General features: G+C 56.4%; 40 protein-coding genes, 1 tRNA gene and 1 pseudogene (2 of these 42 only partly in view). 17 read left to right on the top strand and 25 right to left on the bottom strand.

The genetic code is table 11. The features are described 5' to 3' along the window. On the bottom strand, window positions 1–3 hold the 5' portion of the coding sequence (locus tag BMW31_RS06170; protein WP_091822664.1) for a DUF6080 domain-containing protein. 1,314 nt of this gene lie to the left of the window's left edge; the window shows 3 of its 1,317 coding nt (coding positions 1–3); its start codon is at window positions 1–3; its stop codon lies off the left edge, out of view. Beyond that, window positions 1–431, bottom strand: partial view of a GtrA family protein gene (locus BMW31_RS06165; protein WP_410524429.1) — the 5' portion only. The gene continues 1 nt to the left of window position 1, outside the view; only the first 431 of its 432 coding nucleotides appear in the window; the start codon lies at window positions 429–431; only part of the stop codon is in view: it crosses the left edge, with 2 bases visible at window positions 1–2. The genes BMW31_RS06170 and BMW31_RS06165 overlap by 4 nt, the downstream gene beginning before the upstream one ends. Then, a complete protein-coding gene (locus tag BMW31_RS06160; RefSeq protein ID WP_091822660.1) occupies window positions 428–1,114 on the bottom strand; it encodes an HAD family hydrolase in 687 nt (228 codons plus the stop codon). The genes BMW31_RS06165 and BMW31_RS06160 overlap by 4 nt, the downstream gene beginning before the upstream one ends. Then, window positions 1,111–1,989, bottom strand: coding sequence for a decaprenyl-phosphate phosphoribosyltransferase (locus tag BMW31_RS06155; protein ID WP_091822657.1), 879 nt, complete (start codon window positions 1,987–1,989; stop codon window positions 1,111–1,113). The genes BMW31_RS06160 and BMW31_RS06155 overlap by 4 nt, the downstream gene beginning before the upstream one ends. After that, the gene (locus BMW31_RS06150; protein ID WP_091822653.1) at window positions 1,986–2,993 is read right to left on the bottom strand and encodes an acyltransferase family protein; all 1,008 of its coding nucleotides are present in this window, start codon (window positions 2,991–2,993) and stop codon (window positions 1,986–1,988) included. Before BMW31_RS06150 ends, BMW31_RS06155 begins: the two co-directional genes overlap by 4 nt. Window positions 2,994–3,025: 32 nt before the next feature. Then, window positions 3,026–4,132 (bottom strand): acyltransferase family protein, encoded by a 1,107-nt coding sequence (locus BMW31_RS06145; protein ID WP_091822650.1) that lies wholly within the window; start codon window positions 4,130–4,132, stop codon window positions 3,026–3,028. Continuing rightward, on the bottom strand, window positions 4,125–5,987 hold the full coding sequence (locus tag BMW31_RS06140) for a phosphoethanolamine transferase (protein WP_091822647.1): 1,863 nt from the start codon (window positions 5,985–5,987) through the stop codon (window positions 4,125–4,127). The genes BMW31_RS06145 and BMW31_RS06140 overlap by 8 nt, the downstream gene beginning before the upstream one ends. A gap of 809 nt (window positions 5,988–6,796) precedes the next feature. Next, window positions 6,797–7,453, bottom strand: coding sequence for a nicotinate (nicotinamide) nucleotide adenylyltransferase (gene nadD / locus BMW31_RS06135; RefSeq protein ID WP_091822644.1), 657 nt, complete (start codon window positions 7,451–7,453; stop codon window positions 6,797–6,799). A gap of 49 nt (window positions 7,454–7,502) precedes the next feature. Beyond that, window positions 7,503–8,102: pseudogene (gmk, locus tag BMW31_RS06130) on the bottom strand (guanylate kinase); the annotation flags it as partial. Window positions 8,103–8,397: 295 nt separating this feature from the next. Then, window positions 8,398–8,871, bottom strand: a complete 474-nt coding sequence (locus BMW31_RS06125) for an endonuclease domain-containing protein (protein WP_091822635.1) — start codon at window positions 8,869–8,871, stop codon at window positions 8,398–8,400. Between the two features lie 151 nt (window positions 8,872–9,022). Further along, entirely contained in the window at window positions 9,023–9,898 is an 876-nt protein-coding gene (locus BMW31_RS06120) for a YicC/YloC family endoribonuclease (RefSeq protein ID WP_091822632.1), read from the bottom strand. A 90-nt stretch (window positions 9,899–9,988) separates the two neighbouring features. On the opposite strand from BMW31_RS06120, the gene tsaB reads away from it, so the two are divergent. The 6 genes from tsaB (at window position 9,989) to rseP (ending at window position 15,814) form a co-directional block, all read left to right on the top strand. Beyond that, complete coding sequence (gene tsaB / locus BMW31_RS06115; RefSeq protein ID WP_091822628.1) at window positions 9,989–10,681, top strand: tRNA (adenosine(37)-N6)-threonylcarbamoyltransferase complex dimerization subunit type 1 TsaB; 693 nt, start codon at window positions 9,989–9,991, stop codon at window positions 10,679–10,681. 37 nt (window positions 10,682–10,718) lie between these two features. Continuing rightward, window positions 10,719–11,312 (top strand): DUF4290 domain-containing protein, encoded by a 594-nt coding sequence (locus BMW31_RS06110; protein WP_091822851.1) that lies wholly within the window; start codon window positions 10,719–10,721, stop codon window positions 11,310–11,312. Window positions 11,313–11,314: 2 nt separating this feature from the next. After that, window positions 11,315–12,625, top strand: coding sequence for a UDP-N-acetylglucosamine 1-carboxyvinyltransferase (gene murA / locus BMW31_RS06105; RefSeq protein ID WP_091822623.1), 1,311 nt, complete (start codon window positions 11,315–11,317; stop codon window positions 12,623–12,625). Continuing rightward, the gene (rimM, locus tag BMW31_RS06100; protein WP_091822617.1) at window positions 12,625–13,146 is read left to right on the top strand and encodes a ribosome maturation factor RimM; all 522 of its coding nucleotides are present in this window, start codon (window positions 12,625–12,627) and stop codon (window positions 13,144–13,146) included. Before murA ends, rimM begins: the two co-directional genes overlap by 1 nt. 29 nt (window positions 13,147–13,175) lie before the next feature. Next, window positions 13,176–14,345 (top strand): 1-deoxy-D-xylulose-5-phosphate reductoisomerase, encoded by a 1,170-nt coding sequence (locus BMW31_RS06095; protein ID WP_091822614.1) that lies wholly within the window; start codon window positions 13,176–13,178, stop codon window positions 14,343–14,345. 77 nt (window positions 14,346–14,422) lie between these two features. Further along, the gene (rseP, locus tag BMW31_RS06090) at window positions 14,423–15,814 is read left to right on the top strand and encodes an RIP metalloprotease RseP (RefSeq protein ID WP_091822611.1); all 1,392 of its coding nucleotides are present in this window, start codon (window positions 14,423–14,425) and stop codon (window positions 15,812–15,814) included. Window positions 15,815–15,951: 137 nt separating this feature from the next. Here rseP and BMW31_RS06085 read toward each other — a convergent pair whose 3' ends face one another. Continuing rightward, window positions 15,952–18,273 (bottom strand): glycoside hydrolase family 3 N-terminal domain-containing protein, encoded by a 2,322-nt coding sequence (locus tag BMW31_RS06085; RefSeq protein WP_091822608.1) that lies wholly within the window; start codon window positions 18,271–18,273, stop codon window positions 15,952–15,954. Window positions 18,274–18,689: 416 nt separating this feature from the next. On the opposite strand from BMW31_RS06085, the gene BMW31_RS06075 reads away from it, so the two are divergent. Further along, window positions 18,690–19,655, top strand: a complete 966-nt coding sequence (locus BMW31_RS06075) for a transporter (RefSeq protein ID WP_091822602.1) — start codon at window positions 18,690–18,692, stop codon at window positions 19,653–19,655. 122 nt (window positions 19,656–19,777) lie between these two features. On the opposite strand, the gene aspA is transcribed toward BMW31_RS06075, so the two are convergent. The 4 genes from aspA to BMW31_RS06055 all read right to left on the bottom strand — a co-directional run bounded on the left by aspA (window position 19,778) and on the right by BMW31_RS06055 (window position 24,957). After that, window positions 19,778–21,199: an aspartate ammonia-lyase gene (aspA, locus tag BMW31_RS06070; RefSeq protein WP_091822598.1), complete on the bottom strand. Its 1,422-nt coding sequence runs from the start codon at window positions 21,197–21,199 to the stop codon at window positions 19,778–19,780. A 70-nt stretch (window positions 21,200–21,269) separates the two neighbouring features. Beyond that, window positions 21,270–22,469: a porin gene (locus tag BMW31_RS06065; RefSeq protein ID WP_091822595.1), complete on the bottom strand. Its 1,200-nt coding sequence runs from the start codon at window positions 22,467–22,469 to the stop codon at window positions 21,270–21,272. Window positions 22,470–22,507: 38 nt separating this feature from the next. Then, window positions 22,508–23,545, bottom strand: coding sequence for an L-asparaginase 2 (ansB, locus tag BMW31_RS06060; protein WP_410524428.1), 1,038 nt, complete (start codon window positions 23,543–23,545; stop codon window positions 22,508–22,510). Window positions 23,546–23,610: 65 nt separating this feature from the next. Next, window positions 23,611–24,957, bottom strand: coding sequence for an anaerobic C4-dicarboxylate transporter family protein (locus BMW31_RS06055; protein WP_091822589.1), 1,347 nt, complete (start codon window positions 24,955–24,957; stop codon window positions 23,611–23,613). 674 nt (window positions 24,958–25,631) lie between these two features. On the opposite strand from BMW31_RS06055, the gene BMW31_RS06050 reads away from it, so the two are divergent. Then, the gene (locus BMW31_RS06050; protein WP_091822848.1) at window positions 25,632–27,821 is read left to right on the top strand and encodes a glutamine synthetase III family protein; all 2,190 of its coding nucleotides are present in this window, start codon (window positions 25,632–25,634) and stop codon (window positions 27,819–27,821) included. A 216-nt stretch (window positions 27,822–28,037) separates the two neighbouring features. Here BMW31_RS06050 and BMW31_RS06045 read toward each other — a convergent pair whose 3' ends face one another. From BMW31_RS06045 to BMW31_RS06020, 6 genes are all read right to left on the bottom strand, one after another. Continuing rightward, complete coding sequence (locus BMW31_RS06045) at window positions 28,038–28,700, bottom strand: ABC transporter ATP-binding protein (protein WP_091822586.1); 663 nt, start codon at window positions 28,698–28,700, stop codon at window positions 28,038–28,040. Between the two features lie 199 nt (window positions 28,701–28,899). Then, window positions 28,900–31,368, bottom strand: a complete 2,469-nt coding sequence (locus tag BMW31_RS06040) for an FtsX-like permease family protein (protein ID WP_255404846.1) — start codon at window positions 31,366–31,368, stop codon at window positions 28,900–28,902. 204 nt (window positions 31,369–31,572) lie between these two features. After that, window positions 31,573–34,002 carry an ABC transporter permease gene (locus BMW31_RS06035; protein ID WP_091822584.1) on the bottom strand — a complete coding sequence of 810 codons (2,430 nt, stop codon included), beginning with the start codon at window positions 34,000–34,002 and terminating at the stop codon, window positions 31,573–31,575. Window positions 34,003–34,205: 203 nt separating this feature from the next. Continuing rightward, the gene (locus tag BMW31_RS06030; RefSeq protein ID WP_091822581.1) at window positions 34,206–36,596 is read right to left on the bottom strand and encodes an FtsX-like permease family protein; all 2,391 of its coding nucleotides are present in this window, start codon (window positions 36,594–36,596) and stop codon (window positions 34,206–34,208) included. 130 nt (window positions 36,597–36,726) lie between these two features. Continuing rightward, the gene (locus tag BMW31_RS06025; protein WP_091822578.1) at window positions 36,727–37,980 is read right to left on the bottom strand and encodes an efflux RND transporter periplasmic adaptor subunit; all 1,254 of its coding nucleotides are present in this window, start codon (window positions 37,978–37,980) and stop codon (window positions 36,727–36,729) included. Continuing rightward, window positions 37,965–39,296, bottom strand: coding sequence for a TolC family protein (locus tag BMW31_RS06020; protein ID WP_091822575.1), 1,332 nt, complete (start codon window positions 39,294–39,296; stop codon window positions 37,965–37,967). Before BMW31_RS06020 ends, BMW31_RS06025 begins: the two co-directional genes overlap by 16 nt. Before the next feature lie 717 nt (window positions 39,297–40,013). Here BMW31_RS06020 and BMW31_RS06015 point away from each other — a divergent pair. The 5 genes from BMW31_RS06015 to BMW31_RS05995 all read left to right on the top strand — a co-directional run bounded on the left by BMW31_RS06015 (window position 40,014) and on the right by BMW31_RS05995 (window position 47,066). Further along, window positions 40,014–41,339 carry a sigma-54-dependent transcriptional regulator gene (locus BMW31_RS06015; protein ID WP_091822572.1) on the top strand — a complete coding sequence of 442 codons (1,326 nt, stop codon included), beginning with the start codon at window positions 40,014–40,016 and terminating at the stop codon, window positions 41,337–41,339. Between the two features lie 34 nt (window positions 41,340–41,373). Further along, window positions 41,374–42,504 carry a sensor histidine kinase gene (locus BMW31_RS06010; protein WP_091822569.1) on the top strand — a complete coding sequence of 377 codons (1,131 nt, stop codon included), beginning with the start codon at window positions 41,374–41,376 and terminating at the stop codon, window positions 42,502–42,504. 15 nt (window positions 42,505–42,519) lie between these two features. Beyond that, window positions 42,520–43,875 (top strand): B12-binding domain-containing radical SAM protein, encoded by a 1,356-nt coding sequence (locus tag BMW31_RS06005; RefSeq protein ID WP_091822564.1) that lies wholly within the window; start codon window positions 42,520–42,522, stop codon window positions 43,873–43,875. 406 nt (window positions 43,876–44,281) lie between these two features. Continuing rightward, on the top strand, window positions 44,282–44,638 hold the full coding sequence (locus BMW31_RS06000; protein ID WP_143049159.1) for a hypothetical protein: 357 nt from the start codon (window positions 44,282–44,284) through the stop codon (window positions 44,636–44,638). A gap of 79 nt (window positions 44,639–44,717) precedes the next feature. Next, on the top strand, window positions 44,718–47,066 hold the full coding sequence (locus tag BMW31_RS05995) for a TonB-dependent receptor (RefSeq protein WP_091822557.1): 2,349 nt from the start codon (window positions 44,718–44,720) through the stop codon (window positions 47,064–47,066). Window positions 47,067–47,312: 246 nt separating this feature from the next. Here BMW31_RS05995 and BMW31_RS05990 read toward each other — a convergent pair whose 3' ends face one another. After that, on the bottom strand, window positions 47,313–50,498 hold the full coding sequence (locus tag BMW31_RS05990; protein ID WP_091822553.1) for a glycoside hydrolase family 2 TIM barrel-domain containing protein: 3,186 nt from the start codon (window positions 50,496–50,498) through the stop codon (window positions 47,313–47,315). A gap of 1,434 nt (window positions 50,499–51,932) precedes the next feature. Between BMW31_RS05990 and greA the strand changes: the two genes are divergently transcribed. Next, window positions 51,933–52,403: a transcription elongation factor GreA gene (gene greA / locus BMW31_RS05975; protein WP_091822540.1), complete on the top strand. Its 471-nt coding sequence runs from the start codon at window positions 51,933–51,935 to the stop codon at window positions 52,401–52,403. A 56-nt stretch (window positions 52,404–52,459) separates the two neighbouring features. Continuing rightward, window positions 52,460–52,855, top strand: a complete 396-nt coding sequence (locus BMW31_RS05970) for an HIT family protein (RefSeq protein WP_091822537.1) — start codon at window positions 52,460–52,462, stop codon at window positions 52,853–52,855. Window positions 52,856–53,196: 341 nt separating this feature from the next. Here BMW31_RS05970 and BMW31_RS05965 read toward each other — a convergent pair whose 3' ends face one another. Next, window positions 53,197–54,093 carry a FimB/Mfa2 family fimbrial subunit gene (locus BMW31_RS05965; protein ID WP_091822534.1) on the bottom strand — a complete coding sequence of 299 codons (897 nt, stop codon included), beginning with the start codon at window positions 54,091–54,093 and terminating at the stop codon, window positions 53,197–53,199. A 39-nt stretch (window positions 54,094–54,132) separates the two neighbouring features. Next, a complete protein-coding gene (locus BMW31_RS05960) occupies window positions 54,133–55,221 on the bottom strand; it encodes a mannose-1-phosphate guanylyltransferase (RefSeq protein ID WP_091822531.1) in 1,089 nt (362 codons plus the stop codon). Window positions 55,222–55,427: 206 nt separating this feature from the next. On the opposite strand from BMW31_RS05960, the gene BMW31_RS05955 reads away from it, so the two are divergent. Together BMW31_RS05955 and BMW31_RS05950 are read left to right on the top strand one after the other, a co-directional pair. Then, window positions 55,428–55,509 (top strand) — tRNA-Leu (locus BMW31_RS05955). A gap of 284 nt (window positions 55,510–55,793) precedes the next feature. Continuing rightward, window positions 55,794–57,455: a recombinase family protein gene (locus BMW31_RS05950; RefSeq protein ID WP_091822528.1), complete on the top strand. Its 1,662-nt coding sequence runs from the start codon at window positions 55,794–55,796 to the stop codon at window positions 57,453–57,455. Window positions 57,456–57,671 lie beyond the last annotated feature (216 nt).

Below are 57,671 nucleotides of genomic sequence, written 5' to 3'. Positions count from 1 at the left end.
CATCGTTTCAGGAAAAAACGTACTAACAAGAAGTTCACCGGCACGCACACGCAGAACATAGGTATGGGAGCCCAGCCCTTACTGATGCCAATGAGGAGGAAGAAGTTGAGCATGAGCATCTGCAGAAGGTAGTTCACCGCGTGCGAAAGCACGAAGCCGGCACCCCGACGGGCGTTGGCTTTCACGCGGAAGGTGTAGTGCGTGGAGGCTATGAAGTTGAAGACGAAGCTCACCAGGTAGCCTGCGGTCATGGCGGCGGTAGTGAGAAAGTGCATGCGGGATGGCGAGATGCCGTTGGGGATGAGGTGAATGAGCAGCCAGTAGATGCCGTACTGCACGGCCGTAGCCAGCAGTCCGACGATGCCGAAGCGCAGGATTTCGCCCAATTGCTGCCGCTTCTGCTCGCTCATCCCTTTGATGTAGGCCTTCAGCTGTTGCATGTCGGTAGGGTTAAAGCCAAGAGCCGGGCGTGCAGCTCGTTTGTTTCGGCTGCGCTCTTGGGCGCCTCCCGGAATGGTCGAAAGTGCGGTTCGTCGGCCCGGGCAAGCAGTTCGCGGTCGCCGCGGCTGTCGCCGTAGGCCACCAGTCGGCAGTTGCGGCTGTCAGGGAAGGCCTCCTCCAGCCGCCTCAGCTTCTCTTCGCCGTAGCAGTTTGGGGTCAGGAAGCGCCCCGTAAGCCTGCCGTTGCGTATCTCGATGCGTGTTCCGAGCACGCGCACGGGCTCTCCGCCATAATCTGCAACGGTGCCGTAGAAGAACGGGACCACCCAGTTGTCGATGCTGGCACTCACCACCGCCACCCTTGCACCGGGCTCGGCGAGGGCACGCAGCAGGGCTTCCAACCCGGCGGGGCGCAGCAGGTAGAGGCTGTGGGCAGCAAAACGGGCGCACAGACGGTTGAAATCGGCCTCGCGCATGCCCTTGAAGAAGTGGGCAAAAACTTTCTGCTTGGCCTTGTAGTTGGGATACAGATGCAGCTTCATGAGCACCAGCAGGGGGCTGTAACGCAGGAAGCCAAAGGCAAAAGCCTTGGTTCCGCGGGCGTAACGGATAAAGGCGAGCAGCGTGTCGCGCGTGGTCAGCGTGCCGTCAAAGTCGAATACGTGGAGCGTCATAGCAGGTAGATGATTACGAGGAACGACAATCCCCAGGCCAGCACGATGAGTTGGGTAAAGCGATCGTGCAGGATGACCTTCGTGGGGTCGCCGCTCTTTGCGTCTACAACCGTGAGTTGGATGTAGCGAAGCAGCCCCACAAGCACGAATACGCTCGTGAGATAGAGGTACGGGGTGTTGAACCGGCTCACCACATCGGGCGATACGGAGTACATGATGTAGCACACCAGCGTAACCGAAGCCGTGATGGTGATGGCCTGATTGATGAAGGTGAGGTTGTAGCGGATGGTGTTCTTGCGGGGTGCATCGCCCGTTTGGTTCATGCGGAGCACGTCGTCGCGGCGCTTGGCAAAGCTCAGGAAGAGCATCAGGAGAAACGTCATGAGCACTATCCAGTTGCTTAACGCAATCTCCGTGGCCACACCTCCGGCCAGCAAACGCAGCACAAAGCCGAACGCAACGATGCAGACATCAACGATGGCATACTCCTTCAGCTTCTTGCAATAGGCCACGTTGAGAAGGTAATAGAACAGGATGACGCCCCCGGTCTCGACCTTGTGGGCCGTCAACAGGAGCGGTGTGAGCATGGAGAGCACAAACATGAACACCATGAAGCCATAGCCCTGGGCCATTGAAACTTGCCCCGAGGCTATCGGCCGGTGGCATTTCACGGGATGCCTGCGGTCGGCTTCCACGTCTATAATATCGTTCAGACAGTAGATAGACGATGCTGCAAAGCAGTAGGCCATCATGGTCACGAGGCCGGCATACAGCGAGTGAGGGTTGAAAAGCTCGCCGCCAAAGAACAGGGGAACCAGTACGATGAGGTTCTTCATCCACTGCTGGGGCCGTATGAGTTTAAGGTATGTCTTCATCTTCTTATCTTGTCAACCGCCCGTGTCACTCCTTCATGGAGCAGCCACGCCAGCGGCAGGGTTATCACAACGCAAATAAAGAACGTAGGCCAGTAGCTTAGATTCCACCGTTCGATGTACCTCAGCACGAACTGACTGTGTATGAGATAGGCTTCCAGGCTCACTCCGCCCACGAAACTGATGGCCTTGTTGAGCCATGCCGGCAGCCTGCGGAACAGCCGGTTGAGCAGAAGGATGGAGCTGACGGTAAGCGGTATGTAGAGCATACGCTCCAGGAAGAGGGGAAACTCGCCGTGTTTGACCTGCTCCAGAAAGATGCTTGAAAGGAGCGACATGAGGAACATGACGATGATCATCCATATCGACGCGCCGTCCATTGTCTGCTTTCGCCGCACCATCTCGCCGCAGTTGATGCCGATGAAGAAGATGGGCACGCGGCTCCAGAATATCTCCAGATGGCCCACGGCATGGTGTATGGGCGTAACGTATTGCGTGAGTATGCACCACATAAGCATGATGACGGGCAGCCAGCGGTACACGGGATGCCTGATGATGAGCTGCATGTAGGCCGGTGCAAAGAGGTACAGCATCATCGTTGCAGGTATGTACCAGAACGTGAGCTCATCATGCAGCCAGAAATCCCAGTTAATCAAGATGTCTCCTGCCAAGTCCACAAGGCTCGTGCTGTGGCCTCCGCCGTTGAGATAGTCGGGTATGTAGAAAGCCGAAGCCATGATGAGCCAGGCCGGGTACACGCGCCAGTAGCGGTTGGCGAAGAAGTGCCGCAGGTCCGGTCGTTTGGTCCAGGAGAACCAAAGGCCCACACCGCTGAGGAAGAGGAAGATGTCCACGCCCACGTTACCCATGCGGCGCAGGCCGAAGAAGAGGTCTTCGCGGGGCAGGCCCACGTGGAAGAGGATGATGAAAAGCATGGCGGCACCCATCAGTTCGCCTCTGTACTTGCTGATGTTAACCAGCTCTATATCGGGTATTTTCCAGCTCATAGTCTATGGTTTGCGGTTTCTCGGGTTGCCATTCACTTCAGTTTCGGGTCCGGTATCTTCCTCATCACCTCCCTGACGAGCCACGCCACGGCCACCGAAGCAATGACATAGAGCAGCAGACCCGTCCATACATCGCCGCCGCGGCTGATGGGAATGAATATCTTTCGCAACACCGGATGGATAACGAAGAGTGCAGCGCTGATGCCGCCCATCCACTCCAAGAGGCCGAACACGGCCGGAGTAACGTGCGGAATGTGCACTCGCCCGATGAGCTTGACGGCATAGACGGAGGCCAGACAGATGAAAAGAGGCACGAAAGTCCACCCCACAAAGCTCTCGCCAAGGAACACCACGAGGGCCGAAGCCACCAGGAAGCCCGCCAGCAGCACAGCCCTGCCCGTGTTGACCTTGAAGAAGCGGGTGCCGAAACGGGCGAAGAGGAGTCCCAAACCGAACGGAAGCATGCCGCCCATGAAGTTGTATCGGTAGCGGTTCATGGCCTCGCCATCGGGCTGGAGCAGCAGTTGCACCGCCACGCACGCCACCATGAGCGCCACCGTAAAGCCCCAGTGGCGGCGGTAGAGCAGCAGCCGATAGACTACATAGAGCTGCAACATGAGCCCGAAGAACCAATACGGGCCGGGCCATATCTGCCTGTCGGGGTTCGGGAGCAGGTTGTTCAGCATGCCGAGCTGGGCCACCACCTGCGTTACCGTGTAGTGCCAGCTGCCCGGGGTGACGGCATCAACCACGGTGAAGCACACAAACCCCACCATCATCATCTTGAAGAGCTTGAGAAAATGGTACTTCACAAAGGCCCACGCGCCCACCTCCGGCGCTCCCGGCTGCACGTGGCGCGGGCTCTGCTCGTACTTGCGCACCAGCCCGAAGGCACTCAGGAAGAGGAACACCGGTACGCCGTAGTGGCCGAAGAACGACAGCAGATGCAGCGGCAGGCTGCCGTCGGGGGCCATGACCACCCGGTGCAGCCAGGCCACATTACGCTCGGAGAACTGATACTCGTTCTCCTTGACAACGGGACCGAGCCAATGACAGTAGTTGTGCAGGAATATTCCGACGATTGCCAGACCCCGAAGGGCGTTGCACTCGGCTCGCGTCAGGAGTTCGTTATCATTCATGTCGCATTGTTTTTTCCTTGGCTTCGTGGGCCTCACGCAGCTTGTCGTAATCGACCGACTTCTTCAGCAGGCGCGGCCGCAGCTCGTTGTAGTCGGGGCTCAGCACGTTGTACTCCGCGTGATAGCTGGGCGCCGAGATGCCTGCCAAGTACAACAACAGGTGCGGCAGGGCATCGGTCATGAACCGGCGGCGGCGTGCCTGGATGATTTCACGGTATATTTCGGGATGGCGCACCACGTACTCGTGCGAGCACCATATCCAGAACGGAATCTCGAACTCATAGCGGGCCAGGTCGTAGTCCACCCGGGCAGAGTGCAAACGGCACGTGATGCCGCGCGTTCCCTCATAGCACTCCTCGCCGTGGTCGGGCATGTAGATAACCACGGTGTTGGTGTGTTCGTAGAGCCTACATATCTGGTCTACCACGGAGTCGTTGTAAAGTACGGCGTTATCATAGTCGGCCACCGTTTGCCGTTGCTTGTCGTTGAGCTCCGGCCGGTGGTCGGCATAGTCGGAGCCCTTGAACTTCCAGCGGTCGCGGGGCGAGCGCTGACGGTAGCTAACGTGCTGACCAATGAGGTGGAAGATGGTTAGCTGGTGCTCCCCGTCCTCCTTCCGCAGCCGCCGGTACTCGCTCAGCAGGCCCGCGTCGTAGCGGAACACCTGGCTGTTGCGCGTATCGAACTGCGCCTTACTCAACGTCGGGTTGTTCAGGAAGAAGCCTCCGCTGAAGTCGTACACCTCCTCCTTGGCCTTGGGCAGAAACTGGTTGGTCAGGAAGGTGACGTGATAGCCGGCCTTGCGGAACACCTCCGGGAAGAGCGGATAGTCGCACCACTCGCCCTGCTGGCCCACTACGTGCATGGAAAACACGTTCTTGAACACGTAGCTCGTCAGGTTCCAGGGCGACACCACGTCGGTGAACTTGACCAGCAGGCCACTTTTCTCGCGCCGGCTCTGGCGCGGCGTGGTGGGCATAAAGTAGCCGTACTGCGCCGAGTGCTGCTTGCCGTAGCTCTCGCCGATGATGAGCACGATGTTGGGTGAGCGGAACGAGCAGCTGTCAACCTGCACCTTGTCGGCGGCGGAGATGAGCTTGTCTATCTGTTCCGCAGCCAGTGAGTTGGCCCGCAGACTAAAGAGTAGCCTGTTAACGGGCGTATAGAAGTTGGCATGACCGCGCTGCGTGAGCGCATGCTCTACGTCCCCAACCGTCTGCTGGTGCATGATGCGCCAGAAGGCTTTCTTGTTCGCGTAGCTTGCACTCCAGCTGAAGCAGAACGTCACCAGCACTACCACACCGAGAAACGGCTCTGCACGCCGCAGCCACTCGCGCCCCTTACGGAGCCGATAGCCCAGGAACACGCGCTGGCGGTAGGTGAGATGCTCCTCTATCTGCGGCCTCAGCGTCCAGAATACGTGCACAAGCAGGAGCAGAACTACCCACCCCACGGGCGAGAAAATGACGTCGGGAGAGAGATAAGTGCGCAGAAACTCGCCCGCCTCTCGGGTGTCCGTTTCGCCTACTAACAGCAACATGGTGGGCGTGAGGGTCGACTCAAACTTCACCCAGCAGTACACATCGACGATGGCCACACCGTACAACGCCACGTAGAGCACTGCCTTGACCCACCGCCTCGCCTTGCGCGGAATGAGCACAAGCACCAGGCAGAGCAGGTAAACATCGACAAAAAGTTCGGAATAAAGGTGTTCGTAGAGCGGTTTACCATCGGGTTGCGTAAGCCAGGCGCACAGAACGCCGAGGGCATACATGAATACGAAGAATGGCGCATTCTCCTTGATGGGGCGGAAAAGCTTGTCAATTATCTTTCCCAGAATCGTTAATATCTTCATTCGCAACACCTTTATAATGCAGCAAAATTACTCTTTTTTTCCGGATATAACAAGGTTCGCGAGGCGAATTAACACTTGCGCCCGCTTGCCTTCCGCTCTTTTGGCGCAGCCACAGCCCGGTAGCAGAGCCGCCGACTGCTGCAAGCAGCCGTTTCGGTCTTAGGCTCCCGGAACCTTGAGACTGTGAAGCAACAGTAAGCCACTGTTGTTTCAAGGCGGAAATTGTCATAAAATATGACCGTTATTTAACACTTCCTGAACCGTTGAAAGAGACTGCCAAACAGCCCGAAACACGCCCTTCAGCTTCCCGTTGCTATGCTTCAGGCGCCATAAGGCATGCTTCAAGCCCGCCGAAGGATTGCTTCAAGTTCGTTGAAAGATAGCTTCAAGCCCGTTGAAGGATAGCATCAACGGGGCCGAAGCTGTGCTTTCGCAATGCAATTTACATGCTTTAAGCCCCCAAAAACTATCTTCCAACATCCCCAAAGACTGTTTTCAAGCCGTCAAAAGAATACGAAAGAAATACAAACAGCTGATTATCAGAGCTTTATGAAAATACGGAAAACAGCGCGTTTTTCGCCCCTGCTGTGGCTTTGTTGGCTTCTGTCGCAAAACAGGAAGGGGTGTTTGTCAACTTATAACCTGGTTTTTAACAATTCTGCAAGCAGGTTATCAGCGTGTTTGGACAGGATTGCGGGCTGGCATCCGGCAATCTCCGGCCTGCTTTCTCCTGCGTCCGCAAGTTCTACGGTCATGTTGTCAAGAGGCTCACAAGAGGCTGCGAAACCAGTACATTACAATCCGTCAGCCTATCCATTCGCACTTCCGTACATCCTCATCACATCGTTCTCGATGGCGGGAGGCACCATGCCGGCTATCGGCTGACCGGTGGCAGCGCGGCGGCGGATGTCGGAACTGCTCACATTGTACAGCTCCGTTTCCATCAGCATCACACCCTCGGGCAGCGTGGCGGCCTCTATCGGGTAGCCGGCACGCGGATAGATGGCAATGCGGTGGGTAGCGAGAATGTCCTGATAGTGGCCCCATCGGTCGAAGGCCAGCCAGTTGTCGGCGCCGATGAGGAGCACGAACTCCACGCCGGCGAAGTCCTTGGCCAGCGCCTGAAGCGTCTGCCAGGTGTACGAAGGCTTGGGAAGACGGAACTCATAGTTGGACGCTATGAGCCTTGGTTCGCCCGTGAGGGCCTTGCGAACGAGGGCAAGGCGGAGGTCATCGTCAAGCAGGTCGGGCGCTGCCTGCTTGAAGGGATTGAGCGGCGAGACCATGAAAAGAATGCTGTCGAGGCCGGCCGCGCGCAGCATCTGGCGCGCCAAAGCCACGTGACCCACGTGGATGGGGTTGAAGGAGCCGCCGTAGAGGCCCACCACGGAGGCGCCGCTGAGGGCTCGGGCAAGGCTTTCTGCATGGCGTGCAGCGGCAGGGGTGCGTTTGGGTTGCGTGTTCATAGACTGTAGGATTTGCCGGGCAGAGGGGCGGAGGAACCGCCGGTGCGGGTTATTTCAGGAAGTCGCGGATGAGCTGCAGGGTTTGTTGCTCTGCCTGCTCCAGGTTATCGTTCACGACAACATGGTCAAAGCGCGGGGCAAACGTCATCTCGTACGAGGCCTTGGCCAGCCGGTCTTCGATGGCCTCGGGCGTATCCGTGGCGCGTGCCACGAGTCGGCGCCGCAGTTCTTCGATGGATGGCGCCTGGATGAAGATGCTCAGGGCGCGGTCGCCATAGTGCTGCTTGATGTTGCAACCGCCCTTTACATCGACGTCGAAGACAACGTTCTCGCCCTTTGCAGCCTGTGTTTCGACCTGCGACTTCAACGTTCCGTAGAAGCGGTCTTCGTACACTTCCTCGTATTCCAGGAACTCCCCAGCCTCTATCTTGTGCCTGAACTCGGCGGGAGTGAGGAAGAAATACTCCACTCCATCACGCTCGGTGCCGCGCGGCTGGCGGCTGGTGCAGGAGATGGAGAAGGCCAGTCGGAGCTCCGGATGCTCCTTCATGAGCCACTGTACGATGGTGCTTTTTCCGCTGCCACTGGGGGCGGAGAAGATGATTAACCTCCCCCGGCCCCTCCGAAGGAGGGGGGTGCCTTGCGGGATTGGTGCTGATTGTTTGGTCATTGTGGATGGGCTATTTAATGTTTAACCTCCCCCGGCCCCTCCGAAGGAGGGGGGTGCCTTGCGGGGTTGGAGCTGATTGTTTGGTCATTGGGTTCTTTTTATTTTAGTTTTAACCTCCCCCGGCCCCTCCGAAGGAGGGGGGTGCCTTGCGGGGTTGGGGCTGATTGTTTGGTCATTGGGTGATTGTTATTTAATTTTTAACCTCCCCCGGCCCCTCCGAAGGAGGGGGGTGCCTTGCGGGGTTGGGGCTGATTGTTTGGTCATTGGGTGATTGTTATTTAATTTTTAACCTCCCCCGGCCCCTCCGAAGGAGGGGGGTGCCTTGCGGGGTTGGGGCTGATTGTTTGGTCATTGTTTGTTTTATTTTTTCTATTACCTTGTCAGTATCGTAAAGGATTTGGTCGTTGGTGAACCTTACTACGCGGAAACCGAAGGACTCTAAGTAGTGGGTGCGCTCCATGTCGGCCTGCTGCTGGGCGGCAGAAGTGTGGTAGCCACCGTCAATTTCGATAACGATGTTGAGGGACAAGCAGACGAAATCGGGGATGTAACCATAAACCGGATGCTGGCGACGGAAGCGTACACCTAACTGTTTGCCCTTTAACCGCTCCCAGAGAAGTGCCTCGGCTTCGGTCGGATAACGCCGGTTGCTTTTGGCGTTACGCCTCAGCAAAGTGTAAGTAGAGGCTTCGCTGGTTTGGTAATGGTAGTTGCCAAAGTAGCCATGTCCTTCATCCTCTTCTTCCATATAACACGTTTTTAGCTTCAAATTCTTATCACTTGCAGAGAAAAAAGAAATCTCCCGCTTTCTCCCCAAGTCCACCTCATTACCCTATCCCGCCCCAACAGGAAACCTGAACCGCCAGGCACTCCCCTCCTTCGGAGGCGCCGGGGGAGGTTCACAGTGCGTTGAGCACCTGTTCCTTGATTTGTTCGAGCTCGTCCTTCATCTTCACCACGATGTTCTGCATGTCTGCATTGTTGCTCTTGGAGCCTGTGGTGTTGATTTCGCGGCCCATCTCCTGGGCAATGAAACCAAGTTTCTTGCCGTTGGGACGGGTCTCTGCCATCGTTTCGCGGAAGTACTTCAAGTGGTTTGCCAGTCGTTGCTTCTCCTCGCTGATGTCGAGTTTCTCGATGTAGTAGATGAGCTCCTGCTCCAGTCGGTTTTGGTTGTAGTCGGCCTCGGGTATCTGTTGCAAGCCCTTGACAATCTGCTCGCGTATCTTGGGTACGCGGCTCTTCTCGTACGGCTCGATGCCGGCGAGCAGGGCGGCAATGTTGTCTATCTTCTCATTGAACTTCTTTTCGAGCGCCGCTCCCTCCTGCCGGCGGAAGGCAACGACGGCATCCAGCGCCTGCATAACGGCCTGGCGCACCACCTGCCACTCCTCATCGTCCAGCACCTCGACCTCTGTCTTGGTGGTAACATCGGGCATGCGGAGCAGCGTGTAGAACCAGTCCTGCGGCTCCGGAATGCCCGTGCGGGCAGCTATCTCCTTAATTTGACGGTAGTAATTCTCCACGAGTTGCGCGTTAACAGGTGTGGCATCAACGGCTTCACCCTTGTCAATCCAGACGGAAACGTCTATTTTTCCCCGTTCCAGAGCCTTGGTTACCAGCTGCCGGATCTCGATTTCCTTCTCCCTGTACAGGGGCGCTATGCGTGTAGAAAGGTCTGCGGCCTTGCTGTTGAGCGACTTAATTTCGACGTTGATCTTCTTGTCCCGGTAAGTTGCTACCGACTTTCCGTAACCTGTCATTGATTGTATCATAACTTTCTTTCGCGTTAAATTTCTGCAAAAGTACGAAAAATAAGGGAGAAAAGAGTAAATTTGCACTTTATTAATAGAATATATCAGCTCATGTCGTGCATATTAAATATTGAGACGAGTACCAAGGTGTGCTCCGTGGCAGTAAGCAATGATGCCGAGTGCATCTTCAATAAGGAAGACCATTCGGGGCCCAATCACAATGAGAAACTTGGCGTGTACGTGGACGAGGCGCTGTCGTTTGTCGACAATCACGCCATTCCCGTAGACTATGTTGCCGTGAGCTGCGGGCCCGGTTCCTACACAGGACTGCGCATAGGCATCTCGATGGCCAAGGGCATCTGCTACGGCCGCAACCTGAAACTCATTGGCGTGCCCACGCTGGAGCTGCTCTGCGTGCCCGTGTTGCTGCGCGAAATAGCAGCCGAGGAGGATGCCCTGCTCTGCCCGATGCTCGACGCACGCAGGATGGAAGTGTACGCGCAGCTCTTCGACCGCTCGCTGAAAGAAGTGCGGCCTATCCATGCCGACGTGGTTGACGGCGACACCTACAAGGAATATCTGGACGAACGACCGATCTACTTCTTCGGCAACGGAGCCGAAAAGTGCATGGAAACCATCAACCATCCCAATGCTCACTTCATCAAGAACATTGAACCGCTGGCCAAGAACATGTTCCCCCTGGCCGAGAAACGCATTGCAACAGAACAATTCGAAGACGTGGCCTACTTTGTGCCTTTCTATCTGAAAGACTTCGTGGCCAAGCTCCCGCGCAAGATGCTGTGATGCAGACACTACACAACTGATTATGAACACAACGCAAATGAATATAGAAGGATTGGACTACAACACCCAGCGCGAGAAGCTGGTGCTGCCCGAATACGGGAGGGAAGTGCAGAAGATGGTGGACCATGCCATAGGCTTGGAGAGCAAGGCAGAGCGCCAACGCTGTGCCGAAAGCATCGTTGCCATCATGGCCCGCATGTTTCCGCAGAACAAGGAGAACGGTGACTACAAGCAGAAGCTGTGGGATCACCTGGCCATTATGAGCAACTTCGAGTTCGACATCGACTGGCCTTTCGACATCGACGAGGCTAAGAAGATAGCCACCAAGCCCGAACCGCTGGCCTACCCCATGACTCAAATTCCCGTAAGGCATTATGGCAAGATGCTGTTTGAAATCTTCGACAAGCTGAAAGCCATGGAGCCGGGCCAGGAACGCGACCAACTTGTAAAGCTGGCTGCCAACCAGATGAAGCGCAACCTGCGCCAATGGAGCCACGGCTCGGCAGATGACGAGAAAGTGGCCAACGACCTCGCCCGCTTCACTGACGGCAAGGTACAGCTCGACCTCAACTCGTTTACCTTCGAGAAGATGCCGGCGGCTGAGACCGAGAAGAAGAAGAAAAGAAAATAGACATGGAATCATTCATCATCGAGGGCGGCCATCAGCTGCACGGTGAAATCACACCACAGGGCGCGAAGAACGAAGCCCTGGAGGTTATCTGTGCCTCTATCCTCACCCGAGAGCCTGTCCGTATTGCCAATATCCCCGATATCTTGGATGTAAACAACCTCATCCGGTTGCTCAAGGACATTGGCGTAAAGGTGACGAAGCACGCCCCCGGCGACTTCACTTTCCAGGCCGACGAGCTGAATCTTGACTATCTGGACAGCGATGAGTTTGTGAAGAGCTGCTCGTCACTGCGTGGTTCCGTCCTCATGATAGGCCCGCTGCTGGGCCGCTTCGGCAAGGCAACGGTGGCACAGCCCGGTGGCGACAAGATTGGACGCCGCCGACTGGACACCCACTTCCTTGGTTTCAAGAACCTGGGAGCCAAGTTTGTGCACGTAGCCGACCGCAACGTGTTCGAGATTCAGGCCAAGCAGCTGCGCGGAAGCTATATGCTACTCGACGAAGCCTCCATCACCGGCACGGCCAACATCATCATGGCAGCCGTAATGGCACGTGGAACAACCACCATCTACAACGCTGCCTGCGAACCTTACATCCAGCAGTTGTGCCATCTCCTCAATGCAATGGGAGCCAACATCAGCGGTATCGCCTCCAATCTTTTGACCATCGTGGGCGTCAAGGAACTGCACGCTGCCCGCCACACCATTCTGCCCGATATGATAGAGGTAGGCTCCTTCATCGGCATGGCAGCCATGGTAGGCGACGGCATCAGGATTAAGAACGCCTCGGTGAATAACCTCGGGCTCATCCCGGAAGCCTTCCGGCGCCTCGGAGTCAAGATTATCACGGAGGGCGACGACCTCCTCGTGCCCCGCCTGCCTCATTACGAGGTCGACTCTTTCATCGATGGCTCCATCATGACTCTGGCCGACGCGCCCTGGCCTGGGCTCACCCCCGACCTGCTCTCGGTGCTTATCGTCGTGGCCACGCAATGCCGCGGCAGCGTGCTTATACACCAGAAGATGTTTGAAAGCAGGCTTTTCTTCGTCGACAAGCTCATCGACATGGGTGCGCAGATTATTCTCTGCGACCCCCACCGTGCCGTAGTCATCGGCCATGACCATAAGCTCAGGCTCCGCGCTGGCCGCATGACGAGCCCCGATATCCGTGCAGGCATCGCCCTGCTGATAGCTGCCATGAGTGCCAACGGCACCAGCCGCATTGACAACATCGCCCAGATAGACCGCGGCTATCAGGACATCGAGCACCGTCTCAATGCCTTAGGAGCCAACATCAAACGCGTACAGAACTGATGGTAAGGGACACCGACGTTTACAGAATAGGCCGCATAGGCAAGCCACACGGCGTGAAAGGAGAGCTGACCTTCCTCTTCGAGGACGATGTATTTGACAGAACCGACGCCGAATACTTGTTTCTGGAAGTCGAAGGCATACTTGTACCTTTCTTTATAGAGGAATATCGCTTCCGCGGAAGCGAGACTGCACTGGTCAAGTTCTGCGATATCGACACCCAGGAGCAGGCCCGGGAGCTGACGGGATGCGATGTTTATTTCCCCCGCCAACTGTCGGACAGCACGCCGGAGGACATTTCCTGGGCCGAGATAACAGGCTTCCAACTTGTCGATACCCATAGTGGCAACGCCGTCGGAATCATCAGGCACGTAGATGATTCCACGCTCAACATCCTCTTTGAAACAGAAACTCCCGACGGCAAAACCCTGCTGATACCCGCTCATCTGGAGCTTATCGAGGGCGTGGATGCCGCCAACAAGGAAATCAGAATCAATCTGCCGGAGGGCATCCTCGACCTATAGCGAGGCCTGCTCCGGCTAACACAGAGAACATGAAGAAACAAGTTTGTATATTGGGCAGCACAGGCTCCATCGGAACACAGGCGCTCGACGTCATCCGACAGCATGCCGACCTGTTCGAAGTCTACTGCCTCACGGCCAACGACCGCTATGAGGAACTGGCCGCACAGGCCCATGCGTTTCGCCCGGCAGCCATCGTCATTGCCAACGAAGCCCACTACCAGCCACTGCAACAGCTCATGAGCGACATGCCGGAAGTAAAGGTCTACGCCGGCAAAGATGCCCTCGACCAGATTGTTGAGGCCGACCCTATCGACATAGTGCTCACTGCAATGGTGGGATTTGCAGGCCTTTCGCCTACCATTCACGCCATCCGCGCCCGTAAGAAGATTGCTCTGGCCAACAAGGAGACGCTCGTCGTGGCGGGTGAACTCATCTGCCAGCTGGCTCTGCAATACCATGTAGACATCCTGCCAGTTGACTCCGAGCACTGTGCTATATTCCAGAGCCTGGTCGGCGAAGACCAAAACGAGATTGACAAGATACTTCTCACCTGCTCCGGAGGGCCTTTCCGCCTCTGCAGCCACGAGCAGTTGGAACGCGTGACGGCGGCCGACGCGCTCAAGCATCCCACCTGGGAGATGGGTGCAAAGATAACCATCGACTCGGCAACGCTCATGAACAAGGGCTTCGAGGTCATGGAAGCCAAGTGGCTCTTCGGCGTTCCGGCCGACAGGATACAGGTACTCATCCACCCGCAGAGCATCGTACACAGCGCCGTTCAGTTCATGGACGGCAGCGTGAAGGCGCAACTGGGCGTGCCGGACATGCGCCTGCCCATCCAGTATGCACTCACTTTCCCCAAGCGACTGCACTTAGACGGCGACCGGCTCGACCTGTTCAGGCAGCCGCTGGAGTTCTTGGAACCCGACATGAGCAAGTTCAAATGCCTCTCACTGGCCTACGATGCCATCAACAGAGGCGGCAACATGCCCTGCATACTCAACGCTGCCAACGAGGTGGTGAATGCCGGTTTCCGCCGGGGAGACTGTTCTTTCCTCGGCATGGCCGATGTGATAGAGCAGACGATGGCCCAGGCCACTTTCGATGCTAACCCCGACTACGAGGTCTACATACAGACCGACGCCGAGGCGCGACGCATAGCCGCCGAACTCATGAATGGCAGACAAACCACCCGTTAACGATTATCAAGCATTTAATTCGGTAGGCCGCAGCAGGCAGATGAGCCCCGGCGGCCGGCCAACAACAGTCAACAATAATGGAAATATTTCTCATCAGACTGCTCCAGTTCATTCTGGCAATCTCCTTACTGGTTCTCCTGCACGAGGGAGGACACATGTTTTTCTCCAAGCTCTTCGGTGTAAGAGTTGAGAAATTCTTTATTTTCTTCGATGTGGGTATCGGCAAATGGAAAGGCAGCCTTTTCCATTTCAAACCCAAAAACAGCGATACCGAGTACGGCATGGGATGGCTGCCACTGGGTGGCTACTGCAAAATTGCCGGCATGATAGACGAGAGTTTCGACACCGAACAGATGAAGAAACCCGCAGAACCGTGGGAGTTCCGCTCCAAGCCGGCCTGGCAACGCCTGCTCATCATGACGGGTGGCGTGCTCGTAAACTTTCTTCTGGCGCTCTTCATCTACAGCATGGTGCTCTTTTATTGGGGCGAAACTTACACCAAGGTGTCTGACATGACGCAGGGAATGGTCTTCAACACCGAGGCCAAGAAACTCGGTTTCCAGGACCATGACATCCTTCTGGGCACCGACAAGGGACCTTTCAAGGAGTTTGATGCCGACCTCTACCGCGATATCTCCGAAGCTCTGTGGTGCGACGTGATGCGTGGCGGCAGGAAAGTACGCATCAGCCTGCCCGGCGACATCAACCTGCTGGACATGCTGAAAAGCACCCCCCAGTTTGTGCGTCCCTACATTCCGGCCACGGTAGAGGATGTTGTACCCGGCTCGCCGGCCGACAAGATTGGCATCAGGAAGGGCGACCGCATCCTCTCCTTCAACGGTAAAGCCATCACATCGCACAGCGATTTCACCGACATACTGAAGCTCAAGAGCCAAGATCTCAACAAAGGCATGACCCGGCAGGACAGTATCGACATCCTCACCATGCCCATCGTATTCCAGCATGCCGGTGCAGCAAAGGCCGATTCGGCCATGGTTACGCTTACCGACAGCATCAAGATAGGCTACCGACCCGTTAATGTACTGGCCTCGTACAAGCAGACTCACATCAGTTACGGCTTCCTCGAGAGCTTCCCGGCAGGCGTTAAATACGGCGTAAACGTACTGGGCGGCTACGTGAGCGACATGCGTTACGTGTTCTCGGCCGACGGAGCAAAGAGCCTGGGAGGCTTCGGCGCCATCGGAAGTCTGTTCCCCCCAACGTGGGACTGGCACATGTTCTGGATGATGACGGCCTTCCTCAGCATCATTCTTGCTTTCATGAACATCCTCCCCATACCTGCTTTAGACGGCGGACATGTACTCTTCCTGCTCTATGAGATGATTACCCGGCGCAAGCCGAGCGAAACTTTCATGATACGGGCAGAGTACGTTGGCATCGGCATCCTGCTGCTGCTGATGGTTGTAGCCAATCTGAACGACATCCTGCGCTGGCTCGGCTACATGTAAAAAAGCCGTAAGCGCCACCTCCACCTTATTTATATATAACGACTGAAGCCGGACGAGTAACCCCCAAGGTACCGTCCGGCTTCAGTCGTTATATGTGGCTTGCCCCCTCCCCTCCTTCGGAGGGGCCGGGGGAGGTCTTATTTATTTGCCTCTTCCCAGCGCTTGGTCTGCGTGCAGGTAACGGTTGTTACCTGGTCACCGGCCTGCATGCGGAAGTCGCCCTCCTCCAGAATCCAGTGCCCGTCGGCGCCTACGAAGGCGAGGTCGGAGCCGCGCAACCGGAGCGTAACGGTCTTGGTTTCGCCCGGTTTGAGGTCTATTTTCTCGAACGCCCGCAGCCTGCGGTTATCCGGAGTGAGCGAAGCAACAAGGTCGGAGCTGAACAGCAGCACGCTCTCCATGCCCTCTCGGTTGCCCGTATTGGTCACGTCGACACTGAAGGTAAGCTCGTCAGAGGCCGTAAACTGCGCTTTGTCTACCCGCAGATTGGCGTATCTGAAGGTGGTATAGCTGAGCCCGAAGCCGAAAGGCCACTGCGCCGAGGCATCGGCACTGTAGTTGTAGGCTCCCGTCATGGTCGTTACCTGCTCGCTGGGTTTATAGTCGTACTTGATGAGTGATGCCTGCGACTTGGGATAAGTGAACGGCAGCCGGCCGCTGAAGTTGCGGTCGCCGGCCAGCAGATTGGCCAGTGCGTCGCCTCCCTCGCTGCCTGGCAGGATAATGTCTACCACAGCCTGCGCCAGCGGAACAATGTCGCTCACGATGCGCGGACGCCCTTCGTTGAGCACCAGCACAATGGGCTTGCCCGTCTTGGCAAGCTCCTTGACCAGCCGACGCTGGTTTTCGGAGAGCGCCAGGTCGTCGAGATTGCCCGGAGTCTCGGCATACGTGTTCTCTCCTACGCAGGCCACGATGACGTCAGCATGTGCAGCAGCCGCCACGGCCTCGTCTATACGGGGCGCATTCTCCTCGTAGTAAAGGCCCTGGTGATTGTAAGTCACGCCTGCCACGTAGTTCACGTTGTCCTTGCCGAACTTCTGCTGCATGGCCTCAAAGATGGTGTGCTTGCCCTGGAGGAACCGTTCCTGCCCCTGCCCCGACCACGTCATGGTCCAGCCTCCGTTGAGTGTGCGGATGGAATTGCCGTTGGGGCCGGTTACGAGTATCTTCGTTCCCTGCCGCAGGGGCAGCAGGCCGTCCTGGTTCTTGAGCAGAACCAGGGACTGCTCGGCTGCATCCAGCGCCTTGAGTGCGAACTCACGGGAGCCGAAGAGCGGGTAGTCTTTCCAATTATAATAAGGAGTCTTGAACAGTCCGAGCCTGTACTTGAGGCGCAGCACGCGGCGCACGGCGTCGTCTATGCGTTCCATCTTCACCGCTCCCTCATCCACCAGCTGCTTCAGCAGGACGCAGAAGTCCCAGCTGTAGGGATCCATCGACATGTCGATACCGGCGTTGATGGCTATGCGGATGGCGTCTTTCTTGTCGCGGGCTATGTGGTCACGGTTCCACAGGTTCACGATGTCGGCCCAGTCGGTCACAATCATGCCGTCCCAGCCCAGGTCGTTTTTCACCCACCGGGTTAAGTATTCGTAGTTGGCGTGCAGCGGCATGCCGTTATTGCTCTGCGAGTTCACCATGATGGTAAGCGCCCCGTTGCGCAGCGCCTCGAGAAAAGGAGCGAAGTGTTTCTCCCGCATCTCGGTCTCCGGTATTTGCGAGGGAGTGCGGTCTTTGCCCGATACGGGCACGCCGTAGCCCATGAAGTGCTTCATGCAGGCAGCCACATGGTACTTGCCTATGTGGTTAGGGTCGTCGCCCTGGAAGCCCAGCACCGACTCTCTACCCATCTCGGCATTCAGGTAGGCGTCCTCTCCGAAGTTCTCCCACATACGCGGCCAGCGCGGCTCTCGGCCCAAGTCAACCACCGGGGCATAAACCCAGGGAATGCTGCCGGCCTTGGTTTCGTAGGCCGATATGCGGCTCCCCTCGCGCGTAAGCGTCCGGTTGAAGGCGGCGCCCATGTTGTTGCCCTGCGGGAAAAGCGTGCCCCCCTGGGTGTAAGTGGTGCCGTGAATCTGGTCGACGCCGTACACGCAGGGGATGCCAATCTCCTTCATGCTCTTTTTCTGGATAACGGTGATGAGCTCCTGCCACTCCTGCCGCGTAACGGCTGCACCGTGGGGCACGTTGAGAATGGAGCCTACCTTGTACTTGCCGATGACGGTATCGAGCATGGCCTGGCTGACCTTGAAGCCCTGCTTGACGTTGGGGTCGAGGATGACGTCAATCGTCAGCTCCGTCATCTGCCCAATCTTCTCCTCGAGGGTCATCTTGGCCAGCTGCTTCTCTATCTGCTCTTCAATCTTGGAGTCGCGGCTGATGACGGGCTGCTGCGCCGCTGCCATGCCGACGCATGCCGACAGAGCCGCCGTTAGGATGGTTTTCTTTTTCATTGGTTTCTGTGTATTAGGTAACTCTGACTGCAAAGATAAAAAGATTTTTCCGGTTATACAACATTTCCGACCAAATGCTTCCGCCGCCGTCAGCCGGCTCTCAAACGGGCGGAAAGGGCACCGGCAGGGTATCATGCAGCCACCTGAAAAAGTGCCGAAGCTATGCTTCGGGAACTTTCGACACTTGTCGCACGATTGTGTGACACCTGTCGCAGATATGTGCGACACTTGTCAAAAGTTCCTCGCTTCACCTTTTCATTACCGGGGCAAGGACTTCCGCCACCCTCGTCAGGCACTTCCCGAAACGGGTCTGGAAGCCTTTGCCGGCACTGTTTTTGAGAAGCCGGGCGGCTGATTGCTTGCCCGTGTCGGATATTTGCAGTACCTTTGCCTGTGGTATTATAAAGTTCGGATGAATGGATATCATTAGATTTATCAAGGACTGGACCCTTCCCGTCTCCATGGGCACGGGTGCCGGCCTTTATCTTCTTTTCGCTTTTACGCCCGCACTGGGCCCGGCAGCCACGGCCATGGCACCTTTCTTTGATGCTATCCTGCCGCTTTTCATGTTTCTCATACTCTTCGTTACCTTCTGCAAGGTCGATTTCCGCAAGCTCATACCCGTAAGGTGGCACCTGTGGGTGGGCGTGCAGCAGGTGGTGTTCGTGTTTGCCATCGTGGCGCTGGTACTGGGTTTCGGCATGCGGGGGCAGCACCTGGTGCTCATGGAGGCCATACTGACCTGCATCATCGGCCCCTGCGCGGCCGCCGCTCCCGTGGTGACATCGAAGCTGGGGGGCAATCTGGAGCAGATGACCACCTACACCTTCCTGTCCAACTTCATCACGGCGCTGCTCATTCCGGTGTGTTTCCCGATGATAGACAAGGCGGCCGACATCTCCTTCGGGGCCGCTTTTCTGCAGATACTCTATGAGGTGTGCGTGGTACTGCTGCTGCCCATGCTGCTGGCCTACATCGTGAAGCACGGCTTCCACAGGTTCCACCGGTGGGTGACGGGCGTCAAGGACCTGTCGTACTACCTCTGGGGCTGCTCGCTCATGATAGTAACGGGCACCACGGTAAAGAACATCGTGCACGCCGAAACATCGGCCTGGTTCCTCGCCCTCATCGCTCTGCTGGGGCTGCTGCTCTGCATCGTGCAGTTTGCTACGGGCCGCTTCATCGGTCACTACTTTGATGCCACCACCGAGGCAGGGCAGGCTCTGGGGCAGAAGAACACGGCTTTCGCCATCTGGATAGCCTACACGTACCTCAACCCGCTCAGCTCCGTGGGGCCGGGATGCTACATTCTGTGGCAGAACATCATCAATTCGGTGGAGATATGGCACTACCGCAAGCGCGGGATGGAGCACGCCTCCTGAAGCTGCGAACGGACTGTTACCGCGCAGGCACATCCTACATTCTGCGCCGAAGGGTACAGACAAAAAAGTTCCCGACCAGCATGCAGCCGGCCGGGAACTTCCATTTATAGCGATAGTGCGGTTTACTTGTCGAACTTCTTGTGTACCTGCAGCATGGCCTTGGGGTCGAGTATCTCGTCAAGCTGTTCCTTGGTAAGGAGCCCTTTCTCCAGAGCAACGTCCTCGAGGCTCTTGCCCGTCTCCAATGCTTCTTTGGCTATCTTGGTGCTGTTCTTGTATCCGATGTAGGGATTGAGCGCCGTCACGATGCCGATGGAGTTCTTCACCATGGCCAGGTTGTGGCCGGTGTTGGTGGTGATGCCGTCAACGCACTTCTCCCGAAGCGTGTCCATAGCCCGCGAGAGCCATGTAATGCTCTCGAAGAGGCACTCGGTAATGACGGGTTCCATCACGTTGAGCTGCAGCTGTCCGGCCTCGGCGGCAAAGCAGACGGTATTGTCGTTGCCTATTACTTTGAAGCAAACCTGGTTCGTAACCTCTGGTATGACGGGGTTCACCTTGCCCGGCATGATGGACGAACCGGGCGCCATAGCCGGCAGGTTGATTTCGTGCAGGCCGCAACGGGGGCCCGATGCCATGAGCCGGAGGTCGTTGCAAATCTTGGAGAGCTTAACGGCCAGGCGCTTCAGGGCGGCACTGTAGCTTACGTAGGCACCCGTATCGGGGGTTGCCTCTATCATGTCAGAAGCCTTTTCGAACTCGTCGCCGGTGAGTTCCGACAAGTAGCGTGTGCACAGGTCGGCATATCCCGGCGCGGCGTTCAGCCCCGTTCCGATGGCCGTTCCGCCCATGTTGATTTCGTGGAGCAGCCTCTCGTTGCGGCCGATGTTGGCAATCTCCTCCTCCAGGTTATTGGCAAAGGCGTTGAACTCCTGCCCCGACGTCATGGGAACGGCATCCTGCAACTGCGTGCGACCCATCTTCACGTCGTCCTTAAACTCCACTCCCTTCTTGCGGAAAGCCTCAATCAGCTGCTCCAGGCTCTTTATCAGGGTCTTGTTCATGCGGATGATGGCGTAGCGTATGGCCGTAGGATAAGCGTCGTTGGTAGACTGTCCGCAGTTTACATGGTCGTTGGGATAGCAGTGCTGGTAGTCACCCTTCTCGTAGCCCATGATTTCCAGGGCGCGGTTAGCTATCACCTCGTTGGCATTCATGTTCACCGAAGTGCCTGCGCCGCCCTGCATCATGTCGATGGGGAACTCGTTATTCAGCTTTCCTGCTATCACATCGTCGGCTGCCTTGCAGATAGCGTCGGCTATCTTGGGGTCGAGCGCGCCTGCTTCTGCATTGGCCATGGCGGCTGCCTTCTTCACATAACCGAAGGAGATGATGAAGTCCGGATAGTCTTTCATCTTCGTATTGGATATCTGATAGTTGTTGATACCGCGCTGGGTCTGCACGCCGTAGTAGGCTGCTGCGGGCACTTGGAGTTCGCCCAGCAGGTCAGACTCGGTTCTGAATTTCTTTTCTTCGTTTGCCATTTTCTTTCTTTTGCTTTATGTTAATGATGAAAATGCTCCCCCGGAGGGGAGCCTGTTGACTATTGGTTGGTTAGAACACCTTGATGCGATACATGAAGCCAAGCTCTATACGGTTGGTATTGTAGTCCTCGAGGCCGCTCTTTTCGCTGTAGTTATACTTGCGGCCAACGTATGCCAGGAATACTCTGAAGTCCTGCGACTTCACCGGATAGTACTCCACACTGCCTATGTAGCCGAACGACTTGCGGTAGTTCTTGAACTGCTCTATCTTGGTCACGCTGGCCGTTTCGTACATTCCCTTGAGCATGAGGTTCCACTGAGGGGCGAACTGCCAGTTGAGTTTGGTGATGAAAGAGTTGTAGTGAACATCGCTGAAGTAGCCGGCATTGTTGGCGGCGAGGAAGTCGGCGCCCTCCGAAGAGGCGATACGGAGCCTGTCGAGGCCGTCGAAAGCGCCCATGTAGTCTAAATACCACTGCACTGTAGGCAAGTTGAGCTTCTGTCCGAGCACCAACATGCGGCTGTACTTGTGGCGTGCCTGGGTCTGGATGCCCCACGACCAGCGGGTCTGCAGCTTGTTGCCGAAGAAGCTGCCGTTCCACAGCAAGATGTACGTGAGCGGATTGTGGCTGCCTTCCAGCTGCTGTACGGCAGCGGCATTGGCCAGTGCCACGGGGTGGTCTCCGTACTCGTTGGCGAACTTGTTGTTGTAGGCATCGGTCACGTTGAGGTTTATCTCCTGCGTGGGAACTGGCTTGAAGGAGATGTTCACACCTGCCATGAAGTTGTCCATGTTGTCCACCATGTCCGAATACTGGTAGATGTACATCGGGTTCTCATCAAATTCAAAGCCGCCCCAGTTCTGGCACATCTTGCCTGCCTGTACGCCCAGCTTGTCGTTGAACTGGTATCCAACCATGAGGATGTCGGTTGCCTTGGCGAAGTTATCTTCGCTTTGAGCCGTGTTGTTCTTGTTCAGACGGTGACGGAAGCGGTACGACAGCTTGTCCGTCAGGTTGCCTTTGATTTCTATGCGGGCCTGTTTGTTCTTGAAGGACGTGCCCCAGTGGCTGCCGTCATCAATGGCCTGGCCGCTTGCGGCGTAGTTGAAATAAACGTTGAAGGCATCGGTCTTCTTCTCCAACTTGAGCACCCGTTCGGCCAGCGACTGGTAGTCGCCATCGTTGCCGCCAAGCCCCGTGTTGTTTCCCTGGGCGTTAACGCCCAGCGCCAGGCCAAGCATGGCAGCCGTCAATAGTATGTGTTTCATTGTTTTTCGGTTTTAGTTGTCATCTGCATGCAGTCTCCTTAATACTGCTCGTAATACTTCTGGATTTGCTGCCAGTCGTGAGTCTTGGTCAGGGCGAGCATGAGCAGCACGCGTGCTTTCTGCGGATTGAGGTTCATGGAAGCCACGAAGTGGTACTTGTTGTCGTCAACCTCGGCGTTCTGGTTGGTCGGTCCGGTGGGAACTCGGCTGGCACGCACAATCTGGATGCCGCTGTTCTGGGCCTTGACTGCCACGTCGAACACGTCCTTGTAGAAGTTTCCGTCGCCCACTCCGGCCAGTACGATGCCGTCGAACTTTGCATCAACGAAGGCCTGCATGGGCAGCGCCGAGGCGTTGGCATAGCCATAGACGATGCCAACCTGCGGAAGACGGTCGATGTTGTCGACACTGAACTCCGATGCTGCACCGTGGCGGTAGCCCGGAGTCTGCAGGTAATAGGCCTTGCCGTTGTACACATTGCCTATCTGGCCGTAGATGCCGCCCTTGAAAGTGGCGCAGTCGGTGGTGTGACTCTTGAATACCGACTTGGCGTCAAAGAGCTGGTCGTTCATGCAAACCATCACTCCCTTGCCCTTCGATTCGGGTGTCACGAGTGCTGCCACGCCGTTGTAGAGGTTGCCGGGACCATCGGCAGAGATGGCGGTAGAGGGGCGCATGGAGCCCACCAGTATCACCGGCTTGTCGCTGTGCACCGTAAGAGAGAGGAAATAAGCCGTCTCCTCCATCGTGTCAGTTCCGTGTGTAATGAGCACACCGTCGTAACCTTCGTCGTTGAGCAGCTGGTTGATGCGCTTGGCCAGCTTGAGCCAAACCTCGTCGTTCATGTCCTGCGACCCGATGTTGCATATCTGCTCGCCGCTCACATCGGCCAGATTCTTGATTTCGGGCACGGCATTTATCAGCGTCTGGATGCCCACCTGCCCGGCTGCATAGGCCGAGGAAGTGGCGCTCTGGGCAACTCCGGCAATGGTGCCGCCCGTGGCCAGGATTCTAATCTTTGGTTTCGCGGAAACCGAAACGGCCATGAACAGTGCAAAGAACATGACCCATGTCATTCGTAAATGTCTCATTATTTTAAGTTTTAAGGGGTTAAACATTGTTGTCTAAGGTACGATATGTCTTAATAAAACAGTTGAGTGGCCAGGAAAGCCAGGCCGATAGAGACGAAGGTAGTGATGAAGCCGGAGAGCTGGAAGCTGTGGTTCACCACGTACTTGCCTATGTGCGTGGTGCCTGTCTTGTCGAAGTTGATGGCTGCAACCTCCGTAGGATAGGTGGGAAGGAAGAAGTATCCGTTGCATGCAGGGAACATGGCAAGCAGGAAGAGCGGGTTGATGCCGAGCATGATGCCCAGCGGGTAGATGGTGCGAACGGTGGCCGCTTGCGAAAAAAGCATGATACTCATCACGAAGAGCACCACGGCGAAGAGGAACGGAGCCGACTGCACGAGGCTGCCCAGGCTGTTGACAAAGAACTCCTGGTTGCCCTTGAAGAACGTGTCTCCCATCCAGGCAATGCCGAAGATGCTTATCATGGCATTCATGCCGGCGGCAAAGATGTTGCCCTTCACGGCCTCCTTCACGCTGCCCCGGCCCACTATCAGGATGAGTGCGGCTACGGACATCATCACGATTTCTATCATCTCCGACGTTGCCACCGTTGTCCTCACGCCGTCGACCATGAAGTGCGGGCGCAGTTCGGGGAAGAAGCCGTACACCACAACCATGGCTACACCCAGCAGGAAGGCCAGCACCGCGTACTTTGCACGTGGGTTGGCGTTCTCCTCTACATTATCAACGAGCTTGGCATCTTCCTCCGGATTGATTTCGCCCGAGGCCACCTTGGCCTTGTAAACGGGGTCGTCTGCCAGCTCCTTGCCCACGTGGTTCTGCACGAAAGCTGCCACCAGGATGGAGATAAGCGATGCAGGCACGCACACCAGGATGACGTCTGCCAGCCCAATGCCCTTGGCTCCGAGTATGTCGGTGCTGATAATGGCCGCCGTGGCAGCGCTCACCGGGCTTCCCGTAATTCCGAGCGAGGCCGCTATCACGCTCACGCTGAGCGGCCGCTCGGGCCTTATCTTGTTCTTCTGCGCTATCTCCGAGATGATGGGCAGCAGCGAGTAGCTGGTGTGGGCGGTGCCGGCCAGGATGCAGAAGAGCCAGCATGCCAGCGGCCCATAGTAGGTAATGTGGTCGGGGTGGTTACGCAGAAACCGCCCCGTAACGCCCACCAGGTAGTCCAGTCCGCCCGTTGCCTGCAGCGCGGCGGCTGCAACGATAACGCTGGCTATAATCAGCATCACGTCGATAGGCGCCTTGCCGGGAGGCAGACCGAACACGAAAACGAGGAAGAACGTACCTACCATGCCGTAGATACCCATGCCGATGCCGCCTACCCTGGCTCCGATGAAGATGAAAGCCAATACAATGACGAGCTGTAACAATATCAAGGTGGTTGCCATTTAAGATTGTTTTAATTCGTTAGTTATCTTGTTTGCAGTTCGCAAATATAACCAATATTTGCATACACAAAGTAAAAGAACAAGAAAAAAGACGAATTTCTTAACGATTATTATACCATTTATAAATATACAAAAAGTAACCACAAGTGGCTTGTTGACGGCAAAACACACCGCTTGTCGTTACTAATTGAACACGACAAGCCCATTTTCGGAACAATAATTTATCAGAATAGGAAAAGCCGTATATTATTGAACGGCTCGCCGGAGGCCTGAAACCGCCCAACAGCCCCACGCCTTGCACCACACTGCTGCACACCGCTGCCACCGCTGCCGCCAATCGCCCTGCCTGCGGCAGTTCTGCAGCGGCTGCGCCGGAGGTGCCGTTCAAGCCTCTTGAACCATACCTTCAAGCGCCTTGAACATGCCCTTCAGGAGCCTTGAAGCATAGCTCCTTCAATCTCCCCCAACAGCGGCGCCCGCTCTCCCGGGGCTGATGAAGCCCCGCCACTTCATGTTCCCGCACGCGCGCATACCGTTAATATAGATGCCGAAGCATAAAAAATCGGGCGCCGCCTCACGTGTTTCTCATCTTTTCATTACCTTTGCACAAGCGTAGCAAACCCACAGCAGCACCCACGGTGCTGTGCAACCAATAGGATATAATGTATAAGACAATGGCTAATTTAAGATTTGAGGTCGTGGCCGAGGCATTCCACAAGCGCCCCGTAGAGGTGGAGACACCGCGCGAGAGGCCGTCGGAATACTTCGCGAAGTATGTTTTCAACCGTGCCAAGATGTACAAGTACCTGCCCGTAGAGGTCTATGAGAAACTCACGGACGTTATCGACAACGGCGCCCGGCTTGACCGTTCCATCGCCGATGCCGTAGCAGCAGGCATGAAGCAGTGGGCACAGGAGAACGGCGTTACCCACTACACGCACTGGTTCCAGCCACTTACCGAGGGCACGGCCGAGAAGCACGACGCCTTCGTTGAACACGACGGCAAGGGCGGCATGATAGAAGAGTTCTCCGGAAAGCTGCTCGTACAGCAGGAGCCTGATGCCAGTAGCTTCCCCAACGGGGGCATCCGCAACACCTTCGAGGCCCGCGGCTACTCGGCCTGGGACCCCACTTCGCCCGTCTTCATCATTGATGATACGCTCTGCATTCCCACCATCTTCATCTCTTATACGGGCGAGTCGCTCGACTACAAGGCACCGCTGCTGCGCTCGCTGCATGCCGTGAGCGTGGCTGCCACGGGCGTTTGCCGCTACTTCTACCCCGATGTAAGGAAGGTGACGGCCAACTTGGGCTGGGAGCAGGAATACTTCCTGGTAGACGACAGCCTCTTCTTCGCCCGCCCGGACCTCATGCTCACGGGCCGAACGCTCATGGGCCACGACTCTGCCAAGAACCAGCAGATGGACGACCACTACTTCGGCACCATCCCGGAGCGCGTGCAGGCCTACATGAAAGACCTCGAGATACAGGCCCTGGAGCTTGGAATACCCTGCAAGACCCGCCACAACGAGGTGGCTCCTAACCAGTTCGAGCTGGCTCCCATCTTCGAGGAATGCAATCTGGCGGTAGACCACAACATGCTGCTCATGAGCCTCATGAAGAAGATTGCACACAAGCACGGCTTCCGCGTGCTGCTGCACGAAAAGCCGTTCGACGGCATCAACGGCTCCGGCAAGCACAACAACTGGAGCCTCTCTACCGATACGGGCGTGCTGCTGCACGGCACCGGCAAGACGCCGGAGGACAACCTGCGCTTCGTGGTCTTCATTGTGGAGACGCTGATGGGCGTCTGGCGCCACAACGGACTGCTCAAGGCAAGCATCATGAGCGCAACCAATGCCCACCGACTGGGGGCCAACGAGGCGCCGCCGGCCATCATCTCATCGTTCCTGGGCAAGCAGGTGAGCGACCTGCTGGAGCACATCGAGAAGGCCGACAAGGAGGACCTGTTCTCCGTCAAGGGCAAGAAAGGCATGAAACTCGACATCCCCGAAATTCCCGAACTGCTCATCGACAACACCGACCGCAACCGTACGAGCCCCTTCGCCTTTACAGGCAACCGCTTCGAGTTCCGCGCCGTGGGCTCCGAGGCCAACTGTGCATCGGCCATGATTGTGCTCAACACCGCCGTTGCCGAGGCACTCACCGACTTCAAGAAGCGCGTAGACGCGCTCATCAAGGGCGGAGAAGACAAGCTGAGCGCCATTCTCGACGTGCTGCGTGACGACATCCGCACCACCCGACCCATTCACTTCGACGGCAACGGCTATTCAGATGAGTGGAAAGAGGAGGCCCGCAAGCGCGGACTGGACTGCGAAACGAGCTGCCCCATCATCTTTGACAACTACCTGAAGCCGGCAAGCATCAAGATGTTTGAGGACATGAACGTGATGAACCGCAACGAACTGGAGGCGCGGAACGAGGTGAAATGGGACACTTATACAAAGAAGATACAGATTGAGGCACGCGTAATGGGCGACCTGACCATGAACCACGTCATCCCCGTTGCTACCCACTACCAGAGCCAACTGGCCAAGAACGTGCAGAACATGTACGATATCTTCACCCCGAGCGAGGCTTCCAACCTCACTGCCCGCAACAAGAAGATTATCCGGGAGATAGCAGAACGCACGCAAATCATTGAGACGGGCGTCGAAGAGCTGGTTAACGCCCGCCGCGTAGCCAACAAGATAGACGATGCCCGCACCAAGGCAGTGGCCTACCACGACACGGTTGCGCCCAAGATGGACGACATACGGTACCAGATAGACAAGCTGGAACTCATCGTGAGCGATGAACTCTGGACGCTGCCCAAGTACCGCGAGCTGCTCTTCATCAGGTAAGCAGCAGGGTCGGACCAAAGAAACAACAACGGCAGGAAGGCGCTACAAGAGCACTTCCTGCCGTTTTTTTGATTGCTTTACAGTATCGCACGGCGGTGCAGAAAGCCGCTTCAGGGAACTTTTGACAGGTGTCAAACGGTCGTGTGACAGGTGTCGAACAATCGTGCGACACCTGTCAAAAGTTCCTGAACGTGGCCTCCGGCACGGCCGGAGGGGTCAGTCAACTATCTCGCCGTCGAAGAGATGGATGGTGCGATGGGCGATGGAGGCGTCGTGCTCGTTGTGAGTTACCATCACAATGGTGGTTCCGTCCTGGTTCAACTCGGTGAGCAGGCGCATCACCTCGGCACCGTTCTTGGAGTCGAGGTTACCCGTCGGCTCGTCGGCCAGGATGAGTTTGGGGCCGAACACCACGGCTCTGGCAATGGCCACGCGCTGCTGCTGGCCGCCCGAAAGCTGGTGGGGGAAGTGCTTGGCACGGTGAGTAATGGCCATGCGCTGCATGATCTGGCGCACGCGTTCGCGCCTTTCGGCCTTCGGAATGCCCAGGTAAGTGAGCGGGAGCTCGATGTTTTCCTCCACGTTCAGCTCGTCTATGAGGTTAAAACTCTGAAAGACGAAGCCTATCTGGCCCTTTCTTACGTCGGTGCGGTCCTTCTCCCGCAGGGCATCTACCTGCTTCTCGTCGAGCCAGTAGCGGCCCGAGGTGGGGTTGTCGAGCAGTCCGAGGATGTTGAGCAGGGTCGACTTGCCACATCCGGACGGGCCCATGACGGCCACGAACTCCTTGTCCTTCACTTCAAAACTCACGTTGTTCAGCGCAATAGTCTCCACTTCTTCCGTGCGGAACGACTTGCTGAGGTTCTCTACTTTAATCATTGAAACCTCCCCCAACCCCTCTTCAGGAGGGGAGTACCTGCCGTTTCAGGGGGATGGGCAGGCTTTCTAACGGTTAAACTTGGGACCTCTCCCCGCCCCTCCCCAAAGGAGAGGGGGCGTTGGAGGTCATTTTTGATTATTTTATATCAATCTTTTTGCTCCCCCTCCCTCCCCTTCGGGGAGGGTCGGGGAGGGGTTCTTACTCCTCTTTCAGATACTCCACGGGGTTGCTGTTGGCCACTCTGTAGCAGTTGGCAACCACCACCGCCAGCACGATAGCAAGCAGGCAGGCCAGGCAGAGCACAAAGGGCAGCGGGCCGAGCGATACGCGCTCGGAGAACAGCTGCAGCATGCGGGCGCCCACGACGTAAGCTCCCACGGCGCCAACGATGAGCGACGGCACGGCCACCCACGATATGTTGGCCATGAAGAGGCGCAGGATGTCGCGCGTGTGGGCCCCGTTCACCTTGCGCAGGGCTATCTCCTTGCGGCGGCGGTTCACCTCGTCGGTGGTGTAGCCCACCAGTCCCATGAGGGCAATTACAAGCGTTGCAGCACCTGCTATCATCATAGCTTTGCGGAAGTTGCCCACGTTCGTGTACACGCGGTGCATCATTTCGGGCCACGCCTGCACTATTACTTCGCGGTCGGGGAAGAGCCGCTGCATGGCTGCCTGCACCTTATTCTTGTTCTCGGGCGTAAGTTCGTGCAGCTTGACCAGCTGGTTCATGCACGGCAGTTTGCTGTAGAAGATGACCGACGGGCGGTCGTCTGTATTGTTCAGGTCGCCTATGCGGATGTCTTTATATACGCCCACGATGGTTACCTGACCCTTTCCGTATTCGCTGTGTCCCGTTATCCACACCTTGCGGCCTATGACATTGCCATCCCAGTGGGCTGTGGTTTTCATCTTCTCCACGAACTTCTGGCTCACCATTACTTCCTGCACGCTGTCCCGGCGGGCAGTAAATACGGTGCCCTGAACGATGGGTATCTCCATTAAGTCGAAGTAACCGTCGGTTACGCCGTACAGGTCGGCCACGTTGAAGAGTTCCTTGTCGTCGCCCGGCAGCCCCACATTGTTGCCGCTGGCACCCCAAAGAGGGATGGTGTTGCATGAAGATACCTTGTCAACTTCTGGCATTCGGCGCAGCTCCTGCATCATTTTGTCCAGCTCTTCGGGTTTAGCACCGTTCACGCCCACCTTGAGCAGGTTGGCGTAAGCATAGCCGGGGTCGTCGTTCACCATGAGGTCATACTGCCTGTGTACCGTAAGCAGCAGGCAGAGCAGAAAGCTCACGGAGGCAAACTCAACCGAGAGCAGGGCCAGCTTCCACCGGTGACGGTTCTCGCGCAGGCCGCGGAAGGCCGCTGCCACGGGCACCCGGTTGTACAGCCAGGCCGGTAACAGGCCGCCCACCAGCAGGATGAGGAGGCACACGAGGGCCAATATCCAGCCCACGCGGCTAAAGAGAAGCGCGCTGAGCGGGGCCGACGTGAGCTGACCCACCAGCCCCTTGCTGGCAAAGAGCAGCAAACCGGCCAGCACGATGGACAGCAGCACGTGGGCAAAAGCTTCGCCGAAGACGATACGACGGATAGTTCCGGCATCGGCGCCGTAGCACTTTCGCACAGCCATCTCACGTGAGCGGACGGGCAGATTGCCCACAATAATGAGCAAATAGTTCATGACCGAGGACAGCAGGAGCACCACGGCAAGCACCGAGAGGATGATGGTCATGGTCTTTATTTGGTCCGAGGAAGTGTACGCCTTGTTGAGTTGAGTGAAGGTGTAGTTCATCTTCACGCCCGCCTTATCGGCCATCTTGTAATCCGCCACCTGCGCCATCATCTTCTTCACGTTGGGCTGCAGGCTGGCTGCCGTGGTGCCCTTGCGCAGGCGGATGTACGAATGGAAGCGGTCGGTGCCTATCCAGAAGGTCGACCAGTCATCATCCTTAAGCACCGTTCGCAGCGTGTTCATGGAGCAGATTACGTCGGTTCCGCGCAGCGAACTGCCGTAGGGGAAGTCCTGGTACACGCCTCCGATGGTGAAGTCGGCGGCATACGAGTCTCTGCCTTTGAGCTTCATGCCCACCACGTTGCCGCCTATGCGCTTGGCCATGCTTTCGCTCACGGCTACGTAGAAGGCCCTGCTGAGCGCCTGCTTGAGGTTTCCGGCCAGCTGGCGTTGTGGGAACACGTCGAAGAAACAGCTGTCGGCAGCTTCCATTTCGGCCACTTTCAGCTCCTTGCCGTTTACACGGAACCAGCCATCATAGATGAAACCGGTGTACCGGGTGGCCGCTTCAATCTGCGGACTCAGCTTCTTCAGCCCCGGCGCTATGGCCCCGCTGGTTTGCGGATACTCATGAAATTCGCCGTTCTGAATAAACGCCTCGTTGATACGGTACGTGCGGTCGGCTCCCGGGAACCACGTATCAAACGTGCGCTCAAAGTACACCTCGCCGATGAGAACTGCCGAGATGGCCAGTCCCACGCCCAGACACAGGATTTTGGCCACGTTGTGCTGGCCCCGCCGCAGCAGGTTGCTGAAGGGCGAGAGGAGCATTCCGCCCCCGCTGCCTCCCGGCGATGGACCTCTGACAGGCAGTTGTTGGTTGTCGTCGTTGGCGCCTTTGCGCCCGTTGTTGTTTGTTGTTTGCATAGTTGTTATATATCAGTTAAAATTCATTCTCTATCAAGTCGTTTTCCCGGATGTGTCCTTCAAGCCCGTTGAACGATACCTTCAAGCCCCTTGAACGATACCTTCAAGCCCCTTGAACGGCATCACCAAGCCCCCCACTCCTAACCCCTTGATTACCAGTAGTAAAGCTCCCTCCCCTTCGGGGAGGGCGGGGGGGAGAGGTTCTTATTCCTGCTTGATATTCTTCACCGGGTTCTCGTTGGCCGCCATATAACTCTGTACGGCCACCGCGCAGAAGCTGATGAGCAGCACGATGGCGCCCGCCAGAGGCACGAAAGGCCACCAGGTAATGCGGTAAGAGTACTGACTAATCCACTGGCTCATGAAGTACCACACCACCGGAACGGCCACCACGAAGGCCACGCCCACGTAAACGAGGAACGAGCGGATGAGCCTTGCGCGTATCTGCCGCCCCGTGGAGCCGAACACCTTGCGCAGGGCTATCTCCCTGCGGCGCTGCTGGATGAAGTACGTTGACATGGCCACGAGCCCCAGAAGCGAAATAACAATGGCGATGAAAGCAAAGAGCGACACGATGCGTGATGTGCGTATCTCGTCCTCAAAGTCCTCTTGCGTAATCTCGCTCACGAACGGATGACGCTGGTCAAGCTCCTCATGGAACACCTCTTTATATATCTTGCTGATGGAACGGTAAGCATCAACGGGGTCACCCTCAACCTGTATGGTCACTGACCACGGCTCTTCGACCTTGTCCTGGATGCAAACCAGCATCGGGCCGTTACTTTCATCGGTGATGTTATGAATGTGGAAGTCGTTCAGCACACCGCCGAAAGCGGCTTCCTTGGGGAACCCGTAGAAGCCAATCTTCTGGTATTCGGCGCTCATGTGGCTGTCCGTAGCCTTCATCTTGAGCGGTCCGAGGGCCGCTTCGTTGAGGTACACCACCGGCCGATGGGCCACATGGTGGTTTGTCTTGAGCGTAAGGCCGTAGATGTTCAGGAACTCCGGCTCGCCGATAAACATCTGGTACGAGGTCTTAACGTCCTTCTCAACCACGGTGTTGTTGTTTCCTCCGTCCTGTGGTGCACCCTTAGAAGGCACCACGCGCTTAACTCCGGGCAACTGGCGGAGGCGATCCAGGAAGACGGGAAAGTCCTTGCTGCCGAACACCTGGCCCTGATAGAGGCAGATGAGGTTATCGGTCCGGAAGCCCAGAGGTGCCCTGACGAGGTGCAGCATCTGTGCAGTCATGATGAGCGAGCAGGCCAGCATGACGATGGTAACGGCGTTCTGCAGCGTGATAAAGACCTTGCTGAGCACCATCTTGGTACGCCGGCGGAAGGTTCCACGTACCACTTCAATGGGCCGGGCCTTAGACATAACGTAGGCGGGAATGACCCCCGAGAGCACTCCTACTGCCAAGGCAAAGCCCAACATCAATGCAATGACGGCCGGACGGGCCAGAACGTGCATCTGCATGGGCACGTCGAGCAGTCTTCCTGCTGCCGGGGCAAAGGCCAGGGCCAAGCCAACGCCCATGCAGAGTGAGAGCAGGCAGAGCATGGTACTTTCCAGGATGAGCTTCTGCATCACGCCACCACGCGACGAACCGAACAGCCTCCGCGTGGCCATCTCGCGCGAACGGTAGCCCGACTGCGCCACAGTAAGGTTCATGTAGTTCATGATGGCGAAGACAAGAATTACCAACCCGACGCCGAAGAGGATGTTAACGAGCTTGCTGTTGCCCTGCCGCAGGTTGTCGTTACCACTCTCGCCACGGGTAAAATAGAGCTTGTTGAGTGGTATGAGACACACCTGGCAGTGGAACGCATCGCCGTTGAAGGTGGGCCAGAAGCTGTTAACAAACTTGGTGAACTCCTTCTCGCGCCCCATCATCCGCGTGCCCGGGCGCACCTGAACGAAGATACTGGAGCCCGTAAAGTTCACGGCACGGGGGAAAAACTCATCCATATCGGCCGAGTTAAAGGACTTCCCCCACGAGAAGTCGATAATCATTTCGACGTCGGAGTTAACTATCGTGTTGTCGAAATCGGGCACCACGCCCGTTACATGGAACCGAACAGAGTCGTTCCACACTATCTCGCGGCCCAGCACATCATCCGTTCCGAACATGCGGCGGGCCATACTTTGCGTCACCACGGCGTTGTTCTTCTCTTTCAGACACGTGTTCCGGTCGCCTTGCAGGAGTGGGAAATCGAACATGGAGAAAAAAGTAGAGTCCGTTCTCAGGACCGTTGCGTTGTGAAACAGGCCGCTGTAGCTCAGCCGCATCTCGCCTACAACGAAGCCGCAGGTCTGTTCCACCTCCGGATAACTCTGCCTGAAGTGGCGCAGCAGGGCGTGGTGAGAGCCCTTGACGGTAACTCCCTCGTCGGTGAAGGTGGTACCTATCATGTAAATACGGTCGGCTTTACGGTGCTGGCGGTCGATGCTGAACTCCTGCCAACTGTAAACACCGATGAGGATGACGAACATCAGCGAGACCGAAAGACCGAAGACGTTGATGGCGGTGTAGCCTTTGTTGCGCGAGAGGAACACGAAGTAGCTCCTCCCCGCTCCCCGCAGGGAAAGCCAATCGGCAGCTTTGCGCCCGTTATTGTTTGTTGTTTGCATAGTCAAAATATATTAGTTGTTTCACGTCTTTTGTCCGTCCGTATTCTTGAAGCTATCCTTTAAGCCTCTTGAACGATACCTTCAAGCCTCTTGAACGGCATCATCAAGCCCCTTGAATGGCATCATCAAGCCTCCCACTCCTAACCCCTTGATTACCAGCAGCAAAGCTCCCTCCCCTTCGGGGAGGGCGGGGGGAGAGGTTCTTACTCCTGCTTGATATTCTTCACCGGGTTCTCGTTGGCCGCCATATAACTCTGTACGGCCACCGCGCAGAAGCTGATGAGCAGCACGATGGCGCCTGCCAGGGGCACGAAAGGCCACCACGTAATGCGGTAGGAGTATTGACTTATCCACTGGCTCATGAAGTACCACACCACCGGAACGGCCACCACAAAGGCCACGCCCACGTAAACAAGGAACGAGCGGATGAGCCTTGAGCGTATCTGCCGGCCCGTGGAGCCGAACACCTTGCGCAGGGCAATCTCCCTGCGGCGCTGCTGGATGAAGTACGTTGACATGGCCACGAGCCCCAAGAGCGAAATAACAATGGCGATGAAAGCAAAGAGCCGCACGATGGTAGCTATGCGCGTTTCGGCCTCATACTCTGCTTCTATCTGCTGGTCGATGTAGGGATGCTCCTCGTCGAGCGTGGTGTTGAACACCTGCTTGTACACTTTTCGCACCGCTTCGTAGCCCTCCACGAGGTCTCCCTGTATGCCGATAACGGTAGACCAGGGCCTAAAATCCTTGCGGTTCTTGACCCACAGCAGGAGCGGATGTTGCTCGCTGTCGAGCCCGCGGATATGGAAATCGGCCAAAACGCCGTCTATCGGCAGGCGTTTTCCTTCGTAGTCGTAAACAAACTTGCTGTTTATGGGCAGCCCTTCTTCGGCCAGCAACTGGCGGTTGGCGTACAACTTGCCGGGCAGGGTTACATCGGCAGGGCCGGTGGTCTTCAGTCCGAAGAGCTTCATGTACCGTTCGTCGCCTACGAGGTCCTGGCGTGAGATGGTCTTGCCCCTCACGTTGAAGGTGTTGTTATTGCCCCCGTCGTAGGGCGTACCGCAGCAAGGAGCAACGGCGGTTACCTGCGGCAGCCGCTCCAACTCGCTGTACCAGTGCTGCATCATCACGCTGTCGTTCGCGCTGCCGCTTACCTCCAGCAGTCCTGCTGTGTTGAAGCCGCGCGGTGCTGTTACCATGTGGCGTATCTGAGCGGACATGATGAAGGCCACGGAGATAAGCACGATGGTGATTGCATTCTGTATGGTGATGAACAGCTTGCTGAACTTTTGGCGGCTGACCTTGGTGAACGTGCCCCGTACTACGTCGATGGGGCGGGCACGGGAGATAAGCGTAGCGGGCACGACGCCCGAGAGCAGGCCCACCACCAAGATGAAGCACACGATGAGCAGCATGCTTGCAGGCCGCAGCAAGAGCTCCATGTGCAGCTCCGTATCGAGCAGTTTGGCCGCGTAGGGAGCCACCACAAGGGCCAGCAACACGGCCACCAGCATGGAGAACAGGCAGAGGATGAGGCTCTCTACAATCAGTCTTGCCACGATGCCGCTACGCTGCGAGCCCACCAAACGGCGTGTTGCCATCTCGCGGGCACGCCTGTTGGACTGCGCGGTGGTAAGGTTAATGTAGTTGAAGATGGAGAACAGCAGGATAACAAGCCCCGCCGCAGCGAGCGTACGCACCAGTTTGAGGTCGCCGTCACGCAGCGTATCGGTTCCAAGAGGGATGCCCGAGAAGTACAGTTTGTTGAAGGGAACGAAGAAGGTGTTTATCTTCACGTCCTCGTGTTGGAATATCCAGAAGAACTCCTTCTGGTAGGCGTCCATGTCGCGGACCTTGCTCATGAGGCTGGTACCGGGCTTGGCGAGGAACAGCACGTGCGCACCCGTGGCGTTGTTCATGCCCTTGGAGGTGAGCGAAGGGTTGAACAGTTCCACGTTCTCGAACCGTAGGTAGACGTCGGTAGGGTCGAGACTGGAGTTTTCTACCCGCTTCGCCACGCCCGTAATGCGGTAACGGGTATGCTCGTCGAACGACACCAGCTTGCCCATAGCCTGCTGGGGCGAGCCGTAGACCTTGCGGGCAAACTCGTCGCTCACCACGGCCTGCTGCTTCGTGGCAAGCGCCCGGCGGCGGTCGCCGCATACAAAGGGAATGTCGAACATATCGAAGAAGGTGCTGTCCGTAAAGGTTGTGATGTACTGAACGTACTGACCGTCGGCCATGAGCAGCGGTCTCTTGCCCGAAGCAAGGGCACACGAGCTCTCAATCTCGGGGTATCGGCTGGCAAAATGCTCACGTAGGTGCCAGTTGCCTCCCAGTGCCGGCTCGCCGTTCTGCGTGAGTCCGTACACGTAGATGCGGCCGGCCTTGGGGTATTGTTTATTGACCGAGAACTCCTGATACGTGTACACACCTATCAGGATGACGAACATGAGCGAGAGACTGAGCCCGAACACGTTGATGGCCGTGTAGGCCTTGTTGCGCGAAAGGAACACGAAATAGCCCTTCCACGTTCCCCGCAGGGAGAACAGACCGGCACTGCGGCGGCCTGGGTTGTTTACAGTTTGCATATTGTATTTATCTGATTATCTCTTGCTTTTTATCGAGTCACTTTGCCGAAACTTCCCTCCAAGCCTCGTATTCCTAACTCCTTATATCTCAATAGGTCTCCCTCCCCTTCGGGGAGGGACGGGGAGAGGTTTACTCGAGCTTCAGTATTTCGTTGTCCTTGTAGCTCTCGTAGCCGCTTACAATTACCTTCTCGCCCGGCTCCAGGCCCTCCAGCACCTCGTAATACTGCGGGTTCTGGCGGCCTATGCGTATCTTGCGGCGGTACGCCTTGCGGCCACTTTTGTCGACAACGAATATCCAGTTGCCGCCCGTAACGCTGTAGAAGGTTCCTTTGGGAATGATGACGGCCTGCTTGGCCTCGCCCAGCTGCAGGTCTACATAGTAGGTCTGGCCCGTGCGGATGTTGTGCGGACGGGCTCCGCTGAACACGAAATCTATCTTGAAGCGGCCGTCGCGCACCTCCGGATATACCTTCCTAACGGTCAGCCGGTACGTGTGGCCGTTCTGTTCGAAGGTTGCCGTGAGGCCTGCATGTACGCGGTCGATGTAATGCTCATCCACTTGCGCCTGCACCTTGTAGTCGCTCAGGTCGTTGATGACGCCTATCTTCTGTCCCGGCGATATGCTCTGGCCCAGCTCCACGTCGAGCAGGCCCACCTCGCCGTCTATGGCCGAGCGCACTTCGAGCTTGGCCTTGCGCTCGCGCACCAGCTGGACATTCTTCTGCATGGAGGCCAGGTTGTCGTTCATCTGGTCCATCTGCGAGCGGCGCAGCTGCCTGTCTTTGGCCAGGCGGCGCTGTATCAGCTCGTTCTTACGCACCGAGAGCTCGTAGTCTTCCTTAGCTTTGAGGTACTCCTCGCGCGAGTTCAGCTGTTCTTTTTGCAGCGAGTTCTGGTGCTGGTAGGCGCGTTTCTTGGTCGCCACGTCCTGCTCCAGCTGCAGTGCCTCGTTGCGGTTGTTGAGCTGGTCCTGCTCCATTGATATCTGGGTGTTGCGCAGCATGTCCTGCTTCTCGGCCAGTTCGCTCTCCGCATTCAGTATTTCGAGGTCGAGATTGGAGTTGGCCAGCCGCACGATGACATCGCCCTTGCGCACGTGGGTGCCCTCTTCGACCACCTTCTGCAGCACCACGCCGCCCTCCTGGGGCGATATCTGCACCACCGAGATGGGCACAACCGAGCCGTCGACGCTCACGTAATCGTCGAACTGGGCACGCTTCACGTCGCCTATACTCAGGCCGCGGCGCTCCACGCTGAGCGTTGACGTGAAGTTGGAAAGCGCCAACCAAACCAGCGCGGCCACGAAAACAAGGCCGCCGCCTACCCAGAGCCAGTACTTTCGGGGTATGATATACTTCTTCTGTTCTATCTTAATGTCCATAGTGGTTCACCTTTATAATAGTTTACGAGTTTCTGTTTGAGCACGAGCATGAGCTGCATCTGCAGCAGCCGGATGCGACTTTCGAGCAGCGTCTGGGCAGCAGTATGCAGGTCGAAGGTGGAGAGCATGCCCTCCTCGAACTTGCGGCGGCTCAGGTACCAGGCCAAGGAATCGGCCTCGGTCTTGCGCTCCATCTGCGCCACCTCGCGTGCATAGCCGTCGCGGTCCATCACGGCCTGGGCGATGTCGTCATGCAGTTTGCGCCTTGCTTCCTGCAAGCTGACCTGTGCCAGCCGGTAATCGGCCTTGGCCCTGCGGGCCTGTCGCCACGCCGCAGGATTGAAGACAGGAATGGAGAGGGAGAGGTAGACGTATTCGCCCATGTTGTTGTGGAACTGGGAGCCGAACGACGGCGCCCCCGCCCCTCCTGAGAGATTTTTATAGAAATTAGTGGCAACTCCTGCTCCAAGGCTGAGACGCGGCAACAGCGAGGCCCGTTGTTGGAGCCAGGTGAGGCGAGCGTTCTCCTCGTTGAATTCTTCCGACTTGACCGCCGGCGACAAGTGTGCAAACGATTGGTAAATGGCAGCAGCGTCGGCAACCATATCCACAGCCGGTAAAGCGGGCACCGAGGCCGTGTCGAGCTGCAAGCTGTCGGCCACGGGATAGTTCATGGCGGCCTTGAGTGCCAGCAGCTGCTGGCGGGCCAGGTTCTGCTGGTGCAGCAGGTTGTAGTCGTCTTCGGCCACCTGGCTCTGCAGCTGGGCCACGTCGGGGCGGCTTTTTTCGCCCAGCTCGAACAGTCGCTGCGTCTTGCGGAGCAGGGCCTGCGAGTCTGTCAGCTTCTCCCTGGCCAGCGAAATGCTGCGTTGGGCGTACACGGCATCCACATACTTGCCCATCACCTCAATGGCCTTGTCGTCCTGCACCTTCTGTATGGCGGTGGCGGAGTTGGCCCGTGCCAGCCTTGCCTGCCTGAAGGCGTTGATTGTACGGCCTCCGTCGAAGAGCGGCAGCGATGCAGCAAGCTGATAGTAGTTGTTGAATGTCGTTACATTATTATAGGTATTGGTTTCCGGGTCGATGTTACGTCCCCAGTTGTATTGCCCGCTCACCTGCGCTTCCAGCGTGGGCAGAAAGCCCAGAAGAGCAGCGCGGTAGTCGGTCTTCTTCTGCTTTGCCTCGATATCTTGGCGCTGTACGTCAGCCGAATGAACCACGGCGTACTGCATGCAGCGCTCCATCGTCCACGGCTCCTGGGCCGAGGCAGCGAGGCAGGTGATGCTCATCAGAAGGATGTTGATGGTCTGTTTCATACACAAATACCAATGCCAAAGCCGTGCCAAAATCGCAACAGGCTGGTTATCAGTATGTTTTAGGAAAAGCGTCTTTGCCTAACTGTCCAATTATTAGACACCATTGCCTAATTTTTAGACACTCCTTTATACTTTTCTACCTTATTATTAATGAATAAAAAGGAAACCACCCACCGGCAGAAAGGCTAACTGGTAACCTCCCCTTAGAAAGGGGAGGCGGAGGAGGGGATGACCACTTAGCAAGCTGTTGATAATCTGTAGGCAGTTAGCAGGTAATTTCCTGCTGTTATCATCCCCTCCTAACCTCCCCTTTCTAAGGGGAGGAAACGCTGGCGCACCATTGCTGCCAGCAGTTAGTTGTTATCCTATACCTTGCCAAAAGGCTAACTGGTATCCTCCCCTTGGAAAGGGGAGGCGGAGGAGGGGATGACCTCTTAGCAGGTCAACCATGACCTATCAATAGGCTAACCATTACTTGCTGCGGCATCATCCCCTCCTAACCTCCCCTTTCTAAGGGGAGGAAACGTAGGCCAAACCTCACCTATTATATATAAAGAGGTAAGCAACGAACAGCTGAAAGGGTAACCGGTAACTGCCCGAACAGCCTCTCCGGCACTGCCGACAAACAGCAATTTAACCCCCAACAGGCAGAAATTACGCGCTGCGATTAGGTTTTTGTGGGAAAAAAACGTATTTTTGCAGGCAAAGGCAAAGCACATGAACAAACAAGGAACCATACTTATTGTAGACGACAACCGCAACATCCTCACCACCGTAAAGATGCTTCTGGAGGATACCTTCGCACGGATTACCGCCATCGCCAGCCCCAACAACATCCCCGCACGGCTGCGCGAAGACCGCCCGGACGTAGTGTTGCTGGACATGAACTTCCAGAGCGGCATCAACAACGGTAACGAGGGGCTCTACTGGCTGCGCGAAATCAAGCGCCTGAGACCGCAGACGCAGGTGGTTCTCTTTACCGCCTATGCCGACATAGAGCTGGCTGTGACGGGCATCAAGGAGGGCGCCGCCGACTTTGTGATAAAGCCTTTCGACAACCGGAAGATGCGCGAAACGCTGCTCAACGCCTACCACAAGGTTACGCCACGGCCACAGACGGCGGGCAAGAGCAACATGGTGTGGGGCTCGAGCGCCGCCATGACCGACCTAAAGGTAATGGTGGAGAAGGTTGCCGGAACCGATGCAAACATCCTGATAACGGGAGAGAACGGCACCGGAAAGGAGGTGCTGGCCAACGAGATACACCTGCTGTCGCAGCGTTCGGATGCCCGGCTGATGCCCATTGATATGGGTGCAGTGAGCGAAACGCTGTTCGAGAGCGAGCTCTTCGGGCACATGAAGGGCGCTTTTACCGATGCCAAGGCCGACAAACCGGGCAAGTTCGAGCTGGCGGAGGGCGGCACCCTCTTCCTTGACGAGATTGGGAACCTCTCTTACAACCTGCAGGCAAAGCTGCTCACGGCCCTCCAGCGGCGCAGCATCGTGCGTGTGGGAGGCTCGCGGCAGATACCTATCAACGTGCGGCTCATCTGCGCCACCAACCGCGACCTGCAGCAGATGGTTCGCGAAGGCAGCTTCCGCGAAGACCTGCTGTACCGCATCAACACCATCCACCTGCACCTGCCGGCCCTGCGAGAGCGGCAGGGAGACATCGTGCCGCTGGCCCGCATCTTCCTTGAACGCTATGCCGGCATGTACAACAAGTCGCAAATGCGCTTCTCTCCGGCCGCCGAACGCAAGATTGACGCGCTGCCCTGGTACGGCAACATACGCGAGTTGCAGCACGCGGTGGAGAAGGCCGTCATCCTGACCGATGGCCCCGAGATAGGCGAAAGCGACATTGACGGCGACACGCCGGCCACCTCCGGCCGGCCCGAAGGCGCGCAGACCATTGACCAGATGGAGCAACGGCTCATCGAGAAGACCATAGCCGACTGCGACGGAAACCTCTCGCAGGTGGCCTCGCGGCTGGGTATATCGCGCCAGACGCTGTACAACAAAATCAAGCGTTACGGCCTCTGAACCCGCCGCAGCGCCCATCACAATCTGCTGACTCATGATTTACGTACTGCTGCTCATCATCCTGCTGCTCCTGATAGCTTACTTCAGGCTGTGGCGCCGCTACCACCGCAACATCCGCAAGGTGGCTTTCCTGTTCGATGCTCTTGACAGCGGAGACTACACTTTCCGCTTTACAGAGGGGCAGACCTACAGCGACGAGCGGCTGCTCAACGCCTCGCTGAACCGCGTGAAGCTGATTTTGCAGCACGCGAGGGACGAACAGAAGGAGCGCGAAAAATACTACGAACTCATCCTGAACTCGGTAGATACGGGCATACTCGTGGTCGACGAGGAGCGCGGTATCGTGCTGCAGCACAACCAGTCGGCCCTGCGCATGCTCAAGCGCGAGGCCATCAGCCACGTAAACCAGATAAAGGAGGCGCTGCAAGGCTTCTCTATCCGCGAGTCGCACACCGTACTCAAGGGCCGCCGGGTGCGCATCATAGGCTTCAGCGACATCAAGGGAGAGCTCGCGAACCAGGAGATTGACAGCTGGGTGAAGCTCATCCGCGTGCTTACTCACGAGATTATGAACTCCGTAACGCCCATTATATCGCTCAGCGACACCCTACTCAGCCATGCCGAAGGCGAGCAGCAGGAGGGCTTGCAGGTCATTAACCGGACGGGAAAGGAGCTCATCGCCTTCGTTGAAAACTACCGCAAGTTCACTCACGTGCCCGTTCCCAAACCCGAGCTGTTCTACGTCAAGCCTTTCATCGAGAGGATGCAGAGCCTCTGCAGGCAGTCGTTGCCCCCCACGGCCGCCATTACCGTGGAGGTTGAACCGGCCGACCTGCTGGTTTATGCCGACGAAGCGCTGGTGGCGCGCGTGGTTACCAACCTGCTCAAGAACGCCCGCCAGGCCATCAGCCCCGGCGGACACATAGCCCTGCATGCCTACACCAACGAGCAGGAACAGGTTATCATAGACGTGAGCAACGACGGAGCGCCGATACCGGACGACGTGGCCACGCACATCTTTGTGCCCTTCTTTACGACCAAAAAGGACGGAAGTGGCATCGGACTCTCCATCTCCCGCCAGATTATGCGCCTCTCCGGAGGCTCCATCAACCTTGTTTCAACGCCCCAGGACCTGATAACCACCTTCCGTCTTACTTTCAATTAACCCGCCCGAGTAACCATGAAAGTCAAGATGATACTGCCCTCGCTGGAGGAAGCCGACAGTCCTTACTTCCGTCCCATCAAGTATTCACTCTTCCCGCCCTTAGGCCTCGCCACGCTGGCTGCCTACTTCTCGCCCGATGACGAGGTGCAGATAGCTGACCAGCATGTGGAGAAGCTGCAGCTTGACGACCGCCCCGACCTGGTTTGCCTGCAGGTTTACATCACCAACGCCTACCGTGCTTACGCCATTGCCGACCACTACCGGCGCCGCGGCAGCTATGTGGCAATGGGCGGACTGCACGTAACGGCGCTGCCCGAAGAGGCGCTGCAGCATGCCGACACCATCGTTACGGGGCCGGGCGAGGAGGCTTTTCCGCGCTTTGTGGCCGACTTCCGTGCCCGCTGCCCGCAACGTGTCTACACGGCGCAGGTAAGGCAGATAACCGATATACCACCCATTCGGCGCGACCTCATACACCGCCGGCGCTACTTCGTGCCCAACTCGCTCGTGGTAAGCAGGGGCTGTCCGCACCACTGCGACTTCTGTTACAAGGACGCCTTCTACTCATCAGGACGCAGTTTCTACACCACCAGCGTTGACAGAGCCCTGCAGGAGATAGACAGCCTGCCAGGTCGGCACCTCTACTTCCTCGACGACCACCTGCTTGGTAACCCCGTTTTTGCTCGCCAACTGTTTGAAGGTATGCGCGGAATGGGCCGAGTATTCCAGGGAGCAGCCACGGTGAAGTCCATCCTTGAGGGCGACCTGATAGAGCGGGCACGCGATGCAGGGCTGCGGAGCATATTCGTTGGCTTCGAGACTTTTTCGCAGGAGAACCTCCGAAGCGAGCATAAATACCAGAATCTGGCACGCGATTACGCCGCCTGTGCCCACCGTCTGCACGACTTGGGCATCATGATTAACGGCAGCTTCGTGTTCGGCATGGACCATGATGATGCCGACACCTTCCGCCGGACGGTAGACTGGGCGGTGGAGCACGCCATCACCACTGCCACCTTCCACATCCTTACGCCCTACCCCGGCACCCGGCTATACCAGCGGATGGAGGCCGAAGGGCGCATCGTGACCCGCGACTGGAGCCGCTACGACACGCGAACGGTGGTGTACAAAACCCGCGGTCTGACGCCCGAAGAGTTGAAGCGCGGCTACGACTGGGCCTATTCGGAGTTCTACCGGTGGAGCAACATCTGGCGTGCCTGCCGCCACGACGACACCCTGGAGCACCGCACAGCCCACCTGCTCTACACGGGCGGCTGGAAAAAGTTTGAGCCCCTGTGGAACTTCCTCATCCGTACGGGTGCCCTGAATGCCTCCCTCCCCCTGCTCGAGAACCTGCTCAAGCACGGCTAACGGCCCCCGGTCTGCATTCCGAAGACGCTAATTGAGAATTGAGAATGGACAATTGATAATTATGATTAGTCCGAATTGAGAATTGAAAATGGACAATGGATAATTATGATTAGTTCGAATTGAGAATTGAAAATGGACAATGGATAATTATGATTAGTCCGAATTGAGAATTGAGAATGGACAATTGATAATTATGATTAGTCCGAATTGAGAATTAAAATGGATAATTGACTATAATGATTTGCATGCTTCTAATACTCAACATCCTACACCCATCACCCCAAAAGTCACTCCATCATCACCCAACACCCAACACCTATCACCCGAAACCAATCGTTAAAGATTACCAATAGGTACCGGAAATCGGGGAATATTCAGTAATTTTGCAACGATGAAACATGTGGAGATGAAACGTATTTGGCGTGCATGGATACTCCTTTCGGTATTCGTGCCCATGCTGCTGGGCGCCTCTCTGCACGTGCACACTGGCCAACAGGCCGGCAACGTGCCGTGTGTGGAGTGCCTGCACCATGTTCACCACGCCCCGCACATCACCTCCCAGAGCCACGGCATGGCCGAGTGCCTGCTCTGTCAGTTCCTGGCGCTGCCGTTTCTCGCAGTCTCAACGGCCGTTGTAGCCGTATTCCTCACAGCCCGCCACGTGGCTCCGCCGGCCGTGGAGAGCAGCATGCTGCTCCGTCCAAGGCTGGTTCCGTCGGGCCGGGCGCCCCCAACAGAGCCCTTATTCCCCGCTTTCTGCTAAGCGCAGAAAGCCTTATTACAACCTTTCCGGGACGATGCACGCCATCGCCCCATAACCATCGTATTTAAAGAATAAGGACATGAAAAAGCTAATTGTCATGTTGCTGTTCGCCTGCTCGCTGCTGCCCGTAGTGGCAGAGCCGGTGAGCCGTACGGCAACTCTATCGGGTACCGTCACCCATTCAGAAGACGGAAGCGCGCTGGTTGGCGCAACCATCTACTTTCCCGACCTGCAGACAGGCACCACTACGGATGTAGAAGGACACTACTCCATAGCCGGCCTGCCCCTGCGCAGCGTCACCATACAGGTTAGTTACATTGGCCACCAGACCATCATGCGGCAAATAGACCTCGCAACGACCTCGAGCATGGACTTCAGCATGCACGAGAGCAACGCCCAAATCAACGAGGTGGTGGTAACGGGAACCAACGGCAAGGCCCTGCTAAGCCACATGCCAACGCCCGTTGACGTCATTACGGCGGCACAGCTGGGGCAGTCGGCCTCCACCAACATCATTGACGCCATCGCCCATAAGCCCGGCATGGCGCAGATAACCACCGGTGGCGGCATCTCGAAGCCCGTTATACGCGGACTGGGGTATAACCGCATCGTGGTTGTTAACGACGGCGTAAGGCAGGAAGGACAGCAATGGGGCGACGAACACGGCATTGAGGTCGACGCCAACAGCGTAGGTTCGGTCGAGGTTCTCAAAGGTCCGGCGAGCCTGATGTACGGCTCCGATGCCATTGCCGGCGTGGTTATCTTCAACAATGTGCCCACATTGGCACAGGGAAAGATGCGCCTCACGCCCACCGCAGAGTACCAGACGAACAACGGACTCATCAACTATTCGCTCGACTTTGCGGGCAACAGCCACGGTATAGCATGGGACTGGCGCTGGAGCCAGAAGCTGGCACACGCCTACAAGAACAAGTTCGACGGACGCGTACTGAACTCACAGTTCCGCGACCAGGCGCTCTCGGGCCTGCTGGGAGTGAACCGCAGCTGGGGCTACTCGCGCCTGCATCTTAGCTACTACGCCATTACACCGGGCATCACAGAGGGCGAACGCGACGAAACTACAGGCCGGTTCCTCAAGCCCATCATCACTAACGGGGAGGCAAGCGAGGCCATCGCCACTGCCGATGACCTGAAAACCTACGGCCGGGGCATGCCTTACCAACGCGTGAAGCATTACAAGGCCGTTGCTGATAACGCCTTCTTCGTGGGCCCGGGCACGCTGAACGTTACCTTGGGCTACCAACACAACCGCCGCAGAGAGTTCGAGGAGGTGCTCACTCCCAACGAGAGCGGGCTCGACATGATGCTGCACACGGGCACCTATAATATATACTACGCCCTTACTCGGGCCAACGGGTGGAAGCTGAACGGCGGACTGAGCGGCATGTACCAGCGTTCGGTCAACAAAGGAGAGGAGTTTCTCATCCCCGATTACCAGCTCTTTGACGCCGGGGCCTATGTAACGACATCCTTCGGGGTGGGCCGCTGGAACGTGAGCGGCGGTCTGCGCGTGGACAACAGGCATGTTCACGGCTTCGCATTGGCCGACAGGTTCGCTGCTTTCTCACGCAACTTTACCGGCGTAACGGGCAGCATGGGCGCCGTGTACGATGTGGCCGACAACCTGCACCTGCGCCTCAACGTGGCCCGGGGCTACCGGGCGCCCAATATCAGTGAGCTGGCCGCCAACGGCGAACATGAGGGAACCTTCCGCTACGAGGTAGGAAACACCGACATGAAGCCCGAATACAGCTGGCAGGCCGACGCCGGACTGGACTACACATCGGCTAAGGTGACGGCCGGCATAGCCCTGTTTGCCAACTTCATTGACAACTACATCTTTGCCCACAGACAGCCGGGAGAGGAGGTGGAGGGCACGCCCGTGTTCCGCTTCACGCAGGGTTCGGCCCGCCTCATGGGCGGAGAGCTCACGCTGGACGTGCATCCCGTGGAGCGGCTGCACATAGGCAACGCCTTCTCTTACGTGAACGCAGTGCAGCGGCACCAGCCGGCAGACCGCAAGTACCTGCCCTTCACGCCCGCTCCGAGGTGGACTTTGGACGTGCGCTACGACCTCCTGCGCCACGGCCGCACGCTGAACAACGCCTACGTGAGGGCTGGCATGGAGTGCAACCTGCGCCAGCGGCACGCCTATACGGCCGACGGAACGGAGACGCCGACGCCCAGCTACACGCTGTTTGGCCTCTCCGCAGGCACCGACATCTGTCATCACGGCCGCACGGTGGCCACGGTAACGCTCTCGGCAGAGAACCTCTTGGACCGCGCCTACCAAAGTCACCTGAGCCGGTTGAAGTATGCGCCCGTGAACAACCTGACCGGCCGCACCGGCGTTTACGACATGGGGCGCAACGTGTGCGTAAAACTCAATCTGCCGATTGAGTTTTAGATAATAGATAACAGATATCAGATAAAAGATATTTTTTGATGAGGATGGAGTTGGAAACTGCCATCCGTGGGTTACGGAGGCACCGTATCAGGTTGCTGAAAGGGTGCTTCGGGAACTTTCGACACTTGTCGCACGATGGTGTGACACCTGTCGCACGATTATTCGACACCTGTCAAAAGTTCCTGCCTCATCAATTTCTATCTTTTATCTGATATCTTTTATCTCTTATCTATTATCTTTTATCTCTTATCTATTATCTCCCTTCGCGTTTGGTTGCAGCCAGAACACGGCCGTGCGGGCCCCGAACGGCACGCGATACTGCGGCAGCGCCTGGGCGTTACGGCTCCAGCTGTCGATGCCACCCACACCTGCCTGCACGGCGTCGATGCAGAGCTGGGTGAACAAAGACTGCGGAACCTGGTACGGATGGCGCTGTTCTTTGGCGTCGCCGTCGTCAAGGTCGGCTGTGTTATAGTGCAGCGCCGAGGCCGAAAACAGCTTGTCGCTCGTTATGCACAGGCCTGTGCCGGCCGTGTTGGCCTGCTGCCACCAGCGAATGTCGGTCTTCGTGCCCGTTTCCTGTGGCCGCACGTAGGCGTGGAACTGCTCGTCGGCCGTCTGGTTGTAAAGACCCACCGTCTGCGAAGAGTTGCGGTCGGCGTAGTTCTCTATCGGTCCGCGGCCGTAGTAGCGGCTGTGGTCCATCTCGAACGGCATCTGCATGACCATGCCAAAGCGGAACATGGCCGGTGCCTGGGCACCTGCCTGCGGCTGCAGGCGCTGCTCCACGCGCACCACTCCATTGGAGCTTACGTTGTAGGTGAGCGTGAGGGAGGCCTTGACCTCGGGCATCTGGTAGGTTGCCGTAACCACGGCAGAGCCCTGCTCGCCCTTGTCGGCCTTCAAGCTCACGAGTTTCAGCTCGGGATTACGCCACACCTTGAAGGCGCGGTTGAGCCCGGAGCCCATGTCGTTGTCGGTGGGAGCGCGCCAGAAGTTGGGCTTCAGTACGCCTCCCTTGCCCAGCAGGCTGGCTCCTTTGTACTCGAAAGCCGACAGGAAGCCCGTCTGGCGGTCGAAACCGAGGCTGAACGTGCTGCCCGATACGGTAAGCACGGTCTTCTTCTGCTTCACGCTCACCTTGTCCTTGCCGGCATTTGCAACGGCCAGGGCCGGCGTGGCGGGCTGCCACTCCTGCACGGTGAGCTGGGCGTAGGCTATGCGCTGGCCGGCCGACATGAGCGGTTCGGCCTCCTTGAGGCAGTAGTCGAGGTTGAGCAACACCTCCTGCTGCGGGCTTATGCCGTCGAGTTTGTAAGGCAGATTGACGGCAATGGCCTGCTGCGGGGCGATGTTCAGGCTCTCTACGGTGCCGTGCTGCACGGCCTTACCATCCACCTGGAGCGTCCACTGCAGCTGTACGTTGTCCAGATTGCGGAAGAAGAACTCGTTCATTACGGCTATCTTGCCGGCCCGGAGGTCCATGGGCTTGGTCCAGATGTTCTGGTACTGGTAGGCTACCTCGTAGGCGTGAGGGTGCAGCTGGCGGTCGGCACCGATGATGCCGTTACAGTTGAAGTTGTTGTCAGATGGGTCGTAGGTGTTGTAATCGCCGCCGTAGGTGTACTCGGTCTTGGCCGACACCTGCGCTGCCCGCTGCTCCAGTTCCGACAGCGAGCGCTGTTTGAGGTCGGGCCGGCGGTGCAGCGCCTGGTCAACAAAGTCCCAGATAAAGCCTCCCTGATACTTGGGATACTTGCGAACGAGGTCCCAGTACTCCTTCAGTCCACCCGATGAGTTGCCCATGGTGTGGTTGTACTCGCACTGTATGAGGGGTTTCTGCGCGTCGGCAGCCTTGCTCTGGGCGTACTTTTCGCACGCCTCGGGCGACCAATACATGGGGCACCTGATGTCCGTATTCCTGCCGCTGCCGGCCTGCTCCCACTGAATGGGGCGGCTGGGGTCCTGACTCTTCACCCAGTCATAGGCCGCCGAGAAGTTCGGACCGTCAACTGTCTCGTTGCCCAAGCTCCAGTAAATGATGCTTGGATGGTTGAACTGCACGCTGACATTGTGCTGGTTGCGCTGCAGTATCTGGAGAGCAAACTGGGGTTTCTTGGCTTCCGAGGTTGCCGCATAGCCCAGTCCGTGGCTCTCCTGGTTGGCTTCGGCGCACACGTAGAGGCCGTACTCGTCGCAGAGGTCGTACCAGAGCGGGTCGTCGGGATAGTGGCAGGTGCGCACGGCGTTGATGTTGAGGCGCTTCATGATTTGGATATCCTGTATCATACGCTCGCGGCTGACCACGTAACCGCCATCGGGGTCCATCTCGTGGCGGTTCGCTCCCTTGATGTAAACGGCCTTTCCGTTTACCAGCAGCTGCGAGTTCTTGATTTCGACCTTGCGGAATCCCACCTTCTGTGTTATCACCTCGACGGGGCGGTTGCCTTGTCTGACGGTGGCCACGAGGGTGAAGAGGTAGGGGTCTTCGGCCGTCCAGGTCTTCACGTTGCGCACGCTGAAGTGCACGTTGCCGTGGCGGTAGCCGCGAAAGTTGGTGGTGTTGCTGCCCACCTCCACGCCGTTGGCGTTCAGCAGGCGGAAGTCTATCACCGGTCGGCCCTTCACCTCGCAGGCTATGTCGAGTTCGCCGTCCTGGTAGTTGTTGGTCAGGTCGGGCGTTAGTCGCAGGTTCACCAGCTGCGTGTTGCGGTCGCGGGCGTAGAGATAGCTTTCACGCGCCACGCCCGAGAGGCGCCAGAAGTCCTGGTCCTCGCAGTAAGAACCGTCGCTCCAGCGGAAGGTCTGGAAGGCTATCAGGTTGCGGCCGGGCTTCACGTAGGGCGTGATGTCGAACTCGGCGGCCACCTTCGAGTCCTCTGAATAGCCCACGAAGCGACCGTTCACGTAGAGGTAGATGTTGGAAGTAACCGAACCGAAGTGGGCGACAACCTGCCGGCCGTCCCACCCTGCGGGCAGGTCGATGTAGCGGCGGTACGAACCCACGTGGTTGTCCTTTACGGGCACCTCGGGCGGATTGTCATTGAAATGGCCGTTCCAGGCATAACCCACGTTCTTGTACACAGGGTCGCCGAAGCCGTTGAGCTCCCACATGCCCGGCACCTTCATCACCGCCCACGACGAGTCGTCCAAATCGGTCTTGTAAAAGTCGGTGGGCCGCTGGTCAGCATGCTCCACCCACTTGAATTTCCAGTCGCCTTCCAGAGAGAGATAGTTGTCCGAACGGGTGATGTCACCCTTCAAGGCTTTGTCTGCCGACTCGTAAGCAAAGTAGGAGGTGTGCATGGGATAGCGGTTCACCTCATTGACCTGCAGGTCGTGCCACTCGGTAAAAGCCGGCTCATCGGTCTGTGCCGCCACGGGCAAAACACCCGCCAGAAGAGCGGAAACGACAAAAAGTATCTTTTTCATAAATAGCTATATAGTTTGACTTTCATGCTTATTAACAAAGACATCGCGCAAGGCAGCCGCCCCGTTGGCCGCTACCTGTTGCAAAGATACAATAAAGAAATGAAAGCGGAAACAGAAACGCAGAAAATATTCAGCCACCCCCGCGGGAGCCCCTGCTGGCAGGGGGCTGTGCAGGACATGCCGTTCAAGGAGCTTGAAGGATAGCTTCAAGGCGCCCGAACGATAGCTTCAAGAGGCTTGAAGGATAGCTCCAAACTGGCGAGAGGGGGAACCCACCCCGGCTCTACCAATGGAGAGAGGCTGCTGCCGGTAAGAGAAAAGAGGAAAAGGGGGAGCCTACCCCTGCCCACCCAAAGGGAGGGAGCACTGCGATATATAAGAGGTGGATAAGAGAAAAGACTGTTGTTTTTGTCCCAACTCAATCCATGTGATAAGTACTTCCTCCCTTCGGGAGGGCTGGGGTTGGTTTTTCCTCCCCTTAGAAAGGGGAGGTTAGGAGGGGATGATTTCTTCCTCAAGGTGGCAAGTTGTAGCTTTCAAGTCATCCCCTCCTCCGCCTCCCCTTTCCAAGGGGAGGATACCAGTTAGCCTTGTGGGTGCCCCCTTGCTTTTTGTTCATTGCTATCGGCGGTGGTGGCGTAGCGGTTCCTCCCCTTGGAAAGGGGAGGTTAGGAGGGGATGATTTTCCTTGCAGCTTTGCTATTTCCTGCTATCAGGTCATCCCCTCCTCCGCCTCCCCTTTCCAAGGGGAGGATACCAGTTAGTCCTTCTGCAAACCGCTGCTTACACATATCTACTAACAGACAACCAAACAGCAGCTGAAAAATTACGCTGTTACTCTGTCTTTCATCAGCAACAGCTAACTGGCAGCAAGTTCGAAGCAGCTGAAAAATTACTCTGTTACTCTGTCTTTCATCAGCAACAGCTAACTGGCAGCAAGCTCGAAGCAGCTGAAAAATTACGCTGTTACTCTGTCTTTCATCAGCAGCAGCTAACCTGCAGCGGCAGTGCGGCAGTGGTTCGGGAATGATGAGGGGGACGATAAAGGGTGGAGAAAACAAGCAGAAAAGGCGGCGCACCACACTTCAGGGCAAAAAAAATGGGGCTCCGCCGAGTCCCAACCTTGTTAACCTTAAATCTAATACTATGAAAAACACATTGCAAATATAAACATGTTAGCGCAAACAACCAAACAAACAGAAAGAAAAAACGGCAGTTTTGTTCATTTCTTGACATAAATCAAGCCAAGGCGAAGAATTTTAGCCGAAAAGTTGCTCCGTATTAAAATAATGCCTATCTTTGCAGACGAATAAGGACATTAATCAGACATAAGAAATAGGATACGGAATTCCGACAACACCGAAAGCTGTCGGAATTCTTCATTTTTCATGTCCGACGAAAAACGGTTACAAACAGTTTAAAACAATAACAATTATGGCTTACATGTCACAAGAAGGCTACGACAAGCTCGTGGCTGAGCTCCGTGAGCTCGAAACAGTTGAACGCCCCAAGGCATCGGCCGCCATCGCAGAGGCTCGCGACAAGGGCGATTTGAGCGAAAACTCAGAATATGACGCCGCCAAAGAGGCACAGGCCCACCTCGAAGATAAAATCAACAACATCAAACTGGCCATAGCCGAGGCCAAGATTGTTGACGTATCGCGCCTGAAGACGGACGCCGTGCAGATACTCTCGAAGGTGGAAATGACCAACATGGCTACCGGCAAGAAGATGACCTACACCATCGTGAGCGAGAACGAGGCCAACCTGCGCGAAGGCAAGATATCTATCAAGACGCCTATCGCACAGGGACTGCTGAACAAGAAGGTGGGCGACATCGTCGAGATACAGATACCGCGCGGCACAACAAAGCTGCGCATTGACAAGATAAGCATAGAAGGTTAAACCTCCCGAGCCCTTGCCACCCGCAACAAGAGCCCGAGGAACAAAACAAGAGAACCATGAGTACAGTGTTTTCGAAGATTGCCGCTGGCGAAATTCCCAGCTACAAGTGCGCCGAGAGCGACAAGTTTTACGCTTTTCTCGACATCAACCCGGTGGCCAAAGGCCACACGCTCGTCATTCCGCGCAAAGAGGTTGACTACTTCTTTGATATGGACGACAACGACCTGGCTGAGTTCCAGCTCTTTGCCAAGAAGGTGGCCACGGCGCTGAAGGCGGCTTTTCCGTGCAGGAAAGTGGCCCAGGTAGTGCTTGGACTCGAAGTTCCGCACGCCCACATCCACCTCATCCCCATGAACAGCGAGGCCGATGTGGACTTCCGCAAGGAGCATCTCAAATTCTCGGACGAGGAATTCAAGGCTATCGCCAAAAAGATTGAGGAGAGCCTGCCATAGGGGTCTGACAGTAAAAAAGCCTCCCCTAACCCTCCCTTTGGGAGGGAACGAAGAAGCTACCCCTGCCCGCCCAAAGGAGCGGATGAAAAGAGAAGAGCCACGCCAAAGCAACTTAAAGACTTTGGCGTGGCTCTACCTTATTATATATAGGGAGCAGGCAATGCCACGGTCCCACCCTCCCACTCCTTCTGAAAGGGCCGGGGAGGGGTTCTTCCACCTATGTGCAGAGCCAAGGATAATACCCCCCTCCCCTTCGGGGAGGGCCAGGGAGGGGTTTTCCACTTGTGTGCAGAGCCAAAGAGAAAGTCCTCCCTCCCCTTCGGGGAGGGCCGGGGAGGGGTTCAATAACTATGCGTTATCTCCTGCCAGTTGCCGTCAGCCGAGAGTGTAAACGTGATGTCGCCGGTCTGGGTGGTGCCGTCAAAGAACTGGCCGCTGTACTTTGAAATCCATCCCAGCTGTACGGGAACGGCCTCGAACAGCTTTTCGGCCACCGTGGTGCCGGCGGCATCAAGGGCCGTTACGGTCATCTTGAGTTCTCCCTCGTCGGCATGGGGGAAGGTGAACACGTCGAACTGGCACGGCTTACCGGCCATCTCGGCCGTCACCCCGCGGTATTCCGTCTGACGGGAGTCCACACATCCGCGCCCCGTAATGGCATTGAGGGTGGAACTGCCGCCAGTATAGTAGAACTTGAACTGCTTCACGCTGGCCGGCACATCATCGGTTATCACGAGGCGGAACATGGCTACGGCACGCTTCAACTCCAGCGCGTAGCTCCTGGCATCGGTCACCTCGATGTCCTCACAGCAGTAAAAGGTATCGGTAACTTTGTTGTCGGGGAACTTTATTTTTTCCGGGTCGGTAACTGAAACGGAGCCGTTGCCGTTGTGGGCTATCACCACCACGCGGTAAGAACCTTGCGGCAGCGACACGCCGAAGGTGCCGAAAGATTTATCGGTCGATGTCTGCGAGACGCTCTTCACCCTGCTGCCGCCGGCATCGAAGATGGCAAACGTAAGGCGCGAGCAGAGCTCACTCACCTCGGTTGCGGCGCGCGACTTGGCCTGGGCGCCGTCGAAGGCTATCTGTTCAAAGCGTGATATCCGGAGCTCTATCCTCACCCCATTCTCCGGTTCGGGCTCATCGCCGTCGTCGCCGAGGTTCGCCTTCTCGCAGGATGAACACACACAGGACGCCAGGAGGAGCAGGACGCCCATCAGTTGTAACTTTCTCATGGTCTTTACTGTATTGGTTTCGGGTTCGTGGGAGGCGGCTCAGATGTAGTCGTCGCCCTTCTTCATCTGCACTTCATTCACGTACTTGCGCACCAAAGCCGACGAGTCCTCTTTCTTGCAGATGAGCAGCACGTTGTCCTTCTCGGCCACGATGAAGCCTTCGAGACCGTTGATGACGGCAAATTTGCCCTTGGGCAGCTTGATGACATTGTTGCTCGAATCCTCAATCATCACGTCGGAGTCTATCACGACATTGTCGTCCGGGCCCTTGCGCATGGCCTCGTAGATGCTGTGCCAGGTGCCTATATCGGCCCAGCCAAAATCGCATTTCATCACGTAGGCATCTTCCGACTTCTCCAGAATGCCGTAGTCGATGGAGAGATTGGGGTACGAGGGGAAGTTCTCATGTACGAACTTGCTCTCCTCCTCAATCGTCCAGTCGGGTTTCACGGCATCGAGATTGCGCAGCACCGAGGGCAGAATGGAAAAGAAACTGCGGCCGAGAAAGTGGGTGTTGGAAAGGAATATGCCCGTGTTCCAGTAGAATTCACCGCTGCTCATGAACATTTTGGCAAACTCACGTTCGGGCTTTTCCGTGAACGACTGCACGCGGTAAACGTCGTGGGCCGCCTCGTCGCCCAGCTGGATATAGCCGTAGCCGGGCTCGGGACGCGTAGGTTTAATGCCCATGGAGAGCAGGCAGTCGCGCCGATCCACGAAGTCGAAGCCCTCTTCCACGTTCTGGCGGAATGCTTCCTCGTTCAACACAATCTGATCAGAGGGCGTAACAATCAGGTTGGCGTCAGGGTTCAGCCTGTTGATGCGGTGCGTAGCCCACGCCACACTCGGAGCCGTGTTGCGGTGGATGGGTTCGGCCATGATGTTGTCGGCCGGCATTTCGGGCAGTTGCTCCTGCACTAAAGACAGATAGCTTACGTTGGTGTTCACGTAGATATGGTCGGGCGGCAGGATTTTTGCCATGCGGTCATAGGTTTGCTGCAGCTGAGTACGGCCGGTGCCAAAGAAATCTATGAACTGTTTAGGGTATCGGTCGCGGCTGCACGGCCACAGCCTGCGACCTTTTCCGCCGGCAAGGATCACGCAGTAGTTATTTGTTTTTATTGTCATAGCTTACAGATTTAAAATACAGCACGCTAATATACGCATTAAATATGACACCAACAAGATTTTATCATCTTTTAAATGACTAAATCGTTAAAACCTCTTCACCCCACCGCTCCACGAAAACAAACGCCCCGCTGCTACCCTTTGAAAGTTTTCGACGGATTTGTTTGCGCTTTCAGAAAAAACCCGTACCTTTGCATCCGTATTAAGCCCAGATGGCGGAATCGGTAGACGCGCTGGTCTCAAACACCAGTGGAGCAATCCGTGCCGGTTCGACCCCGGCTCTGGGTACAAGGGACCCTGAATTGAACTTTTCAGGTTCCCTTTTTCTTTTCTCTCCCCTTAACTTATTGGTTTCCATACATATTACGTCAAGCACTCGGTTGTACACAGTGGTTCGAAGTACATCGCCGGATAGCCGGATGCCTACATCGAACCATGTCCATCATTTGGTGCTTCTTTTCTGATAACTTGGTTCTTATCTCTTAATAATAGTTGAAAAATGCTGTTCTTCGCCAAATCTCTGTTATAGTTGCGACCATATCCCTTATCTTAGTCATTCAACTTGTAATGTCATGAAGATGATGGAAGATAGGATAAACGTGGTACTGTACTGCCGTGTAAGCAGTGATGAGCAGGCAGAAGGCAGCAGTCTGGACGAACAGGAGCGAAGGCTCCGCATGTACTGCGCATCTCTCAAGATGAACGTGCTGAAAGTATATAAGGACGACTCCTCGGCCAAGTACAACGACATCCGGCGCAGGCCGATGTTCGGAGAGATGTATGCGTATTGTAAACTGCACAGGCACCTGATTGCCAAGATACTGTTCCTAAGATGGGACAGATATACCAGGAACACGGAGTTTGCCTTTGTCTATAAGCGGAAGATAACGGATGAACTCGGCATAGAAATCAATGCCCTTGAATCACCGATAGACTTCAGGAGCACGGAATGGAGTCTCATGCTTGCCCTGCACTGTGGCATGGCGCATACTGAAGATAACAAGATATCCAGAAGAACCCTTGAAGGCATACACGGCACGCTGCTGAAAGGCAAATGTTCCAATCATGCCCCACGCGGATACAGGAACGTAAGGGACGGCAAGCACAACACACGGGTAGAGATAGACAAGAAGACGGCACCCGTCATTCAGGACATCTTCTATGAGGTTGCCTATTCTCCTCTTGCGCCCAATGCCATTTGCAGGAAGTACAACAAGCGGTATCATCTGCATATCAACAAAAACGCTTTCATGTATATGCTCCGTAATGTCTTCTACATCGGCAAGATACTCGTGCCCGCCTATAATGATGAACCGGAACAGATAGTGGAAGGGCAGCATGAGGGCATCATCAATCCCGTTATCTTCAAGGCCGTACAGGAAAGGATTGCATACAAGCCACAGATAAAGATAAGCAAGGCGGAGAATCCGGACCTGTTCCTCAAAAGGTACCTGCTGTGTCCCAAATGCGGCAGACATCTTACGGGCTACACCTGCAAGGGCAATGGCGGCTATTATACTTATTATTGCTGTTCACAGGACAAGAAGCATATCAATATCCGTGCAGAGAAAGCCAACAGCCTATTTATAGACTACGCGTGCTCCATTACACCCAATCCGGATATCCTGACACTGTTCAAGACAACAATCAAGGACATCTATGCCGAAGGGATAGGTAAGATAGACTGTAAGATGAGAGACAAGGCAGCGTTCCTGAAAGAGATACAAGCAAAGTTAGACGTTATAGATGACAAATACATGTCGGGTAAGTTATCCGATGACCAGTATCAGCGGATGAACGGCAGGTACCGGCAGGAGATGTTGCAGACACAGGACGAGATGGAGATGCTACGAAATCAGAGAGATACCGACATAGAGCCCATGCTGGATTATGCCTTCTGTCTGTTGTCCCATCTGAGAATACATCTTACCGATGCGCCGGTAGATTTAAAGATAAAGATATTGGGAGCTTTGTTCGATGTAGGCATCCAGCTATCCGGCGATGTACTTCGAACCACGATGTACAACCGGGTTCTTGATGTAATATGTATGGAAACCAACAAGTTAAGGGGAGAGAAAAGAAAAAGGGAACCTGAAAAGTTCAATTCAGGGTCCCTTTTCTTTCCTCTCCCTTCTTTTCTTATCAACAACTACATCGGTACTTGCGCCGGGATTGGCAAAACGAGTTTGACTGTAATTCATAAGGTATTGATGTGCGGAAAAATGGGACGGTGATTGATGGTTGCAGAAGTGATGAGCCGCTGAAGGCAGGCTCCGGAAACTGGTTGCCAAGTGGATGATATATAAACTGTGGGAAGTTTTGACACTTGTCGAAGATATGTGCGACAAGTGTCAAACAATCGTGCGACAAGTGTCGAAAGTTCCCGAAGCATGCCTTCAGCACTCCGACGCTGTCCTGTCCTGGATTTAGTTGACAGTTTTAGTAGTTAA

The organism is Prevotella sp. kh1p2, from assembly GCF_900111525.1.
Taxonomy (GTDB): Bacteria; Bacteroidota; Bacteroidia; order Bacteroidales; family Bacteroidaceae; genus Prevotella.
Note: the sequence above shows the minus strand (reverse complement) of the source record. Positions and strands in the feature narration are given on the sequence as shown.

Coding starts and splice junctions, on each gene's coding strand:
- BMW31_RS06160 (WP_091822660.1), bottom strand. CDS start 1,114: ATGACGCTCCACGTATTCGACTTTGACGGCACGCTGACCACGCGCGAC.
- BMW31_RS06155 (WP_091822657.1), bottom strand. CDS start 1,989: ATGAAGACATACCTTAAACTCATACGGCCCCAGCAGTGGATGAAGAAC.
- BMW31_RS06150 (WP_091822653.1), bottom strand. CDS start 2,993: ATGAGCTGGAAAATACCCGATATAGAGCTGGTTAACATCAGCAAGTAC.
- BMW31_RS06145 (WP_091822650.1), bottom strand. CDS start 4,132: ATGAATGATAACGAACTCCTGACGCGAGCCGAGTGCAACGCCCTTCGG.
- BMW31_RS06140 (WP_091822647.1), bottom strand. CDS start 5,987: ATGAAGATATTAACGATTCTGGGAAAGATAATTGACAAGCTTTTCCGC.
- nadD (WP_091822644.1), bottom strand. CDS start 7,453: ATGAACACGCAACCCAAACGCACCCCTGCCGCTGCACGCCATGCAGAA.
- BMW31_RS06125 (WP_091822635.1), bottom strand. CDS start 8,871: ATGGAAGAAGAGGATGAAGGACATGGCTACTTTGGCAACTACCATTAC.
- BMW31_RS06120 (WP_091822632.1), bottom strand. CDS start 9,898: ATGATACAATCAATGACAGGTTACGGAAAGTCGGTAGCAACTTACCGG.
- tsaB (WP_091822628.1), top strand. CDS start 9,989: ATGTCGTGCATATTAAATATTGAGACGAGTACCAAGGTGTGCTCCGTG.
- BMW31_RS06110 (WP_091822851.1), top strand. CDS start 10,719: ATGAATATAGAAGGATTGGACTACAACACCCAGCGCGAGAAGCTGGTG.
- murA (WP_091822623.1), top strand. CDS start 11,315: ATGGAATCATTCATCATCGAGGGCGGCCATCAGCTGCACGGTGAAATC.
- rimM (WP_091822617.1), top strand. CDS start 12,625: ATGGTAAGGGACACCGACGTTTACAGAATAGGCCGCATAGGCAAGCCA.
- BMW31_RS06095 (WP_091822614.1), top strand. CDS start 13,176: ATGAAGAAACAAGTTTGTATATTGGGCAGCACAGGCTCCATCGGAACA.
- rseP (WP_091822611.1), top strand. CDS start 14,423: ATGGAAATATTTCTCATCAGACTGCTCCAGTTCATTCTGGCAATCTCC.
- BMW31_RS06085 (WP_091822608.1), bottom strand. CDS start 18,273: ATGAAAAAGAAAACCATCCTAACGGCGGCTCTGTCGGCATGCGTCGGC.
- BMW31_RS06075 (WP_091822602.1), top strand. CDS start 18,690: ATGGATATCATTAGATTTATCAAGGACTGGACCCTTCCCGTCTCCATG.
- aspA (WP_091822598.1), bottom strand. CDS start 21,199: ATGGCAAACGAAGAAAAGAAATTCAGAACCGAGTCTGACCTGCTGGGC.
- BMW31_RS06065 (WP_091822595.1), bottom strand. CDS start 22,469: ATGAAACACATACTATTGACGGCTGCCATGCTTGGCCTGGCGCTGGGC.
- ansB (WP_410524428.1), bottom strand. CDS start 23,545: ATGACATGGGTCATGTTCTTTGCACTGTTCATGGCCGTTTCGGTTTCC.
- BMW31_RS06055 (WP_091822589.1), bottom strand. CDS start 24,957: ATGGCAACCACCTTGATATTGTTACAGCTCGTCATTGTATTGGCTTTC.
- BMW31_RS06050 (WP_091822848.1), top strand. CDS start 25,632: ATGGCTAATTTAAGATTTGAGGTCGTGGCCGAGGCATTCCACAAGCGC.
- BMW31_RS06045 (WP_091822586.1), bottom strand. CDS start 28,700: ATGATTAAAGTAGAGAACCTCAGCAAGTCGTTCCGCACGGAAGAAGTG.
- BMW31_RS06040 (WP_255404846.1), bottom strand. CDS start 31,368: ATGCAAACAACAAACAACAACGGGCGCAAAGGCGCCAACGACGACAAC.
- BMW31_RS06035 (WP_091822584.1), bottom strand. CDS start 34,002: ATGCAAACAACAAACAATAACGGGCGCAAAGCTGCCGATTGGCTTTCC.
- BMW31_RS06030 (WP_091822581.1), bottom strand. CDS start 36,596: ATGCAAACTGTAAACAACCCAGGCCGCCGCAGTGCCGGTCTGTTCTCC.
- BMW31_RS06025 (WP_091822578.1), bottom strand. CDS start 37,980: ATGGACATTAAGATAGAACAGAAGAAGTATATCATACCCCGAAAGTAC.
- BMW31_RS06020 (WP_091822575.1), bottom strand. CDS start 39,296: ATGAAACAGACCATCAACATCCTTCTGATGAGCATCACCTGCCTCGCT.
- BMW31_RS06015 (WP_091822572.1), top strand. CDS start 40,014: ATGAACAAACAAGGAACCATACTTATTGTAGACGACAACCGCAACATC.
- BMW31_RS06010 (WP_091822569.1), top strand. CDS start 41,374: ATGATTTACGTACTGCTGCTCATCATCCTGCTGCTCCTGATAGCTTAC.
- BMW31_RS06005 (WP_091822564.1), top strand. CDS start 42,520: ATGAAAGTCAAGATGATACTGCCCTCGCTGGAGGAAGCCGACAGTCCT.
- BMW31_RS06000 (WP_143049159.1), top strand. CDS start 44,282: ATGAAACGTATTTGGCGTGCATGGATACTCCTTTCGGTATTCGTGCCC.
- BMW31_RS05995 (WP_091822557.1), top strand. CDS start 44,718: ATGAAAAAGCTAATTGTCATGTTGCTGTTCGCCTGCTCGCTGCTGCCC.
- BMW31_RS05990 (WP_091822553.1), bottom strand. CDS start 50,498: ATGAAAAAGATACTTTTTGTCGTTTCCGCTCTTCTGGCGGGTGTTTTG.
- greA (WP_091822540.1), top strand. CDS start 51,933: ATGGCTTACATGTCACAAGAAGGCTACGACAAGCTCGTGGCTGAGCTC.
- BMW31_RS05970 (WP_091822537.1), top strand. CDS start 52,460: ATGAGTACAGTGTTTTCGAAGATTGCCGCTGGCGAAATTCCCAGCTAC.
- BMW31_RS05965 (WP_091822534.1), bottom strand. CDS start 54,093: ATGAGAAAGTTACAACTGATGGGCGTCCTGCTCCTCCTGGCGTCCTGT.
- BMW31_RS05960 (WP_091822531.1), bottom strand. CDS start 55,221: ATGACAATAAAAACAAATAACTACTGCGTGATCCTTGCCGGCGGAAAA.
- BMW31_RS05950 (WP_091822528.1), top strand. CDS start 55,794: ATGAAGATGATGGAAGATAGGATAAACGTGGTACTGTACTGCCGTGTA.